Annotated in this window: 35 protein-coding genes (1 of these 35 running past the window's edge); 8 read left to right on the top strand and 27 right to left on the bottom strand. The window is 58.5% G+C overall.

What is annotated here, in order from left to right; translation table 11 throughout:
• The 8 genes from BLR08_RS12640 to BLR08_RS12605 all read right to left on the bottom strand — a co-directional run.
• Positions 1-1,771, bottom strand: partial view of a helix-turn-helix domain-containing protein gene (locus tag BLR08_RS12640; protein ID WP_176835506.1) — the 5' portion only. 560 nt of this gene lie to the left of the window's left edge; only the first 1,771 of its 2,331 coding nucleotides appear in the window; its start codon is at positions 1,769-1,771; the stop codon falls past the left edge of the window.
• A 514-nt stretch (positions 1,772-2,285) separates the two neighbouring features.
• Entirely contained in the window at positions 2,286-7,463 is a 5,178-nt protein-coding gene (locus tag BLR08_RS12635) for a tandem-95 repeat protein (protein WP_256257561.1), read from the bottom strand.
• A gap of 117 nt (positions 7,464-7,580) precedes the next feature.
• Positions 7,581-7,955 (bottom strand): response regulator, encoded by a 375-nt coding sequence (locus tag BLR08_RS12630; protein WP_072329572.1) that lies wholly within the window; start codon positions 7,953-7,955, stop codon positions 7,581-7,583.
• A 160-nt stretch (positions 7,956-8,115) separates the two neighbouring features.
• Positions 8,116-9,273 (bottom strand): response regulator, encoded by a 1,158-nt coding sequence (locus BLR08_RS12625; protein WP_072329571.1) that lies wholly within the window; start codon positions 9,271-9,273, stop codon positions 8,116-8,118.
• Positions 9,274-9,627: 354 nt separating this feature from the next.
• Positions 9,628-10,065 (bottom strand): Dps family protein, encoded by a 438-nt coding sequence (locus tag BLR08_RS12620; protein WP_072329570.1) that lies wholly within the window; start codon positions 10,063-10,065, stop codon positions 9,628-9,630.
• Between the two features lie 597 nt (positions 10,066-10,662).
• Complete coding sequence (locus BLR08_RS12615) at positions 10,663-11,541, bottom strand: winged helix-turn-helix domain-containing protein (protein WP_256257537.1); 879 nt, start codon at positions 11,539-11,541, stop codon at positions 10,663-10,665.
• Entirely contained in the window at positions 11,520-11,912 is a 393-nt protein-coding gene (locus BLR08_RS12610; protein WP_072329569.1) for a Fur family transcriptional regulator, read from the bottom strand. Before BLR08_RS12610 ends, BLR08_RS12615 begins: the two co-directional genes overlap by 22 nt.
• A 166-nt stretch (positions 11,913-12,078) precedes the next feature.
• Positions 12,079-12,765, bottom strand: coding sequence for a DUF3221 domain-containing protein (locus BLR08_RS12605; RefSeq protein WP_072329568.1), 687 nt, complete (start codon positions 12,763-12,765; stop codon positions 12,079-12,081).
• Positions 12,766-13,041: 276 nt separating this feature from the next.
• Here BLR08_RS12605 and BLR08_RS12600 point away from each other — a divergent pair, with 276 nt between their 5' ends.
• From BLR08_RS12600 to BLR08_RS12590, 3 genes are all read left to right on the top strand, one after another.
• Complete coding sequence (locus BLR08_RS12600) at positions 13,042-13,728, top strand: response regulator transcription factor (protein ID WP_090586134.1); 687 nt, start codon at positions 13,042-13,044, stop codon at positions 13,726-13,728.
• Between the two features lie 20 nt (positions 13,729-13,748).
• Positions 13,749-15,347, top strand: a complete 1,599-nt coding sequence (locus BLR08_RS12595; protein WP_371117263.1) for a sensor histidine kinase — start codon at positions 13,749-13,751, stop codon at positions 15,345-15,347.
• Between the two features lie 473 nt (positions 15,348-15,820).
• A complete protein-coding gene (locus BLR08_RS12590) occupies positions 15,821-17,455 on the top strand; it encodes a stalk domain-containing protein (RefSeq protein ID WP_256257536.1) in 1,635 nt (544 codons plus the stop codon).
• Positions 17,456-17,592: 137 nt separating this feature from the next.
• Here the strand turns inward: BLR08_RS12590 and BLR08_RS12585 are convergent, their stop codons facing one another.
• Positions 17,593-18,573 carry a Gfo/Idh/MocA family protein gene (locus BLR08_RS12585; protein ID WP_371117262.1) on the bottom strand — a complete coding sequence of 327 codons (981 nt, stop codon included), beginning with the start codon at positions 18,571-18,573 and terminating at the stop codon, positions 17,593-17,595.
• Between the two features lie 93 nt (positions 18,574-18,666).
• Between BLR08_RS12585 and BLR08_RS12580 the strand changes: the two genes are divergently transcribed.
• A complete protein-coding gene (locus BLR08_RS12580) occupies positions 18,667-20,424 on the top strand; it encodes a sensor histidine kinase (protein ID WP_072329563.1) in 1,758 nt (585 codons plus the stop codon).
• Between the two features lie 154 nt (positions 20,425-20,578).
• Positions 20,579-21,349, top strand: coding sequence for a response regulator transcription factor (locus BLR08_RS12575; protein WP_176835505.1), 771 nt, complete (start codon positions 20,579-20,581; stop codon positions 21,347-21,349).
• Between the two features lie 4 nt (positions 21,350-21,353).
• On the opposite strand, the gene BLR08_RS12570 is transcribed toward BLR08_RS12575, so the two are convergent.
• The 5 genes from BLR08_RS12570 to BLR08_RS12550 form a co-directional block, all read right to left on the bottom strand.
• Positions 21,354-22,112: a LytR/AlgR family response regulator transcription factor gene (locus BLR08_RS12570; RefSeq protein ID WP_072329561.1), complete on the bottom strand. Its 759-nt coding sequence runs from the start codon at positions 22,110-22,112 to the stop codon at positions 21,354-21,356.
• Between the two features lie 254 nt (positions 22,113-22,366).
• On the bottom strand, positions 22,367-23,725 hold the full coding sequence (locus tag BLR08_RS12565) for a dicarboxylate/amino acid:cation symporter (protein WP_072329560.1): 1,359 nt from the start codon (positions 23,723-23,725) through the stop codon (positions 22,367-22,369).
• 461 nt (positions 23,726-24,186) lie between these two features.
• On the bottom strand, positions 24,187-25,272 hold the full coding sequence (locus tag BLR08_RS12560; RefSeq protein WP_371117281.1) for a PAS domain-containing sensor histidine kinase: 1,086 nt from the start codon (positions 25,270-25,272) through the stop codon (positions 24,187-24,189).
• 52 nt (positions 25,273-25,324) lie between these two features.
• Complete coding sequence (locus BLR08_RS12555; protein ID WP_072329559.1) at positions 25,325-25,978, bottom strand: response regulator transcription factor; 654 nt, start codon at positions 25,976-25,978, stop codon at positions 25,325-25,327.
• A 117-nt stretch (positions 25,979-26,095) separates the two neighbouring features.
• On the bottom strand, positions 26,096-26,626 hold the full coding sequence (locus tag BLR08_RS12550) for a GAF domain-containing protein (RefSeq protein WP_072329558.1): 531 nt from the start codon (positions 26,624-26,626) through the stop codon (positions 26,096-26,098).
• A 342-nt stretch (positions 26,627-26,968) separates the two neighbouring features.
• On the opposite strand from BLR08_RS12550, the gene BLR08_RS12545 reads away from it, so the two are divergent.
• Both BLR08_RS12545 and BLR08_RS12540 read left to right on the top strand, forming a co-directional pair.
• Positions 26,969-27,757 (top strand): Crp/Fnr family transcriptional regulator, encoded by a 789-nt coding sequence (locus tag BLR08_RS12545; RefSeq protein ID WP_256257535.1) that lies wholly within the window; start codon positions 26,969-26,971, stop codon positions 27,755-27,757.
• A gap of 148 nt (positions 27,758-27,905) precedes the next feature.
• Positions 27,906-30,056, top strand: coding sequence for a YhgE/Pip domain-containing protein (locus BLR08_RS12540; protein WP_072329557.1), 2,151 nt, complete (start codon positions 27,906-27,908; stop codon positions 30,054-30,056).
• A 186-nt stretch (positions 30,057-30,242) separates the two neighbouring features.
• Here the strand turns inward: BLR08_RS12540 and BLR08_RS12535 are convergent, their stop codons facing one another.
• The 5 genes from BLR08_RS12535 to BLR08_RS12515 all read right to left on the bottom strand — a co-directional run bounded on the left by BLR08_RS12535 (position 30,243) and on the right by BLR08_RS12515 (position 37,792).
• Positions 30,243-32,324, bottom strand: coding sequence for a dihydroorotate dehydrogenase (locus BLR08_RS12535; RefSeq protein WP_072329556.1), 2,082 nt, complete (start codon positions 32,322-32,324; stop codon positions 30,243-30,245).
• 322 nt (positions 32,325-32,646) lie between these two features.
• Entirely contained in the window at positions 32,647-33,690 is a 1,044-nt protein-coding gene (locus tag BLR08_RS12530; protein WP_072329555.1) for a copper amine oxidase N-terminal domain-containing protein, read from the bottom strand.
• A 541-nt stretch (positions 33,691-34,231) separates the two neighbouring features.
• On the bottom strand, positions 34,232-35,650 hold the full coding sequence (locus tag BLR08_RS12525) for a DUF4129 domain-containing protein (RefSeq protein WP_072329554.1): 1,419 nt from the start codon (positions 35,648-35,650) through the stop codon (positions 34,232-34,234).
• Positions 35,647-36,762, bottom strand: a complete 1,116-nt coding sequence (locus BLR08_RS12520; protein ID WP_072329553.1) for a DUF58 domain-containing protein — start codon at positions 36,760-36,762, stop codon at positions 35,647-35,649. The genes BLR08_RS12525 and BLR08_RS12520 overlap by 4 nt, the downstream gene beginning before the upstream one ends.
• A gap of 4 nt (positions 36,763-36,766) precedes the next feature.
• Positions 36,767-37,792 carry an AAA family ATPase gene (locus BLR08_RS12515; protein ID WP_072329552.1) on the bottom strand — a complete coding sequence of 342 codons (1,026 nt, stop codon included), beginning with the start codon at positions 37,790-37,792 and terminating at the stop codon, positions 36,767-36,769.
• Between the two features lie 224 nt (positions 37,793-38,016).
• Here BLR08_RS12515 and nagZ point away from each other — a divergent pair, with 224 nt between their 5' ends.
• Positions 38,017-39,390, top strand: a complete 1,374-nt coding sequence (gene nagZ / locus BLR08_RS12510) for a beta-N-acetylhexosaminidase (protein ID WP_176835504.1) — start codon at positions 38,017-38,019, stop codon at positions 39,388-39,390.
• 55 nt (positions 39,391-39,445) lie between these two features.
• On the opposite strand, the gene BLR08_RS12505 is transcribed toward nagZ, so the two are convergent.
• From BLR08_RS12505 to BLR08_RS12465, 8 genes are all read right to left on the bottom strand, one after another.
• Positions 39,446-40,882: an HD-GYP domain-containing protein gene (locus BLR08_RS12505; RefSeq protein WP_072329551.1), complete on the bottom strand. Its 1,437-nt coding sequence runs from the start codon at positions 40,880-40,882 to the stop codon at positions 39,446-39,448.
• Between the two features lie 448 nt (positions 40,883-41,330).
• Positions 41,331-49,223 (bottom strand): S-layer homology domain-containing protein, encoded by a 7,893-nt coding sequence (locus BLR08_RS12500; protein WP_072329550.1) that lies wholly within the window; start codon positions 49,221-49,223, stop codon positions 41,331-41,333.
• Between the two features lie 451 nt (positions 49,224-49,674).
• On the bottom strand, positions 49,675-50,046 hold the full coding sequence (locus BLR08_RS12490; protein ID WP_072329548.1) for a Rieske (2Fe-2S) protein: 372 nt from the start codon (positions 50,044-50,046) through the stop codon (positions 49,675-49,677).
• 22 nt (positions 50,047-50,068) lie between these two features.
• On the bottom strand, positions 50,069-51,130 hold the full coding sequence (locus tag BLR08_RS12485) for an amidohydrolase family protein (RefSeq protein ID WP_072329547.1): 1,062 nt from the start codon (positions 51,128-51,130) through the stop codon (positions 50,069-50,071).
• Between the two features lie 50 nt (positions 51,131-51,180).
• Positions 51,181-52,743 (bottom strand): extracellular solute-binding protein, encoded by a 1,563-nt coding sequence (locus BLR08_RS12480; protein WP_072329546.1) that lies wholly within the window; start codon positions 52,741-52,743, stop codon positions 51,181-51,183.
• Between the two features lie 121 nt (positions 52,744-52,864).
• Positions 52,865-53,725, bottom strand: a complete 861-nt coding sequence (locus BLR08_RS12475; protein ID WP_072329545.1) for a carbohydrate ABC transporter permease — start codon at positions 53,723-53,725, stop codon at positions 52,865-52,867.
• 15 nt (positions 53,726-53,740) lie between these two features.
• Entirely contained in the window at positions 53,741-54,631 is an 891-nt protein-coding gene (locus tag BLR08_RS12470; RefSeq protein ID WP_371117280.1) for an ABC transporter permease, read from the bottom strand.
• Between the two features lie 246 nt (positions 54,632-54,877).
• On the bottom strand, positions 54,878-57,178 hold the full coding sequence (locus BLR08_RS12465) for a helix-turn-helix domain-containing protein (protein ID WP_072329543.1): 2,301 nt from the start codon (positions 57,176-57,178) through the stop codon (positions 54,878-54,880).
• Positions 57,179-57,671 lie beyond the last annotated feature (493 nt).

Below are 57,671 nucleotides of genomic sequence, written 5' to 3'. Positions count from 1 at the left end.
GATGCTGCAGGATGTGAGCAAGCTCCGCAGAATTGCCCGCCTTGATGACATTCATGAGGCGGATCTCCACTTCCGTCGGATAATAGTAGCCGGTCTGCTCTTTGGCAATCCGGGCATACGACACGATGGCCGGCTTGTCGCCGCCCTCCACATGACTGTCCGTGACGGCCAGCTTCGCTTCCTGGTAGGAATAATGCACATCGAGCAGATCCTCATAGATGCTGCCGATGCCGATCATCGGTACGATGACATAGCGTTCCTGGATGTCACGGTTAATTTGGAGGAACAGGTTGTCCAGGTCACTGACAAACGCACTCTTCTCCGCAACGTCGGAACGAATCAGGATTGCCAGTTCATTTTCATGCATCGTGTGAACGTAGCCTCTCTCCTGAAGGTGATCGCGAATGATCCCTTCTATCAAGGCCCGGAGGATGTTCAATTCTTCCAGGCTTTCTGCATTAAGCGTTTCGTTATGTTTATAGATATGGAGCACAGCAATGACAAAGCCGCTCCCGCGCATCTCAAGACCTGCATGAACGAGCATCGCGTGCATCTGTGCGCGGTCCTCGAACTCGCCCTTGAACAGACGCTCGATAAACACGTTTTTGAGCGTATCGGCCTGCCGCTGCAGCATCTGCTGCAGCGATTGATTGTTATCGATTAACCGGGCAATGCTCGTCTGTAAATAATCGACCTCATTGGGCCTCTCGGTCTGATCCGGCCTGCCGCCAAGCTGGTCGTTGCCCCAGAACGCTCTGAGGACCTTGACGATATCTTTCCACGGCTTGGAGTGTCTATTGGCCATCCACAAGGAAATGATCGTGCCGACGACGAGCGTCCCTGCTGCGACGGATAGGGCAATCGTGCGGATATAATTGACCTTGCCCATCACTTGTTCAATTGGCAAGGACACGACGTATACCAGGTTATTGTAAGCCGAACGAGTGTAGACGAAGAGATGGTCTTCTCCCGCTATTTCAGCGTGCGTATAGCCGTTGCGCTCGGTCGTTTGACGGATTTTTTCCGGAATGGGAACGTCCGCGCTTGCGGTGACGACTTCGCCGTTCTCATCCAGGATGGCGAACGTCTGGCCGTCCGCGTCATCTGTTCCGTCGATTCCGACAAGCTTCATGATATCGTTGTCCTCAATCGCGAATACGACCACGGCCTGGGTCTCCTGGTTCATGCCAAGCGGCAGGGATGTCACGTAGGTGATACCCGATGTCTCCCTCCCCTTCAACCGTACAAGCCGAGAAGGGAGCGTATCGCGCAAGTGCGGCTTATCGAACAGGAATGCATGCCACTCCTCGTACGACATGCCTTCGTACTGAAACTCGTCCTGATAAAACGTCCTTGACGAGTCGGTCATCTGGACTTTGGAGAACACCAGGTCGCTATTTTTCAGCACGACGAAAAATGTATTCGTGTATGCGCTTCCAGTTAAGGATGAAGAATGAAAATCTTTATAATAATTCCAAATATCGAAGAGCTCCGGCGAGTTGCCTAGCGGCGTCCGTAAATGATAGAGCCCCATCAAGCGCGAATCATAGGATAGTTTAATCGCGGCTTCGTCCATATCCATCCACTGCTTGTCGAGCATATCCCTTGCTTGCTCCAGGATATGCAGCTTTGCTTCGCGGGACTGCGTCTCTACGATTTGAACCGCCTCGTAGTAGGTGAAGCTCGACAGCACGATCGGGATGATTAGCATGAGCAAGAAGGAGATCATGAAGCGTTTGAACACATTGTTTTTACTGGTCTTCCCACGCAAGAGCATCCGAATCACCTCAGCCATATGCAGTATTACCGGGTTATTTTAACATATTAGAAAAACCAATGCTCTAAAAAAATGAGCAAATCACTTTAAAATCGTGCTCGACAACAAAATACGGGCTGCCTGACGCCTGTTCGCCCGATCAAATCGTCAAGGCGCTGGAGCAGACCGGCAGACTGCGGCGGCGGCGAAGGCGAAGGCGAAAGCGGATTGCCCCGCTTGGGCTGGCGTATGGCCAATTAGCCCGGTTCTCCCCTTTACGGGACAACCGGGCTTCCTTCATGCGAAGCGAAGAGCGTCAATCCGGGGACATGTCCGGCAAGCCGGGCCTCCCGCCCGCACTGTCCGCCGCTGCCTCCGCAGCGTACATGCCCTCTCCAGCTCCGCGCACAGCTCCTCCTTTGCTCCCACATCGACAACGAACAGCACATGGGTACAATCAAGGGTAGCACAAAGCCGGGAGGCGCAGACGTCATTGCTGAGTCTGCGGCCACCCGGCCCATGCTTGATTTTATCGCACCTGATCGTTCAGGCGTTCCTTGAATTGCTCGCTTCCGTCGCTATTGCGGACGGCTTCATGAGATACTGTCGCTTCTTGCACTTCTCCGTATGCCCAATGACTTTCCGGCATGTCGGGGAACTGGGAGCTCAGTCCATGCAGAGGCCCGCGGAACAACATGCGGTTGATCATCGTCACGGCCTCCGAGCGGATGATCGAATGATCCGGTTTGAAGGTGCCGTCCGGATAACCGGTCAGGAACTTGCCTCTGTACAGGCTTTCGATCGAAGAGCCTGCCCAATGGTTCAATCCGTCTGTAAAATGAGTCTCCGTCGCCAAACTGACGTCCAGCTGCAGGAAACGCGCCATCACGACGGCCAGCTCGCCGCGCTTGACTTGAGCTTCCGGACGGAACGTGCCGTCTTCGAAGCCGTTGAATACTTGATGCTTGGTCACAGTCCGGATATAATCCGCCGCCCAGTGGGTGTCCGGCACATCGTTGTAAGCGATCGTTTCGGCCGCTTCGTCATTGTGCAGCAGCCGCGCGATGATCGCCGCCAGCTCCGCCCGGGTCAGATGGTTATCGGCCTTGAACGTGCCGTCCGGATAGCCCAGGATATAGCGTTCATGACGCAGGGCTTGTTCGCCGCTGACCGTCACTTTCGCCGAAGATTTCGCTTCTGCGGCCGGAGCGGCGCTCGAGCCCGCTTTGAAGCTGCCTTTCAGATCAAACTCCATATCGGCCTTCAGCTGTCCCGGCCATTGAAGCGTAATTTCCTTGCGTTCCTTGGCGCCTGCAGCCATATCGCTTACGCTCCAGCGGATCTTGCCGCCCTCGACCTTCCCTCCGGCCGCATCGATCACTTGCACGCCTTCCGGCAGTGTTACCTCAACCGTGCCGTCCGTAATGGTGAAGCTCGAGGAGTTGCCGTACTGGACGCTTACTTTCGATTGTCCGCCCGGCTGTATCAGATTGCGGTCCACCGACAAACTAAGGAGCAAGTCCGGCATAGGAGCCGAGACATACCCTCCGCTGCTGTCGCTGTCGGAAGACTGCGGGTGCAGCTTAAGATCATGGCGCACAATATCCCATTCTACGGAAATGGTAGGGCTTGTATATCTGTCATAGCCATTTTTGGTAACGACCAGATAATAATCCGTTTGTGGGAAGACCATATAAGCATAGAACCCGTGGTTGTCGCTATTCTGCGGATTCGCGTTCTGATTCGGCGCGAATCCCGGCAGGAGAGGTAATACGACCTCTGCGCCCGGCTGTACGCCTTGATCGCGATTGCGCTGCGTATCGGCATAATACAGCACGACATGCGCTCCTTCAATCAGAGCAAGCGTACGAGCATCGCGGATTTCACCGTAAGGATCGATCAACTCTTCTGAAATATTCAGTTCGCCCTCGGCGCTTACCGACAGTACCGGCAGCTTGCCATCCTTCGTGCGGTTAACTACAATTTCTTGTCCCGGCTGGAACACATATCTGAGCTCCAGACTGTAATCTCCGATCGCCAAGCCCTCCGCATGGAAAACTCCTTGATCGGCAAGCGGAAATGCTTTCGGCTGCTGCGTAGCGGCATCCAGCACGTAGTTGCCCGCAGCATCCTTCAGGTAGGCCTGCAGCTTGCTGACAAATGCAGGCTCCAGCAGCTTCGACTCGCCGTCCGGCTGCTTGGACAGCACGATGCCGGTGACGGTTTTCTCGGACTCGAAGTTTTCACTCTCGGAGCCTGTCACCGTTCCTACTTCAGCCGTCTGCTTGTAGGTAACCGGGGTCAATACGCCGCCAACCATCATCTGCTGCGTAACCGACACCTCGTACCGTTCATCGCCGCGCGGCACCGGCAGAGAATAAGAGCCGTCTTCGGCAGTTACGACCGTCTTCACAAAATCCTGTTCGTCAATCTTGCCGTCATGGTTCATATCCAGCGTTACGGTGACCACAGCTCCGGCAACCGGCTTGTTGTCGGCTCCCTTCGTGATAACACCGCTGACCGTAGCCGGCTGGAAGGTTACAACGATCTGGTCCTTCGCGGACAGGCCGCGGGACGGGTCTTGCACATCCGCTTTTACCGGAATGTCCTGAGAATCGACTCCGGTTATTTTGTCCGACTTGTACGTTACAACGGCCAAGCCTTCCGCATTGGTTACAGCCCTGTCACCTTCGACGAACGTGCCTTTCTGCGCGCTGAACACCACTTCCACATTCGCGAGCGGCTTCCCGTCGCCGTCCGTCAGCTTGGCGGTCAGCTCCGTCGTGGACTTGCCGTCGCCCAGGATCTTATCCGGGTTGGCGGTCAGCTTCAGGGTGCTCGCTACCACGCGGAAGCCGTTGTCTCCCAGACGCTGCGCGGACTCTGCTGCCAGCGGCTCCTGGTTCAGCTTGATCCCCTGGAAGGTTACGCTGTGCTCGCCTGCCTGTACTTGAACCGGCAGCTTATACGCCGTGTTTTCCCATTTCTTATACCCGTCAGCTTCGAATGTATCTCCATTTATCAGCTGCAGAGCTACCGTCTCTCCGTTAACGACTGCCCATACTTCCTTGGCCCACACTCCGCTGACCGCAGACAGCTTGAGCGGCTGGCCCGGCATTCCGTAAACAGTCGTCGTATCGCCCATCGAACGCTGGCCGACCCAGCCTTCCAGAGATTTCTGTACGACCACCTTGATCTCGGCCGGCGCGCTGGCCAGACCGTCCTCATCCGTAGCGGTGAAGCGGAAGCTGTCGGTTCCCGTAAAATTGGCTTGCGGCGTATAGGTCCAGACTGCGCCTCCGCCTTGATGGCCGGATAATGTGCCGTGCTGTGGACCTGATCCCGCTACATAACTGTATACCAGACCTGTAACGGTTTCTCTGTCAGAGCCTGACAGCACGATCGTCGCCGTCGTGTTCTCTTCCAGCACGATCGTTTGAGGCACAGCGACCGGCTGTCCGTTAACCGGCTTCACGATGATTTGAACGTGTACTTGGGCCGTTAAGCCGCCTTCATCCATGATTTTGTAATCAAAGCTGTCGGGGCCGGAATAATCCGGGCTTGGCGTGTACAGCCATCCCCCGTTGCCCGGCTGCTTCTGCAGCGTGCCATGCGCGGGACCGTTCAGAGTAGTCTGGACAAGCGCGCTTGTCGCTGTCTCAATGTCGATTCCGGACAATGGAATCAGCAGCGACTTGTTCTCATACGTGTCCACGGTTACCGCGGCCTGATTGTTCTCGACCGGCACACCGTCCAGCGTAATGACCGGTGCATCGTTGACCGCATTCACCGTGATCGTTACCAGGGCCGGAGCCGAGTCCAGTTGCCCGTCATTCACAAGGAATGTAAAGCTGTCAGGGCCGTAATAGTTGGCATCCGGCTTGTACGTATATTGACCGTTCGGCTGCAGCGTCAGCGTACCGTGGGTTGGCTGCGTGCCTACTTTATACGTCAGCGGGTCTTGGTCCGCATCCGTGCCTGTCAGCTTGCCGGTCTTCGTCCCGTCCTCATCTACGTTCCACTGCTCGCCTTGCGCTACCGGCGCATCGTTGACGTTATTGACCGTGATGGTGACCGTAGCAGGAGCCGAATCCACCGTGCCGTCATTTACCGTGAAGGTAAAGCTGTCAGAGCCTACATAGCCTGCGGCCGGCTTGTATGTGTACTGGCCGTTCGGCTGCAGCGTCAGCGTGCCGTGCGCCGGCTTCGTGCCTACCTTGTATGTCAGCGGGTCTTGATCCGCATCGGTTCCTGTCAGCTTGCCGGTCTTCGTCCCGTTCTCATCTACATTCCACTGCTCGCCCTGCGCTACCGGCGCGTCGTTGACGGCTGCGATGGTCAAAGTAACTTTGGCTGGGATCGGCGCGTAGCCGTCCGTGTTCTGTCCGTTCCAGGAAAAAACGGTGCTGCCTGACCAACCGGCAGCCGGGTGAAACTCGAGCTTGCCCAGGTCGCCGACCGGAATCTCCTGCCCAACCGTCACGTTGCTTCCGTCCAGCTTCAGAGTGCCGTCCGCCGGGAGCGACATAATCTTGACTTTCGTCAATTGGCTGCCATTGGCCCCGCCGTCCTGCCGAAGGAACTTGGACTTGAAGTCATTGTCCGTGAAGGCTACCGGCGTATTTTCCGACCCGCTCTTGGCGATGTCGCTGACCTTCGGATCATTGGTCGAGATCGAGTAGATGTGCTCAGCTTTTTTCGGCACCCCGTTCTGGTCGTCGAACAGGATGACGTTGATTGTATAATTGCCGCCCGCTTTAATCGAGCTGTCCGATAACTGGATGCCGTTCACAACCTCATCGGCGGTGTATGGCCCCCGGCTGGTCATACTGGTAGCCAGATTATCCCCGGTGGCCTGATCGATCACATTCACTTCGAGCCAATACTTTTGGTCTTGCTTGATCGGCCGAATGCCCGTATTGACCGTTACCTTGCCTGGCGTTACGGCAATATCCGCACCGGTAATCTCCCCCGTCTCCCGGATACCGCCGTCAATCACCAGCTGAGCCCAGTCTATAGTCGTCTCCCAGCCCTCATTGACACTGGAAGCTTTACTCTTGTTATGGCTAATGGAGACACCGACGAAAAAATCGCCCTGCTTCACCTGAGCCGGATCCAGCTTGAACACCGAGGTATTCCAAGTGTCCCCGTTGCCGGACAAGGCGCCCAGCAGGTTCACCTCGGGGAAAGACCATCCGGAGCGGTTGCCGCTCCCGCTGAAGGTTAAGGGTCCCGTACTGGAAGTATATACCTTGTCCCACTCGCCGTCCTCTTCGTCAACGTCGAAAGCCCGAACCAGCAGATACGCGCTTTCTGTCGGCGCATCGCCCGTCACATCTACATTGAATTCGAACGGATACTTGGGATGATACTTATTGATCATTGTGTTAGACTTCGGGTCACCCTTCTTACGGGCGCCCGAAGCAGCCGTAAGAGCTTCGTATACATCCAGATCGCCGACTTTCGTGCTGGCGGGGCGACCATAGCTGCCGGTTGTAGCCGCGCTGGGCGGATCGGGCATCTTCTCATTGTTGTTGTTCAGATTATCGTCATCCGTCATGTACGTCCCTCGGGTCGGCGGCAAATTGCCGCTGCCTGCCGATCCCGTACCTGCGGCTCCAACCTGCGCAGCCGGCAGGGCCAAGCCTGCGGCCATAAGGACCGATAATCCCAGGGACAAGTACTTCTGCTTCATCAAGCTTTTCATCTTGCTCACTGCTTTAGCTTCCTCCTTGGGCGCAATGGCCCGTCAAGTCTATTGAATCTCTTTTTCTATGTAATCACAAAGAACTAAACCAAATCTGAACAGCCCTTGTGCATTTTCCTATGTCTGAGTCTGTATGCCCAAGAGACGATCGATAGACTGCTTCATACGGTCCGCCTGAATTGGCTTCACGATAAAGTCGCCCGCCCCTGCCTTCAGCGCTCTGATCACTTGCTCCTTCTGTCCCAGCGCAGAGCACATGACAATCTTGGCCCGTGTATCCTGCTGGCGTATGCCCCGGACAGCGGCTACTCCATCCAGCTCAGGCATCGTAATATCCATCGTGACCAGATCCGGTCTCAGCCGCTTATACAGGCTGATCGCCTCCTGCCCGTTGCTGGCCTCTCCGATGACCTCATGCCCCAGCTCCTGAAGCAGCATCCGCAGAATCGCGCGTATAAAGGCTGTGTCGTCCACGATCAAAATTCGGCTCATGCCTCCCCCCTCCCGTCTGATCCAGTGTATAACCGGCAACTGAACAAAAAATGAACGGCAGCGCCGCTCCCGTTTCTTGCTCCACGGCATAAAAAAAGAACCCGACGGAAAATGAATTCCGTGAGTTCTTGAATCAGACAAATGCGGCAGCTTGGGACGCTTAGGGCAATCTTAGCAGCCGTTCTCCGCGTCTTGCCCATGTTCGATGCCACTGGATGATGCTCGCATGAGGAGCAATGGCAAGCTCCTCATGCAGCACCTTGCAGAGAGCGGCATATTGCTCTTCTACAGCATTCCGGTCCCCGAGCCGGTCATACAGCTTCATGAGAGCGAAGTAGCTGTGCTCATCATACGGATGCTGCTGTTGAATCCGATGGTAGGATACGATGGCAGCGGCTTCCATTCCCTTGCTCTCTTCATATTCCGCCTGGCGCTTCAAATAGCCGAGCCAGACCATCCTCAGCCGCTGCCGCTCGCTTTCCGCCCATAAATAATCATAATCCCCGAGATATTCTCCCCGGTACAGATCCAGCAGACGTCTCGCGCTTGCAGGCGACGCCACTTCTTCGTTCTCGGACAGAGCGATCAGCCTCTCCCATTCGTCGGCATCTACGAGGACTCCGTTCAAATCCAGCACGTAGCCTTCTTCCAATCCGGCGTTGCGAATCATAATCGGCAGTCCTGTTCTCTTCAGCTGCTGGCGCGCCTGGTATACCGTCGTATAGAGATGGGTCATGCCCCGTTTCTCGTCCAGCTCCGGCCACAACAGATCGAGCAGCGCGTCCTTCCGCACCAGCTGTCCGCGATGATGAAGCAAATAGGCAAACAGCTCCTGTGATTTCGCTGTTCTCCATTTGAAGGTTTCGGAGCTATTATCCATCCCTTCGAAGGCCAGGGAAGGAAGCGTCCTGACAAACGCCTGCGCGGGCGGCAGAGCTTCTTCCTCGGAAGGCTTGCTCCCCAGCAGCTTGCTTAACCGCTGCATCGTCTTGGCCAGCCGTTCCTGCTGGAGCGGCTTCAAGATATAGTCGATCGCATTGTATTCGAAAGCTTCGATAGCGTGGTTGTCATGAGCGGTCACGAATACGATCTGAACGGCGGAGCCGCGCTCTTGCAGCATCTCGGCGATTTGAAGTCCCGAGACCTCGGGCATATGGATATCCAGAAACACAACATCCGGCTTAAGCTTCTCCACGAGATCAATGCCCTGCTGCGGGTCCTTGCAGCTGCCTACTATGGACACCTCCGGAAATTGCCTAAGCATCTTCTCCAGATGCATCAGCGCTAGCCGCTCGTCGTCGATCATTATCACGTTCATATCGGTATCACCGCCCTGCTCTAATCCACAGCCTCAGCCATAGTTATAGTTCTAGTGCTTAGTATTCATGTAGTCGGCATTTTGGAGAAGGATATTATGTTAATTTTATCACACAATTGAAAAAATGCAGTACAATCGGATCAATTTTCGGCATTTTTTTTGCATAAGCGTCATCGTTCGAGTACGTGCCGCTCCGGCGTTTCAGACCGATGGGCCAGAGGCTTTTTCGCCAAAGCCGGAGTTTGCTCTATCAGCAAACAGGCAAAAGAACCGGCTGTCCTCCGTCCCTCGGACCCAGCAACCGGTTCTTGTCTCAAGCCAATAGTCTTGCGGCACCCGGGACAGCGATAGCGCTTAACCCAGGAAAGATTTCAGCATCCATACATGCTTCTCAAGACCTGCATGAATGCCCAGCAGCATATCGCCGGTCGTTTCGTCCTGAACCTCTTGAGCCAGCTCCATGCCTTGTCTCAGCTCACCGATCAGCACCGTAAAGTCAGCGATAATCGCGCTTACCATGCCTTCCGCATTTTCCCCGCCCGACGCTTCTTTTACCGAAGCCAGCTTCAAGCTCTCCGTCATCGTCGCAACCGGAGCTCCGCCAAGAGCGAGCAGACGTTCGGCCAATTCGTCGATATGCAGCGCAGCCTCCGTATACAGCTCTTCAAACTTGACATGCAGGGTGAAGAACTGGGAGCCTTTCACATACCAATGGTAATTATGCAGCTTCATGTACAGCACCGACCAGTTAGCAATCTGACGATTCAATACGGCGGTCATTTGTTCCGGCATTGTCGAATCTCCTCCTTGGAAAATCCCTCTATTCACAGGATACTAAGTCTCAAAATATAACGCAATAATGTCACATATCGTCCTCATTTTAGGACAGCTTTGCTACAGCATGAACCACCTTGGGATAGTCGGCGTAGATGGGTTCGTACAGCTGCTCTGCCGACGGATGCGACAATCTGCCAAATAAATAGTCCAGAATGAGCCCCTCTGATCCGTCATGCGGATGCCCTCCGCTTTCAGCTTCTCCTCCGCCTCTCGGACTGTGACGTTTGTAAGCATGCCCCTCCCACCCCTTCCTTAGTCGTCATCCATCGTGGCGGTTCTGCCCCTATGACTTGCGACAGCAATGTTCGGACCGCCGGCAAGCTTCATTCCGTATCCCAATCCGCACGGTAAAACTGACGGATCGCCCGGAGTCGGGGATCGGAGGGCGTTCCTTCGACGACGGTGTCATATCCCCATCCCCTATTCTATATTTAGACTTAATCTAAATCCTGATTATGATTATACAGGCATTGCTCAACCCTATCATGAACTCTGCATGAATATTGGATGAAGAACGGATGAAGAAGCCGGGAAGCACCGGCAGACCCATGATTACTCATCGGCCAGCCGGTAGCCTACTCCGCGTACCGTTACAATATAGACAGGCGCAGCCGCCGGATCGCCGAGCTTCTTGCGCAAGCTTTTGACATGAACGTCCACCACATTGCTGCCCCCGAAATAATGGCTTCCCCACACCCGGTCCATGATCTCCTCCCGGGACAGAACAGCTCCTTCCGCTTCCATCAGCAGGAGCAGCAGCTCGAACTCCGTCTTGGTGACATCGATCCGCCGCGAAGCGCGGGTAACGGTCATACGCTTGGCATCCAGCGCCAGATCCTTGAATACGCGCGTCGAGACAGCATGGCCGGAAGCCGGTGATACAGCCTCGCGCTCCTGCACGGCCGTCCCCGGAGATAAGGCAGCCGCCTCCGCGCCGCGGGACAGCAGCTCCAAAGTGCGGGCCACCGCTTCCTCCAGCGGACCGGGCCATACCAGCGTCTCCCAGCCTTCTTCGACCAAGTGAGCTGGCGTTTGCTCATGGACGAGCCACAGCAAGCTGGCCCGGCTTTGCGTGCCCGCGGCGCTCGCCTTCAGCTCAGCCGATTCTCCTGCCGCATCCGCAGCGACCGCGTCGAGAATGATCAGCTCGACCGGAAGCCCATTCATCACGGCCGGGTCGAATCGGTGGAAAACAAGTACGTCCAGACATCGTGCGGACAGCTCGCCTACCAGCGCGTGCACCCGCTCCGGGAATGCGCTGATGACGGCTACCCGCTGCGTCTCGCTGCAGTAGGCGCCGATCGCGGTTTCCGGCTCCCTCATTTCCCCGCTGGCCGCTCCGCCCATCCGGTTGCCCGCCGTCTCCAGCGGTCTGACCGGTTCAAATACAACTTTCCCCGCCGCCCGCTTCAATTGGTCTGTTGTCGGCATTCCGCACACACTCCTTCGAATACGACATGTGAATGGTCTACCCGGTAGCCTGTTTCCCTTCCGACCGTCCGCACCCACTCCGCCGGCGACTCCGTCAGCACTTCGTCCACCCGGCCGCACTGCTTGCATACAATATGATGATGTTCCTCCATCCGGGCATCATAGCGGCTTGCCGCCTCCCCGAGCTTCAACTCGCGGATAAGCCCCATGTCGGTTAAATAACGCAAGGAATTATAGACAGTGCCATAGGCCAGATGATGGCCGTTATCCCGCAATCGCTCGATAACCTCGGCAGCTGTCGGATGGTCGTGGCTCTGCGTCAGAATCTCGTAGATCGCTTTGCGCTGCGGCGTCAGATTCAGCTTGCTCATCGGACTGACCCCCTTGTTGATTTGAATTTAGATTAAGTATAAATCGAATTCAAAGCAAGGTCAAGGGACCTTATGCCCTTGCGGCCTTGGCAGCAGGACAAGCGGCGGTTTCCATCTTAGCCCGATCAAGGCTGATGATTCCAGGCTAGCTGCCGAAATCTGATGCTTACAATCCGGCAACCTTTATCTTCAGGGCCGCCGCCCGGCCCGGGTACGAAGTAAGTATCATACCTTGCTGCCATACGCTAACCTGCTGGCCGATACGGAGATCCGCCCATGTCAGCCTGCTGCCGGATTCGCCGCCTTCCACCCGCCCGTCCTGCTCCAGGCGGAACCAGAGGGCTTCCGGCATATCCGGTTTTATCATTTGTTCTTCATCCACAACAAGCACCACGCCCGTCTTCTCGTCAACCTTCGTGATCTTGCCGACGATCAGCGGCTCTCCGCAGCAGACATAGTTTTCGATAACTAACGGGAATATCTCACCGGCAGCTTTATACAGGAAGGATCTAACCGCCTGAAGCTCTTCTTCTGCAAGCGGGCGCTCGAAATCCCCGAATCGGCGGACCGTAGCCTCGATCCGTCCCTGGCCCGCGCCGGCGGACAGCAGAATAATCCCGTAAGTCTCCGTCAGCTCATCGGCGGCCTCTCCGTTGATCTTCTCCATGACAGCGCCCAGTCTGGCGTTTGTCCACACGGGTTGGCTGCGCGGCCATTCCATCATCCCGCGGCTGTCTGGCTCAGGCTTCGCGTCCACTGGCGGCAGCTCCACCTCGCTTCGGTCGGAATAGTCATGCGTCCCGCCCGTAAGGCAAATTCCGGCTGCGAGCAGCCAAATAAGCATAGTTTTCATTGCTTCTCCTCCTAAGTTCAGCTCAAGTATCCTTCAAAAATTCCGTTTGTTGTGTCGATCCTTCAATCGAATACCATAAAAGGATTTATTATCCAAACCATTCCCTTACCCTTAGACGGCCCATGACCCGCGCAAGTTGCAGCCCACGGCAAACAAACCACCCGCCTCACCCCCGCTTCCTTCAGCATTCTTTCAGATTCCGCTCAGCAGAGCTTCAGCTGTTTCGGGTATAATACAGGCATAAGCAGGGTACAGAGAGGAAGACGACTTATGAATATTAAATCCGTCAAAGGCATTCGGCTGCTGCTGGTCGACGACGAACCGAATATCCTGCAATTCCTGGAGCTGGGGCTTGTCAGCGAAGGCTTTCAGGTAAAAACAGCGGCGGACGGCATAGCCGCTATTCAGGCTGCCCGTGAATTCGAGCCGCATATCGCCATCCTTGACGTTATGATGCCGGGCATGGACGGCTTTGAAGTATGCCGCATGCTCAAAAAATCCGGACTGCCGGTATCTGTCATCATGCTGACAGCCAAGGACGATGTCGATGACCGGGTCAAAGGCTTGAAGCTGGGCGCAGACGATTATATGGCGAAGCCCTTCAGCTTCGACGAGCTGCTCGCCCGCATCCATGCCCGGCTGCGCAACCAGTTTCCCCAGCTGCTGGAGGAGGTGGTCCACGGCCCCTTCCGGCTCGACGACCGGCGCAAGGAGATCAGCTATGAAGGCCGTATTCTAGAGCTGTCGCCCACGGAATATGAATTGTTGACATACATGGTTCACAATCATGGCATCGTGCTCAGCAAAGCGTTGATCCTCGATAAAGTATGGGGCTATGACTTTGCCGGCGAAGAAAATATCGTTGAGGTGTACATCCGTTCTCTGCGCGAGAAGCTTCAGGACCGCGAGCATCGTCTCATTCGCACCGTGCGCGGCGCAGGCTACCGCGTCGATCTGCCATGAGCGCGCGGGCGGCGGATCAGTTGAAGCGCCTGTTCCCGGCCGGATCGCTGCGGCTGCAGCTGCTCTCCAGGTCGCTGCTGATCCTGGCCGCGCTGCTGACGCTGATCGGCGCGCTTCAATACGTGCTGATGAGCGACGCCATCTATCGGAACAAGGCCGAAAGCATGCGCTCCCAGCTGCAAACGCTGCCCCCTGAGCTATGGTCGGACCGTACCCGCCCCGGAGAGGAGGAACGGTCTTCCGGCGGCGGTCCGGGAGGAGCCGGGGGACCGCGACCGGATACAGATCCGCAAGTGCAGACGCCGGGCGGCGGGCAGAAACCTTCGGGGAGCGAGCCGCGGCCACCGGAGGCAGGCGGCAGTCAGCGGGGCCGCTCGGTATTTTTTCTCCCGGAAGGGGTAATCAGCTATATCGACTCGGAAGGCAGCGTAACGGACCTGCCTAACTGGGATGAGGAGCAGGCCAAGATCGTGCCTCATCTGAGCCGGGAGGAATACGTCAGCAAGCTGAACGACAAGAGCCGTGACTGGTCGTACCAGGTGCTGGACGCGTCCGACGGCACGGAACAGCTCGTCGTATTCGCCCGCTCCAATGCCAGGAACCGCCAGCCGGTCCTGCTGCAGCTGAGCGTAAGCACGAAGCCGCTGCAGGAGGTGCTGCTGCGGCAGCTGCTCATCTTCCTGACCGTATCATGCGTTGCGCTGATCGCAGGGCTGCTGACGTTCCTGCCGGTGCTGCGCAGGACGCTGAACCCGTTGTCCAAGGCGGTGGACACCGTCCGGCAGATCGATGCCGGCAACCTGGCTATCCGCATGCCGGCCACCCAAGGCCAGATCGAAATCGACCGGCTGGCCACGTCGTTCAACAGCATGCTCGAGCGGCTGGAGCTTTCCTTTGAGGCGGAGAGAGAGGCTAAGGAGCAGATGCGCCGCTTCGTCGCCGATGCTTCGCATGAGCTGAGGACTCCGCTTACCTCGATCCACGGCTTCCTGGAGGTGCTGCTGCGCGGAGCTGCCAATCAGCCGGATAAGCTGGAGAAAGCCTTGAAGAGCATGCACAGCGAATCGAAGCGGATCAACAAGCTAGTGCAAGATTTGCTGCTGCTGGCCAAGCTGGACAAGGCCCCGCTGATTCAGCCGGATGACGGCTCGCTCTCCGTCATCCTCCAGGAGATGGAGCCGCAGCTGCGGCTCCTGGCAGGCAGCCGCACGCTCGCCATTGAGGCGGACACTCCGGGCCGCTGCCGGTTCGAAGCGGACAAAATCAAGCAAGTGATCCTGAACCTGTTTCACAATGCCGTGCAGCATACCGATGCCGTCCAAGGCAAAATCACGATTTCGCTGCACGAATCGCCGGAACACGTCCATTTATCCGTTCGGGATAACGGCCATGGCATAGATCCGGGCCTTCTCCCTCATATTTTCGAGCGCTTCTACCGGGTCGACTCGTCGCGAACCCGGCAGAACGGCGGAGCCGGGCTTGGCCTGTCCATCTCGCAAACGATCGTCGAAGCGCACGGCGGACGCATTGAGGTGGAGAGCGAGGTCGGCCAGGGGAGCTGCTTCCGGATTTTGCTGCCGCCCGGCTCCGGCTCACAAGCGGCCGGGGGGAGCGCGTGAGAGAAGCTTCCCGTCTTCGCTCCCGGGTACGGTTCGCCGCCGTGTCCGTCTTGTTCGCCGGATTCTCGCTCCGGCCCGCCGAATTGGCAAGCCTCTAAGCTTGCAAACCTGCAAGCCGGCCTTAAACGGGCCGGCTTGTTTCCGTATCATGCCACGCTTTCACCAGGGAGCAAGCGCAGCGAAGCTCGCTTATTCGGCGCAGGCAGCTATCTACTCGGTCCAGAGAGCCATGGAATCCTTCGCAAGACTTGTATTATAATGCAAGAGGGGCGGTGCAGCCGGGACAAGCTGCTTCCTGTCCGCAGGCGGAGCCGGCCGCTCCCATTCCCTGCTCTAAAAAGTCCGATGAATAAAGCGCGGCCTGCGACCGATCGGGGTTTCCACTCGCCGTTCATCTCCCCGTCGACTCCGGCCTCTTGTTCCCCCGGCTTCGGAACATGCCCTATTGTACTATTAGCAAACGGAGGTGTCCTGTGAAGCGTATATTGCTAACTTTCCGACTATTGCTTGCGATCATCGTTACCGCAACCGGCTTCAGTCTCGCGGCTCTTCCCGAGGCAAGGGCCGAATCCTTCTATTACACGGCCTACCCCCAAGGTACGGTAGGCATCCTGAAGCCCCAGATCGGGTTTCAGGTTACGCAATCATCCATTACTTCCATCAGCAGCATCTCGCTCAAGCTGGACGGCGAGCGGGTACAAGGCCAATTCAACCCCTCGTCCATGACGTATACGTATCAGCCCGGCCAGCCTCTGGCTAAAGGCAAGCATACGGCTGCCGTAACGGTCGAGTTCGCCGGCTATGAGCCGATCGAGCAGGAGTGGAGCTTCACGGTATCATCGCTGTCCGTCCCGGAACCGCCCACGACTTACTCGAACAAGCAGCTTGAGATGGTCAGAGCCGTCAATGATTACCGGCTGCTGCACGGCTTGTCCGCGCTGCAGATCCATCCGGGCTTGACGATGGCCGCCAAGATGCACGCCGAGTATTTGCAGGTCAACAAGATCGATATCAGCCAAGTTTCAATGCATGAGCAGACAAGTACTTTGCCCGGATATATCGGGGCCACTCCCGGCGAGCGGGCGGTTTACGCCGGCTATTACGACAATGTTGCCGAGGATGTCTCCTATTATGCGGGGACGCATATCGAATCCGTCGACAATCTGTTCGACGCCCCTTACCACCGGCTGCCCTTCCTGCTGCCCAGCGCCCGGGATATCGGAGTCGCCGTCATCGGACCTTTCGTCGTACTGGAATTCGGCTTCCAGGATCAGGAGGAGCAGCAATTGATCGTCACTCCCGCCCCCGGGGACAAATATGTGCCAATAGCATTCGACGGCCACGAGGACCCGGACCCGATACGGATGCACAAAGGCGCAGCCTATCCGGTCGGCTACCCGATTGTCGTCCATCTCAGCGGATCAGGAGGGGACAAGGTCAAGCTGCTCGAAGCGAAGCTGACGGATGCGAACGGGCAAGCTGTCGAGCTGCTGCGCAATACGCCGGTCAATGACGAGCATCTGCTCCGCGAGGTTATTTTGACGCCGGCCAAACCCCTGTCGCCGGACACGGCTTATACGGCTTATGTAAAGCTGTCCGCTCAGCAGGACGGCGCTGCCAAAACATTCGAGCAAACCTGGCAGTTCCGTACGGAACCCGCGGAGACCGTCGGCAAGACCAAGCTGCATGCAGGCGCTGCCGCCTACAAAAAGCTGGCCGAGCAAAAAGGAGACACCGCCCATATCGTAACCTTTGCGCTGAACGGAAGCAGCTACATGCTGGACGGCGTACAGCTCGACATGAAGCTGGCTCCCGTCATCATCGACGGCTCCTCGTATTTGTGGGTGCGCGATCTGGCCGCAGCGCTGGGGGCGCAAGTGGAGTGGAACGACGCCCAGAAGGCGGCTATCTATACGAAGGACGGCCGGACGATCAGCTTTTTTACCACTCGCCCGACTTATGCGCTGAACGGGCGCGAGATTCCGACAGAAGCCCCGGCGAAGCTGATGAACGACAGCACCATGATACCGGTGCGGCTGCTGGCGGAGGTGCTGGGAGCTAAGGTCGATTATTTGGCGGCTGAGCACAGCGTTCGGATTGAATATTAAAACTTGAACTTATCCACAAGTTTATCCACATATTATCCCCGGACCAGCCCGGATTGGGGATAACGTCCAAGCGTACAAGAGGAGCAGCCTCTTATTTGTACGCCGCCACAGCTCATATGAACGATAACCCTATGCAATTACAGGCGCTCCAGCTTGACCGGGAGGCCGGACGCAGCCGACTCCAGCGCCGCGCAGGTGACCTGCTGGGTACGCAGCGCATCCGCATAATCGGATCGGATGCGAGACGAATCCCCGGTCCGTACGGCATGCAGGAATGCTTCCGACTCCGCGGCGTAAGGATTCGCTTCTTCATCGGCCGCTTGCTCGCGCCCTTCTGACGTCACGATCTCAAGGTTCTTCGGCGTCCAGGCGAGCATGCCTTGATCCGTGTAAAGCGTCAGTCCGCTGCGGCCGACGCCGGACGGCAGAGCGCATGTATTGATGATGCCGGCTACCGCGCCGGAAGCCAGCTTCAGAGTGACGGAGCCGACATCCGGCACACTGACGCCTTCATATTGCTTATGCACGACTCGTCCGGCGTAAGCCGCGTATACCTCCTCGACCTCCCCGGCCGCATAGCGGAGCAAATCGACGACATGCGTCGTCTGTTCGATAAACTGGCCGCCGGAGCCGTCCTGCCTGCGCCACCAGGATACCTGCGGCATGCTCCCCGACCATTCGCCCGACGCCATCGCCAGGGTCCGTCCTTCCAGCTCAGCCTTGAGCCGCTGGACAGACGGCAGATAGCGGAAATGATAGCCGACCGACGTTATCAGAGCTTGCTCGCGGATCGCCTTCTCCAGCTCGATCGGCAGCTGCATATCCAGCGCAATCGGCTTCTCGACGAGGAAGGGGATGCGCCTGGCGATCAGCTCGCGCTCCAAGTCTCCGTGAGCCATCGGCGGCACGCAAACATAAACGGCATCCAGACGCTCGCTCTCCAGCATCTCCGTCAGACTGCCGTAGCCCTTGGCATCCCGGTAAGCCGAAGCCAGCCGGTCCGCTTTTTCCTTGCTCGTGCCGCATACGGCCGACAATCGCACGTCCGCCGCCTGAGCGAGCAGATCCGCATGCACCCGGCTGAACCAGCCGGTCCCGATGATACCTATCTGTAACATTATTCCTCGCCGCCTATCGTTTTTCTTACTATTGTATATGATATGATAGAGAAAATGAAAGCGTTTATGCAGTTAGGAAGGTGTTTCTCAGACATGAGTCAGAACGCGAAATTTTTGCTGATTGCCGTAGGCATCGTGCTGGTTATCACGGCCAATATTCTGCTCTACTTCAACTTGACGCGAAATACGCTGGAGGCGAACCACCAGCGGGAGCTCCGCTCCATTGAATCCCAGATTGAGCTGATGGTCGAACAGACGCGAAGCGGCACCGAGCTGTTCGAGGATATGATCGGCGAGAAGCTGAGAGCGGCGGCTATCGCGGCCCAATACGCGCTCCCCTCCGACGTGGAGCAGGTGACCGGCGAGCAGCTGCAGCAGCTGAGGGAAGAACTGATGCTTCATCATCTGACGCTGCTCAAAAAAACCGGGGACGATATCGTCCTCTACAAATCGACCAGCCCCCGCGAGATCGGGCTGGGCACCAAAAACTGGGGCCCTTGGCATACGGCCTTCCAGGAGCTGCTCGAGAAGCAGCGCGTAACGATGGACTGGGGCCAGTCGCTGCCCAACTATTGGTCGGGCCCGTACGAGGTGGCCACATCGGATACCAAGGATATCGTGAAGTGGGGCTATTATTACAGCGGCAAAACCAACTACATCATCGACCCCTATGTCGATAACGCCGCCTTCGAGCAGTACCAGCGGGTGACAGGGCTGCATGCCATCATTGAAAATATGCTGAAAACCTACCCTTTCCTGGTCGAGGTCGCAGGCATCAATCCCATGACCTTCGCCAATGAGAAAACATGGATTACCGCGAACGGCGAGCTGCTCGATCCGCTGACGCACCGGGCGGTATTTTTCGGAAGCTATAACTATGCCAATGTCGACAAGGATAAAGCATATATCCTGGAGTCTATCCGCAGCAAACGACCGGTTTCCTATATAGAGACGATCCAGGGCAAGCGGCTGGAAAAATCGTTTATCGCGATTCAAAGCCCTACAATGGATGTCGTCCGGGCATGGGAGGAGAACCCGGACCCGGCTTTGCAAGGCTACTATGTGCTGAATCTGACAAGCGATATCGGCCTGCTGGAAGGAACGCTGAACAAGCAGTTCCGAGCTGTTGTGGCCGTCGTGGCCGCGATCACGCTGATCAGCCTGCTGCTGGTCTTTATCCTGATCCGCCGGGTGTCGCGAGCCCGCGACAAGGCGATTCAGTTAACCAGCGAAACCTATACGGAGGAATTCAACCAGATGTATCTCGATTTCCGCGGGCAGCGTCATGACTTCCTAAACCATGTCAGCGTCATTCACTCCCTCGTCGAGCTGGGCAGGCACCGGGAGCTGATGGACTATACCCATACGCTCGTCGGCGATATTCGCGCCATCAACGATATCATCGAGATCGGCCAGCCTGAATTCGCCGCGGTCATTCAGGCCAAGACGCTGGCCGCTTCCAATAAAAAAATCCGCTTCACCCACGATATCGACATTCCGCATAAAGTGCTTCCCGGCACCAAGGCGTTCGACATGGTTCGCATCTTGGGCAATCTGATCGACAATGCGTTCGAAGAAGCCGCCCGGCTGCCGGCGGAGGAACGATGGGTGACCTGTACAGGGTGGATCGAGGACGGCGGGGTTCATTTCAAGCTGGCCAATCCCTTATCCAATCAAGTATCCTGCGACATGGAGACCGACGTATTTCGGAACGGCTACACGACCAAGGATAATCATTCGGGGCTCGGTCTCTGGATCAGCAATAAGCTCATTCAAAAAAATCGGGGAGAAATCGTACTGGAATCATCCGACGAACAGTTCATCGCCTTTGTTAAAATGCCAATCTCATGACATGCTTCGCATGAAAATGCTGTCATTCGACATTTTTCGCACCGATGAAACACAAAAATAAACCAATCAGCACATCTCCGCTCCTCATCCCGGACAAGTCCTTTATAATAGCAGCCATAACCTATAGGATTTCGTCACGATGAAGGAGACAGATATGATGACTAGACAAATCGTAATCGTGGATGATCACTCGGAAGTGGCGGAGCAGCTGCAGACCGCCTTGCCTCAAGACAGCTTTACTCTCACCTTGTTCCGCTGTACGCAGGATATGCAAAACCATCTGCCCCTCTTAAAGCCCGATATGTTTCTGATCTCGCGGAACAACTCCGTGTCGGACGGAGTACGCGCGGCTCGTTACATTCGTACCAAGCTCAAGCTCATCCAGCCGGTGATTCTGTATGGAGATTGCCAGGAAGAGTCGGACATTATCTCCAGTCTCGAGGCCGGGGCGGATGATTACATCCCGCGCAGCTCCAGCACGGGCCAGATCGTCGCCCGCATCCAGGCGCATCTGCGCCGGAGCGAGGGTTTTCGCCCCGCTCCAATCGCCAGCGTCAGCCGAACCTCCCGCGGCTTGGAGGTCGATCTGGCAACCCGATCGGCTTGGGTGAACGGTACGCTTATTCCTTTATCCGTCAAGGAATTCGATCTTCTGTATCATCTGATCCGGGCGAGGGGCCGGATCGTCACCTTGGAGGAGCTGTTCAATCTCGGATGGGGGTCGGTCAGCCATGGGGATACGCGCACCGTCCTTGTCCATATCAGCAATCTGCGCAGGAAGCTTCGGGGCTCCTCGCGCGAATGCCCGTACATCATCACAGTGCGCGGCGTCGGCTATATGTTTAACAGCCAGTCCCTGTTCACCGATCATTCTCCGCCCTGGAGCAGCAAGCAAACAGCCGCGCAGGCCGTTTCCTCGAGCTAATCCTTTACCCCTTCATCCGGCTGTAGAGCCTCTCGAACTCCTTGCGTTTGCGGCGGGACAGATCTATTTCCGTATTCCGGTATGTAAGCTTGATGGTATATGTCCCGAAAAATTCCGAGCTGGCGTATACCGAATCAATATACTTCAGATTGACAAGCTGCGATTTATTCGGATGAAAGATCAGCTCGGAGCATTGAACCTGAATCTCGGACAAAGAGGATCTGGTAACGATCGGGTCCTCCCCTGCTACATAGACCTGAACCTTCCGGTCAGACTTGCTGCGTTCCGCATAGATCAGCTTGTTCTCGTTGATAAACACCGGCTTATGGTTCGACTTGATCTCGATAATCCGGGTGTCCGCGGGCCCGTCAGCATGCGCCAAATCCCGCTCGAAGGCTTTGACCGCCTTCTCTACGGCCGCAGACAGCCGCTCGAACGTTACCGGCTTGGTCACGAAGCCGATCACGTTCAGTTCATAGCCGGCCAACAGCAGACTGGAGTCTTTCGTCCCCGAGACCAGGATCAGGTAAGGCGCCAATCCTTGGTCGACCAGACGCTTGTATGCGGCAATGCCGTCGAGCTCGGCTAGCCCAATATCCATCAGCACCAAGTCCGGCTTCAGCTTCAAGCAATCCTCGACAAACCACTTGCCCGAGCCTACCGAGCTGAGCACATGCAATCCGAGCCGCTTGGCGTATAAGACCAGCTTCTCCCGATCGGGCTCCTGATCCTCCGCAATCACGACTGTTAATGCGCGAGACATCATCTTCCCCCTTTCATTCGTTATTTTCCAGACCTAATTCCTTTAACTTCTTACGTCTGTGTCAGCCAACCGTTCCGCTTCCCTCTTAACACTATACCCGCTGAGCGAGCTGATGAGACCATTAGCGGGCCGAAAGAAGCCCCGCCACATGCGATAATCCGGGGCTGCCGGCCGACCGAGCATAGCAAAAACGGCCCCGTCACCCATCTGCAGATGGATGATGGGGCCGTTCCCTGTTCGGCAGGAACCGCGGTTTACGATACGCCGTTCAGTTCAAGAGCGTCTTCCTCGTCGCGGTTGAATGCCTCGCGATCAAACTCGCCTTCGGAGTTAGCCACCAGCAGAGAGGCGACGGTAGTGCCTGTAGCATTGACAGCCGTACGGCCCATGTCTACGATAGCGTCGATCGCCAAGGTGAGGCCGATACCTTCGAGCGGAAGACCGAGCGCCGTCAGGACGACAGTGGTCGATATGGCCGCAGGTCCCGGTACGCCGGCAACCCCGACGGAGGAGATGACGCTGACGAGCACGATCAGGATATAATCGGACCAATCCAGCGGCACGTTGTAAACTCTTGCGACGAATATAGCCACGACTGCCGGCCATACGCCGCCGCAGCCGTTCATATTGATGGTGGCCCCGAGCGGAGCCACAAAGCTCGCGATACGGTCGGATACCCGAATGCGCTTGGTGATGACCTCCAGATTGACCGGCAGCGTGACGTAGCTGCTCCGGGTCGTGAAGGCGACGGCGATCGTCGGGTATGCCTTCTTGAAGAACTTGATCGGGTTGACCTTCGCCACCAGCGCCACAAGTCCCCCGAAGGTGAAGACGAAGTGAATAAGCAGCGCGGCATACGTAGCCAGGATAAGCTTGATCAGCGGAGCGAGCGTTTCAACACCGTAGCGGGCAGCCATTGCGGCGATCAGCGCATAAACGCCGTATGGCGTCAGCCGGATCACGTATTTGATCACCTGATGCAAAATTTGCGCAAGCGACTCGATCAGCTGCTTCACAGGCGCCACAACCTCCGGTTTCTTGGAGCCGACATGCACCATGGCGACGGCTACGAAGATGGCGAAGATCAGCACGGGCACGACTTTGCCGTTCGCCGCTTCATTGAACGGATTGGACGGAAGCAGATCGAGAATAACCTGGGAGAACGTAGGCACGTCGCGCGGCTTGAAGTCTTTGACCGCCTGCTGTGCGATGCCCGCGCCCGGATCGACCAACAGGGCAACGATCACGCCGATCAGAGCGGCGATTCCTGTCGTGATCAGGAAGATCGAGATCGTCTTCACGCCGATCTTGCGCAGATGGCCCAGATTGGTCAGCGTCGTAATACTGTTGATGACGAGCACGACGACGAGCGGAATAACCAGCATGCGCACCAGATTGACATAGATGGACCCGATCGTGCTGACACTTTTGTAATCGAGTTTGTAGGAGTTGAACGCGATACCGGCGATCAGACCGAGCCCGAGGGCGATCAGCACCCGGTAGCCGAAGCCGAGACGCTTGCGCCCCAATACATACAGAAAGCCGATTACAACCAAAGATACGAGCAAGGTGATCCAGTTGGATTGAAAAGCGGCTATAAGATTATTATTCATCTTGCAACATCCCTTTCTATGACTGACTTAAAACCTAGTTACTCACTTGGTTTTATGAGCTAAAATGATATTACTCCTGCTTACTTAGGATGTCAATCTTTTTTTACTAAAACTTCTTTACTAAAACTTCGGGAGTTCGAGCAGCCGAATAAATCAAGCCGCCGGGCCTCTTTAGAGGTTCGGCGGCTAGTTCTTGTTGGCTTGGTATGGCTTCGACTACCTTTCGGCCGTTCGCCTGCTTGCCGGGAAATCAAATGGTCCACTGATCCTTTACAATGGCTTCCGGGTAAATGTCCCGTATGTTGTTGGTTGTGCTGCCTTTGCCGATCGTCTCATTGTATGCCGTTTTCTCAGCCTGCGCATAATCATGATCGTATACGAACTTCTCGTAATAATCGGCGAAAGTCAGCTTGATCGGCTCGCCCGATCCATCGTAGCTTCCCCATAGGACGCTTCCCGGCCTAGGATTTGGGGAGCTTCAGCCTGACCTGTGTTCCTCGTCCGAGAGTTGAGGAGACGGTCAGCGTCCCCCCGACGCCGCGGGCGCGTTCCTCCATGCTGAACAGTCCGACTCCCTTGGCGCCGGCCGCCCGCTTGGAGAAGCCCTGCCCCTGGTCCTCCACGGTCACTTCCACCTCGGCTTCGGTCTCTCGCAGGGTAACGGCGGCTTCCGACACATCGGCATATTTGGCCACATTGGTAAGCGCCTCCTGGATAATCCGATAGATAGTCGTTTCCTCCTGCAGCCCCAGCCTGGTGCGCAGCCCGCAGTCCAGACGGACCTGGATGCCGTAATGGCTCTGATAATTTTCGGTAAATGTCCGTATGGCCGGTACGACGCCAAGATCATCCAGCACCGAGGGACGGATCTCCCACGCCAGTCCCCGTACTTCTTCCATGATGCCGGATACCAGGCGGCGCAGCTTCTCCAACTCCCGGACGGCTTCGCCCTCGCCGCTTTGACCGATCAAACGGTCCATCTGGATGATCAGCGAGAACAGGCTTTGGCCGATGCCGTCGTGCAGCTCCCGGGAGAACCGGCGGCGCTCCTCTTCCTGAATCTGCATCACCCGGTTCATCATCGTCTGCAGCTCCTCCTGCACACGCTTGAGCTCCGTTACTTCATTGCGTATAGCCAAATATTGATAAGGCTCTCCTTCCTCATCCAGGAAGGGAACGATCGTAGTATGTACCCAGTAATGGCTGCCGTCCTTGGCCCGGTTGCGGATCTCGCCGCGCCATATGCGGCCCGAAGAGATCGTTTTCCACAGCTCGCTCATAAACGCCCGGTCATGGTAGCCGGAATTAATAATCCGGTGGTCCTGGCCAATCAGCTCCTCCCGCGAATACTTGGAAATTTCGCAGAACTTGTCGTTGATGTACTGAATCTTCCCCCGCCGATCCGTTAGGGCGACGATCGAGGATTCATCCAGCGCAAACTTCAAGTCGGTAAGCTGCTTGAGCGACTGCTTCAGCCGGGCCAGCACCTGCGCATCCTCGATGTGGGCATCCAGCTGCTCCAGCAGCGCGGTCACATTTTGCCCGATGAGCTGAGGACGATCCTCATCCTGGCTCCAAGCCTGATCCGGGATTTCATGATTATTCAAAGTTCAGCAGCCCCTTTTTCAGCGCAAATTTCACGAGCTCCGGACGCGTCTTGAGTCCGAGCTTTTCCATCACATTGCTTTTATGGGTTTCTACCGTCTTCACGCTGATGACCAGCAGCTCGGCGATTTCTTTATTGGCATAGCCCTTGGCTACGAGAGCCAATATTTCCTTCTCCCGTTCGGACAGCGAGTCATACGTCCCCTTGTTCTCCGGGTTTCTCAGCTTATCCAGGTATTCGCCCATCAGCCGCTTGGTCGCCGTAGGATATAAATACGCATCGCCCCCCGCCACGCAGCGAATCGCCGTCAGCAGCTCCTCATGCGGAGCGCTCTTCAGGATATAGCCTGAAGCCCCGGCCTGAATGGCGCGGAACAAATATTCCTCATCGTCATGCATCGTCAAGATAAGCACCGCCGTATCCGGGAGCGCCTTCTTCAGCTCCGTGGTCGCCGTCAGGCCGTCTTTGCCGTGAGGCATGCTGAAGTCCATCAGTACGACATCCGGCTTCAACTCCAGGGCGGCGCGCACGCCTTCATCGCCCTCCGTCGCCTCGCCAATAACCTTGAGGTCGGGCTTGTCGCTCAGCAGCATGGTCAAGCCAGAGCGGACAACCGCGTGATCGTCGACCACGATGATTGTAATCATTCGCTACCTTCCTCCTTAAGCGGGGATACCTGCTTGGTTCGTATGCACGTATGCTTCCTTCTCATCATATAGCAAAAAATGAATCCCCTCAATCGCCTGCCGCGATTAAAAAAGGATTCATCGGATCAGCCGGAAGGCCCCGGCCTGCGCTTGCTCGATCGCTTCTTGCCCGTACAACCGGCCCGACCGGCTGCCCAGAAGCAGTACGCCGCGCGGCGCCCCTCCGCTTCCGACCGGAAGCGCGATCGCCGTCTGCAGCTTCTCCGCCAGCATCACCGGACATTCCCGCGCAAACGCCGGAGCCTGACTCATATCCGCCGTCACATAGCGGCCCAGCTTGAGCGCCGTCCCCGCCAAACCTGCGCTTCCCCGCCGGAAGCTCATCCGCCGGGAACGCTCGCTTTGGCTGCCTACCATACAGGCCCATGTATACGGCTTCGATACTCCGTCCTCATCGGGCAGAGCGATCCAAGCGAAGGCGGCCATATCGCTGAAGGTCCGCTCTTGGAGCTGGAGCAGCTCTTCTTGTAGGGTATGCGGACAAAGCTGCCCGGCCGGCGCAGTCCAGAGCGCTCCGGAAGTCTCCCCGGTCTCGCTCGTCCAGGCAGGCTGTTCGCCCGCCGGCCCTGTTCGTTCGTGCGCGTCCATCGCTTCGCTCTCCTCTCGCTGCGGCCCTAAACTTCCGAATCTATTGCACCGGCTCTCATTTCAAGTTACCCCGATGGTCGATTTTCTTCTTATCTTCTATTGTAACGCCGCCGCTGCCGAAAGTAAGTCAGGGAACTCCCTGAAATCGGCTGCGTGAAAACACGGAGCAAAAACAGCCGTTATTGCTGGCTCCAAGCCTTGCGGCCACCCGGGGCGGGTGTGAGAAATCTCACAGCAAACTTCAGGGGATTTCCTCCTCAAGATCAGGTCTTCCCCCGATAACCAAATCAAGCGCAGCGAGGTATGATGAATACATAGAAAACGACTTGGGAGATGATCGGTATGACGACAGGTACAATGCTCACGAACGGAACCAGACAGGGCGGCGCATCCGCCAGCCTGGAGAAACAAGCGGGGCCTAGCCGAGAGCAGCATGGTATCAAGGGCGTTCACGCCGTATTCTCCGCGGAGAGCTTCGAGAAGCTGACTGGCATTATGTATAAGAAGAAAGCAGAGACGGGCAGCGTGCTCTATTGGGAAGGCGACAAAGCCGACAAGCTGTACTTTCTCATGAAGGGCCGCGTCAAGATAACTAAAAGCTCTGACGATGGCCGCACCTTCACGTTGTCGCTCCATCAGGCGGGCGATCTGTTCGGACAACTCGACCCCTTTCAGGATTCCGCCCACGCCAGCAGCGCGGAGATGACGGAGGATGGCGAGGTCGGAGTCATCCAACGCAAGGACCTGGAGGTGCTGCTGTGGCAGCATGGCGATCTGGCTATCGAGTTCATGCGGTGGATGGGCCTTACCCACCGGATCACCCAGACCAAGATGCGCGATCTGATGATGTTCGGCAAGCCCGGAGCGCTGTGTTCCCTGCTCATCCGGCTGAGCAACTCCTGCGGAGTTGACTTGAGCGGCGGCCGGATCAGACTGGATATCCGGATGAACAACAGCGAGATGGCCGACATGATCGGGGCAACCCGCGAAAGCGTCAATCGGATGCTGAACGATATGAAGAAGGAAGGCGTCATTCAGATGGATGGCGGCATAATCACGATTCTGAAACTGGACTACCTGCGCGGCGTCTGCCAGTGCGAGAGCTGCCCCAAGGAAATATGCCGGATGTAGAGGGCGGCAAGCCTTACCGCCCGATATCCAAGTTATGCCTGACCCTCGGTCTTCGGACCGAAGGGTTATTTCGTTTGTCCGGACCTCCGTACCGCATGTTTGGAGCGAATTGTCGAATACTAACGAAAAACAAGGGGATTGCCATCACATGAAGCGTCTGCTCGCCATTTATTTAAATGATATGAGCCGGATCGGCCGCAATTGGGCGGCTATCGTCATGATTTCCGGACTTGCGTTTCTCCCCTCGCTGTATGCGTGGTTTAATATTTTGGCCTCCTGGGACCCCTATTCCAATACGGGCTCCCTGGCTATCGCCGTGGTGAACGAAGACCGCGGCGCGACCGCCCGGGGCAAGGAGCTGCGGCTCGGCGATGAGATCATCGCTTCGCTGCGCGACGACCGGCGGATCGGGTGGACGTTCGTCGATGCCGCTGAGGCGGAGAGGGGCGTGCTGCGCGGGGAATATTTCGCCGCCTTGACCATACCGCCCGAATTCTCCGAGCATATCTCCTCCGTCCTGACTGCAACGCCGCAGAAAGCGGAGATTTTGTATGATGTCAACGAGAAGACAAACGCCATTTCCCCGAAAATTACGTCCAAAGGAGCCAGCGGCATTCTCGATGAGGTGACCCGCCAGTTTATCCGGACAGCCAATGGCACGATCTTCGCCATCATGAACGAGGTCGGACTGGAGCTGGAGCGCGAGCTGCCGGCGATCGAGGCGGGCAAAGCCATGCTGTTCCGGCTGGAGGAGCTTTTTCCGGAGCTGAACCGGCTGGTCGACGCCGGACTGACCGATCTGGATAAAGCCCAGGCCATCGCTGCGAAGGCGGAGAATTACATACCGGAAATCACCAGGCTGGCGGAAGCGGGGTCGGCGATGACTGAGCAGCTCGGCGTCTGGATCGGCCGCACCGGCCAGGCGCTGGACGCGCTGTCGCCCGGGATCAAGCAGGACCTTTATTTGCTCCAGCAGGCGGCCATCGGCGTCAAGCAGCTGAACGGGCTGCTTCAGGATGTGAAGACGGACCCCGCCATCCTGCAGAGCGAGCTGGACCGGGTAGGCCGCAGGCTGGCCGTTGCCAGTGATGTAAACGACAAGCTGATTTCCTTGTTCGAGCGGCTAAACGGGCTGACCGGAGGGAAGGGCTCTGCCGCCGCGGCGCAAAAGCTGCAGAAGCTGCAGCGCGATCTGCAGCTGCAAGCCGCCATTATGGAGCGCCTGTCTCTGGCGATGGCCAAGGGAGAGAAGCCGGCCGGCGAGCTGATCGCCGATCTCGGCCGGGTCGCCGGGGATACGGCAAGCGGACTCGAGGATTTGCTTGGCCGCTACGATACGGAGATCGCGCCGGGCATTGCCGAGGGAGCGCAGACGGCCAAGCAGAAGCTGGAGCAGGCGCACGAAGCGCTGGCGGCAGCTGCGGCAGTCATCCCGGATGCGGGCAGCCTTGTCAGCGGCGCGGCCAAAGGACTGGCGGCCGGCCGGTCGGAGCTGGCTGCAATCAAGCAGGCGCTGCCCGCCTTGGAGGCGAAAGTCAAGGAGCTTGCCGACCGGCTAAGGGCCTTCGAGCAGCAGGGCAATCTCGGCGACATCCTGCGCCTGCTGAAGCTGGACGCTCAGAAGGAAAGCGAATTTTTCGCAGAACCGGTCGTGCTGAAGGAGAACAGGCTGTTTCCGATCCCGAATTACGGGTCGGCCATGTCTCCCTTTTTCACGACGCTGTCGCTCTGGGTCGGCGCTCTGCTTCTCGTCTCGCTGCTGACCGTCGAGGTTCATGAAGAAGGCATCCGCTACAAGAGCTACCAGGTGTATCTGGGCCGGTTTCTCACGTTCCTCACGATCGCTCTGGTGCAGTCGCTTTTCGTCACCTTGGGCGATCTGTACCTGCTGCATACGTTTGTGGCGGAGCCCGGCTGGTTTGTCGGCTTCGGCCTGCTGCTGAGCGCCTTGTTCATGCTCATCGTCTATACGCTGGTATCCGTCTTCGGAAATGTAGGCAAAGCGATGGCCATCGTCCTGCTCGTGCTGCAGCTGGCCGGGTCCGGCGGAACGTTTCCCGTCCAGCTTACGCCGCCGTTTTTTCAGGCCATTCATCCGTTTCTGCCCTTCACCTACGCCATCGGATTGATGCGGGAAGCGGTAGGCGGCTTGATCTGGGATGTAGCCGTCCGCGACCTCGCCATATTAGCCGTCTATGCCGGCCTCGCGCTGCTGATCGGGCTTGGCCTGAAGAAGTGGATCAACGCCTCCTCGGCCAAGCTCGTTCATAAGGCCAAGGAGAGCCGAATCATTCACTAGCGCTTTAATCGCGATGAATAGGAGGCCGGTGAGCCACAAGGAGATGAAACAGGGATAGCGGGCGGGTGAGTGAAAGCTCTGATCGTTAGCATGCCGCACGTTATCATCTAACTTTTAAAGGGCGGTTAGGGCAGCGGGACTTCGAGCTGCTTGGCTGCCCCTGCTTTGCGGAGTCTGCGGAGCCTGTCAGTCGCTTGAGCTCCCGGACGCAGGCCGCATCAGATAAGGATACAGCAGAATCAGGCTGGCGACGTACAAAGCTAAGGCGAACAGCGCCGGGGACAGATGCCAGAAGTCCGTATAGCCGATTCCCAGATGTACGCCGAAGCCGGCGGCGAAGCCTGGCGCTCCCCCCAGCAGCAGCGTTTTCCACTGCCAGCGCGCTCCTCTTTGCAGCCCCCAAAGCGCCATAACAAGAAGAACGAGCGCATCGGACAACAACGCTCCGCCAAACCCCGCGCGATCGTGCGCAATCAGCGGAATCAGACGCGGATTGGCAGCGTCCAATGCAGCATAGGTCGTCTGCATGAAGTCGAGATCCTCGGGTACGAATACCCGGGTAACCCCTACCGCCGCAATCGTCAGACCTCCGACAGCGAGCGAAAAGCCCAGCATAACGAGACACAGCTGCCCCCACATGGCCCGCCGCCATAACCGGTCGTTGCGCAGGTGAACGGGCTCCCGGCAGGGATGATCCGTCCAGCCCCGCTGCGACAGGAGCAGCATCGGAAACAGGATGGCGGCGGCGGCCGCATGCAGCGGATCGAAATAGCCGGTGCCAAGATAGAGGAAGAAGCTGGAGAAGCCGACTCCCGCGGATACCATGACGGCCGTCCGGCTCCAATGCAGGCCGGCCTGCAAGCCGTGCTTGGCAAGCTGCATATATAATATGCCGATTGAGATCATCGTACCGGCCAGCGTGATCCGGTCATGCGACATAAAGTGAAGCAATCGCTCGTTCACCCGCCTTATCGCGTCGCGGTCCAGGCCGAGGAAAGCTTCATCGTAGGGCAGCAGAACGGTGGTGATCGCCACGAACCAAGCCAGCACGCCGCCGATGATCATCCCGAGGCCAAGCAGCCACATCCAGCCCCAGCCCCGCCAGAACGGCTGCGGCGGCGGAGCCGGAACCTGGCGCAGGCGCTCATAAGCGATCGCCTCATTCACCCGCTTGGGCAGACCCGGCCCGGCATAAACCATCCCGCTATGCAGCAGCACCTGATCTGCGCCGGAGGCGATCAGATCAAGCGCATCCTGCGGCTCATGCACTCCGCAGCCGGCCTGCAGCACCAGTCCGGCAGGCCCTTCGGCGCGCAGCCGGCGCAGCGTCATCAAGCCCGGCGCTTTGCATGCCTCGCCGACCCGCACGCCGGCCTCCTCCCGCAAGCCTTCGCCTACGGCGACGCCGGTCCATTCCCGGGGATCGAAGCCCCGCAGCACGGAAAGCAGCGCAGCCGGCGCATCGGGCGGCACATAGAGAAAGAGCGGAGGCTCCGGGGACGGAGCCTCCCCGGCATTGGCCGCTCCCGCAGGCAAATACCCGCCGAGCTCGGCAGCCGTCCGCTCCCTCTCAGGGCTGCGGGCTGATGACGAGACGGCGCTGCTTGCGCTGGCGGCGGGCTGGTCCGGCGGCAGCGGATGGGCTACCCGCGCTTGCCGGAACGCAGCCGGGAATCCCCGGATAAGCTCCAGCATCTCTTCCTCCGTCTGCTCTTCCCGCAGCATGTCGACATGAAATCCCTGCACGCCCGCTCGAAACAGACGCTCCGCCAGGCCGGCAAGCTCCTGCATGGCCACATCGCCCTTCGCTCCCGGCATCGGGGCGATACGGGCGAGCAGGGGCAGCTTATGACCGGGCTTGCGCGCCACCCTCTCCGCCGCCTCCAGGCCGATATTTTCCTCGTAGAGCGGATATAAAATTGACTCCGGAGCCGCCTCTCTTCGTATCGGCGTCTCGCAGCGAACCGGCTCCTTCGTGATCGGGCCGATGACGACAAAGCCGAAGCCAAACTGCGCCATTGCCGCATGGGCAGTCCCCTCCGGGTCCAGCGCTCCCGACAGTCCGACAGGAGCCGCAAGCTTAAGCGACCCGGCTTGGCTTTCGAGGATAGCCAGCGGCTCCATATGGCCTAACGTTCGGATCAGCAGCCTGCCTCCCGGCAGAGAGCTGAGACCGCCCATCGCCTGAAGCGTCAGTCCGCGGGCCAGTCTGGACGGCAAACGAAACAACAGAGGGCGGAACAAAGTTTGATAAGACCAATCCGGCACACCTATGCACCTCCATGAATGAAAGCATTCTGCGTCGTTTACCATACTCCTTCCGGCATTTCTAATCATGATTTTAGCTTTTTCGTCCGTCGTTTGCTTCCGGTTCCTCCTCTCCAGCAAGCGGTCACAAACCAAAAAGGCCGAGCACAGGGTAAGTCCTGGCTTGACCTTTTTTCATCATACAGGGAGAAGGCGCTGCCCTTTGCCCGTAAAAAAACGGCTTCAGGGACAGCTCTTCAGGGTGCGGTTCAACGCGCGGCTGGCTTAGTGATGCCCAATTCAGGCTCATTTGCCGCTTGCCGCCTTCTTGCACTGCGCTCCGTTATTCAGCTGCCTCGGGGTGAACAACCAGCTTGACGGCGCCGCCGATTGGCGGGAGGCTTTTGGTCAGCACCGGTGAATAAAACCCGAGCACCTTGGCTCCTTTTACCAGATCGGCAGCTGCGGCCTGCGTCCCGTCCTGACGAAGCAGCTCCGTCTTGTCCGACACGCGCAGGATAACCTCGTCCGGAGACTGGTCGCTTAGCCCTTGGCCTTTAATCACTACGCTGATTTCCCCGTTGTCTCCCGTACGCGCTTCCTCGATCGTGCCGGAAGTACCGAGCAGTTCCTGCTTGATATCTGTATCCAGCACGGTTACTTTGAATGCCGCCGTCTGCGGAGGCAGGCTGAGCGTCGCCGCCAGCGAGTGCTCGGCTTCCACCGTCAGGCCGATATGCAGATCGGACAAGGTCAAAGTTTTGCCATCATGCGACTGAATTACGGTATCTTCCCCGATGTTCAGCACAAGTCCGTCTACCCCGGCTCCTTGAATCTGTATGGAGGCGCGTTTGTCACCCTGATAGACGGAGGTTATGACGCCGGTAGTCTGCATATGCTGCGGCTGCTCCATGGAAATCGTCACCTTGCTCCCCTCCGTTACAGCCCTGCCATGCAGCACTTCAACGACAAAGGATGCCGGCACATACAGTTTGTTATCCAGCAGTACCGGGGCCGCACCCAGCGTCTTGTACATTTTATTGACGGCGTAGCGGTCATCGCCCGTTTTAACTGTTGTGAACAGCGGCCCTTTACTCAGATCGACGGACAGGTCCTCTTGCTTCCAATTCAGCGTGAAGCCCAGCTTCTCCGTGACGGCGCGCAGCGGGATCATCGTCTCTGCCGTAGCGGAGGCGCGATAGCCGGTTTCTGTCAGCTTGACGCCATCGATCTCGATGGCAATCGCTTCTACGGAAGCCGCTGCGGAGATAGGCACGGCTTGCACCGGCTGAGGTTGTTGAGGCTCTGCCGCGTGAGCCGCCGCCGCCGCTGTCATCATAGCGGAGACGGATAAGACGAGCAGGCTTTTTGTCATAATGCGTTTCATAATTAGGCTTCCTTTCTGCGGGTAAGGTTGTGAGTACTTTCAAGCATTCAGACGGAGAGGGCGTAGAAAATGTTGCATTTGCAAACAAATCTCTCCTGGAACCGCCGCATAGCTAGCTTTCCCTAAAGGGCAGCGACGCCCGCATCACTCCGTTGCGGCCGATAGCCGCCCGCCCTCGCCAACCCTCTGACGGTATCCATAGAGCCGAAGAAAGCCTCTAGCCCCACGTTGCTCAACTGCCGCCTTTACCTTACTGCTTCGCGGCCGCTCGACCAATCGCGTATTTATCCACACAGCCCCCAAGCTGCTTACCCAGCCGCCGCCTCTCTCGCACCGCTAACCTCGCTTCTTGCTTGCCGCCCCGTTCTCCTTCTATAAAAAAAGCTCCTGATCGGAGCCTATTCGAGGACGATACATTCGTGTTTTAACGGCAGCTTTTCTTGCGAGCAGAAAGTCCGCCGCGCTTTATTGCTTTAGTGAAGGTAAACATTCTTTACTCTTAAAAAAGCGTCTTCCGCCGCTCCCCGCAAGCTTTTCTGCGTCAGCGAAGCCTCCGGCGCAGCTCTTCCAGGCGCGCCTCATCCGGCTGCTTGCCGCCATAGCGTGCGGCCTCGTAGAGCTCCACCAGCTCACGCGCCGCTTCGGCCGCTTCCGCTGTCGGCACGGCTCCTTTCCGCGCTCCCGCCTCCCGGAGCCAGCGCTCGATATCGGCCGCCGTCTCCCTGGGAGTAAGCGGGGGATGGAACGAATAACCCCGTCCGGTATTGCCCAGAAGCCAACTGCGGTACAAATAGCGGACCCGCTCTTCACCGGCGGACAGCTCCTCCCAGCGGCTTTCCTTGCGTCCGCCTCTCCTGCGTCCAGGCCACAGACGCAGGTCCGACCACGACCACAGTCCGGACTCCTCATCGATATAACCGGTTTTCTCCTGTTGCTCGGTGCGCCCGCGCAGCAGCGCCAGCAGCCCGTCCAGCCAGCGCCTGATCAACCCCGGCCCGCGGCGGTACAGCCAGACCAGCAGCGCTGCGACGATGGCAAGCATCAAGCCGACGGCGAGCGCATAAAACAGCGCGTTCAAAATATGCGTCCACACCCCAGGCTCCGGCGGCGGCTCGCCCATCCAGGGCGGCGGCTGCTTCTGCGGTGGCGGCTCCGGCTCCGGGACAGGAGGCGCTTCCTCTCCCCCGCTCAGCAACCATCCCAGCAGTGTCCTTACTCCCTGCCAGACGAAGCCGCTGAGGCTGCTGGCCGCCCCCATCGCCAGCAGCACCGCGGCCACAAAGATGCGATTATGACGGCGCAGGGCCGCGGGTATGACGACCGGCCTGCCGCCGGACAGCGTGACTCCCCGGATATGGGAGCCGTTGAGCATAAACAGAACGAGCACCAGGCTTGCCGCTCCAGCAGCCGACAAAATAGGCAGCAGCTTGGCCAGCGGAGGCTGGAAAGGAAAAACCATCCCCGCCAAGCCGTACACAACAAGCCCGCTCACGTAGATTCGGCCGCTGCCGGCCCTCCCATAGGCTGACATGCCCGCATAAGCGGCCAAAATGCCGATGCCCGCGGTCACCGCCAAGCTGTAGGCGTCACCTCCCGCAAGCTGTCCGGCGGACAAGCCAAGCGCCGGGCCCAGCAGCAGGGAAGCCAGTCCATGCTGCCATACCCTTCGCCAGCGTAAGCCTATCCACGCGCCGGCAAGCGCACCCAGCAGCATGAGGCCGAGTACCCAGCCCAGCTCTGCCGAGCGGTCGATCGCTCCGGGCCAGCCATAGGCGAGAGCGACGAGCGGAACCGGCAGCAGAAGCAGCAGCTCTCCGAGGCCAAACAGCCATGCGCTGGGCAGCTCTCTCCTTGTCCGGGCTGCCGGGGCAGACAGCCCGGAGGCGTCCTCAGCAGCCGACGGTCCCCGGCTTGCCCGGCCCTTCCCGGCCCGGTCCCTTCCATCCGCTCGCTTCCTCATGCCGTCCTCTCCTCCTCTCTCGCCTCCGGCAACGTCAGAAGCTCCACTTCACAGCCTTGCCGGCGCAGCTGGTCGGCCGCGGCCAGCAGCTTTTCTCCGGTATGGCAGGTGAGCAGCAAGTAATCGGCCATATCGTCAGCCGAAGCCGACTCCAGCTGTTCCGTTTCCTGCAAAAGGAGGCCGTCCATCGTCCGAACGGTTTCCAGCTCCAGCCTCGCCAGCGTCTCCAGCAGCACCGCCAGATGGCCTTCTCCGCCGCCAGGCGGTATGCGGATCGGCGCCGGTGTGCCGCCTCCAAGACGGCCGTTGCACAGAAAGCCCACCTCGATGCCTCTGCCGATCGCATAAGCGGCAATCGAGGCGGCATAGCTGATCCCCCGCTCCATCCGGGCCGGATCGGTTACCGCCTTCCACATGCCCTCGGAGATGTCCAGGTTCAGCGCCAGGATAAGCCGATGGTCGGCGGTATAATCCTTGCGGTGCACCTGGAGCGCGCCTGCCCGGGCGGTTGCCTTCCAATTGATCGACGGCAGCGGATCGCCCGGCCTGTAATCGCGCACGCCCGATGTCAGGAACGGGTCCTCGACGATCCAGCGCCGAACGGACAGCTCGCCCAGCCAGCTGCGCACCGGCAGCGGCAGGTCGTCCACCTCCGCCGGCTTGGGGTATACCAGCAGGTCCAGATCGAGGGCGAATCGCCGCGAGCCGGCCTGAATGCCGAACGGATCGCCTGCCGTCATCGTCGCGGATTCGAGCCGGTAATAGCCGCGCTTCATGCAATACACCTCATGCCTGCGGATAATCTGGCGATAGGGCCTCAGGCTGAACAAACTGATATGATTCTGCAACAGCTCGCCGCCGCGAATATCCAGGTTCGATTGAACGCCGAAGGACAAGCCCTGCGAAATCAGCGATTCCAGCCGCAGCCACGGGAGCGGGAGCAGCTTGCGGTTCGCGATCCGCTCGACCATCTCGATCCGGTCTCCGACATACGCGATCGGGCTTGAGAAATGCCGTTCATACTCCAGCCGCTTGAGCGCCCGCCAACGGTACAGGAGCGTCAGCGCGGCCAACACGGTAAATGTTCCGAATATCAGCGAGAGCACGCTCATTCGCCTACCGGCCTCCCGCCTGCCGCGTCTCATCCGTCGCCCGGAACGGACCCGCGCCGGCCTTGGTCGGAACCGGAAGCTCCGGCTCGGTCGGCACTTCCACGGATGCCAGCAGCCGGCGGATCACTTCGGCGCTTCGGCCTCCACCGCGAACCCGAATGCCCCCCTGCAGCAGCAGTCTGTGAGATAGCACAGGGACCGCCATCGCCTTGATATCGTCCGGCGTCACATAATCTCTGCCCTGTACAAGCGCGTACGCCTGGGAAGCCTTGAGCAGCGCCTGGGTGCCGCGCGGGCTGACGCCCAGGGCGACATCGGGATGGGTACGGGACGATTCGGCCAGACGGACGATGTACCGGCACAGCTCTTCATCGATCCGAACCTCGGCCGCCAGACGCTGGGCCGCGACGACCTCCTCCGCGGAGGCCGCCGGCTCCAGACGCTCCAGCGGCTGCTCCAGACGAAAGCGCTGCAATATGCCGACCCCTTCCTCGAAGGTCGGATAGCCCATCTCGATCTTTAGCAAAAACCGGTCCAGCTGCGCTTCCGGCAGGGGAAAGGTACCTTGGTTATCCACCGGATTCTGGGTCGCGATGACAAGAAAAGGCCGCTCCAGCCGGTGAGTAACCCCATCGATCGTAATCTGGCGCTCCTCCATGCACTCCAGCAGACTCGACTGGGTGCGCGGCGTCGCCCGGTTGATCTCATCGGCGAGCAAAATGCCCGTAAATACCGGCCCCGCCCGAAATTCGAAATTTCCGGTGCGCTGGTTGTAGAAATTAATGCCGCTCAAATCCGAAGGCAGCAGATCCGGCGTAAATTGTATGCGCTTAAATGTACAGTCAAGCGAACGCGCAAGCGACTTGGCCAGCAGCGTCTTGCCGGTGCCCGGCACATCCTCCAGCAGCGCGTGCCCATCAGCCAGCACCGCCGTCAGCAGCAGATCGACGGCCATTTCTTTGCCGACGATGACTTCCGCAAGATTGGCGCGTATCCGCCCGATCCATGGTCCTATTTCCTCCATGCGCATGAATATCCCTCCCGCAGCCCATTTTCCATATTTTCCTTACCTATCATACCAGAAACGAAGTTGCCGGGAGTAGAGATTTCCACGCGACTGCGCAGGATTGTCCGCAACGGATGGGCCCAGGGATAATTTGGTATACTTAAAGTAGAAGACTTATGAAGTTTTTCGTCATGCAGACGATGAACCGCGTGGGTATACCCGAACCCGCTCAAGAAAGAAGGCCGACCATGATCAAACGAATACAGCAACGATCCGCCGCTCCCGGTAGCATCGCCGGTTTCCCGGCCTATAGCCCGCCTCCGGCCGAGCGGTCCTTGCGCCCCATCCTTGCTCCGCTGATGCTGATGATGTGCTTCCTGAGCCTGGGTCTGCTCGCAGGCTGCAGCCTGGGCGGGCAGCACGGCGCTCCACCGCAGACGGATACGACAGGCCAGGCCGGCGGGCCAAGCGGCACCGCTCCCGAAGCTCCGAGCCCGGCCCCCGACCCCGTACAAGAGGTCATAGACGGGATGACAACCGAGGAGAAAATCGGACAGCTCGTATTGATAGGACTGGACGGTCTTCAGCTGGATGACCGGGCCGAAGCCTTCATTCGGGAGCGCCATATCGGCAGCGTCATCCTGTATAAGCGCAACATCTCAAGTCTCGCTCAGACCGTCTCGCTCGTCCAGGCGCTGAAGACGGCCGGCCGCGAGCAGCCTTTGCCTCTTTGGATCAGCATCGACCAGGAAGGCGGAGCCGTGAGCCGGCTGCCCGCCGAGTTCGCCCCGCTTCCGGACAGCGCCCGGATCGGAGCGGCACATGATGCGCAGCTCGCCCGAAGCGTAGGAGAACTGCTTGGTGAAGAGCTGCGGCTGGCCGGCATGAACATGGACTTCGCTCCCGTGCTGGATGTCAACAACAACCCGGCCAATCCGGTGATCGGACCGCGTTCGTACGGCGCGGACGCGCAGCTGGTCGCCGAGCTGGGCGCCCAGGCGATGGCGGGCATAGCCTCGCAAGGCGTGGTGCCGGTAGTCAAGCATTTTCCCGGACACGGGGATACGGACACCGACTCGCATCTGAAGCTGCCGGTCGTGCGCAAGTCGCTGGAAGAGCTGCGCCGGCTGGAGCTGATCCCGTTCAAGCGGGCGATAGCGGAAGGCGCGGATGCGGTGATGGTCGCTCATCTGCTGCTTCCCGAGCTGGACGCCAGCCTGCCTTCCTCCCTCTCTCCGACCATCGTAAACGGCTTGCTGCGCGAGGAGCTTGGCTTCCGGGGCGTCGTGATGACCGACGATCTGACGATGGGCGCCATCTCGGGCAGCCGCGGTATCGGGGAGGCGGCCGCAGCGGCCGTCCGGGCGGGCGCGGATATCGTAATGATCGCCCATGGCTATGACCAGGCGAATGAGGCTATAAATGCTTTGCGTCTGGAAGCTGCATCCGGGCGCCTGACGCCGGAGCGGCTGAACGCCAGCGTGTACCGCATCGCGGCGCTCAAATGCAAATATGACCTGCCGGATCGCGGCCAGGACATGCCGTCGATCAAGCAGATCAATGAACGGATTCGCCGGCTGGAGCAGGATTATCCTGCCCTGAAGCCGTCTCCCGCCAAGTAAAAACGATGGGGATGGTACGGCCATTCGGCCGCAGAAAGCCCCTCCGCCGCTTCGGTTAGCCGGAAAGTGACGCAGCCGAAGGAAATTCGTTCTTCACGGCATATTCAGCGACGGAAGAATCACGCTCGCAAAGCCGCTCCCAGGCATCGACGCACAGAGGATCGAAATGAATGCCCCGCTGCGCCGCAAGAAAGCTCATCGCCTCTTCATGCGACATCGCCTGCCGGTAAGAGCGTTTGGAGGTCAATGCGTCGTAGACGTCGGCGACAGCGACAATCCGGGCCATAAGCGGGATTTGCTGTGCCTTTAGCTTGTCCGGGTAGCCGGTTCCGTCCCATTTCTCATGATGCCAGCGGATGATGGCCAATTCTTCCTTCATGAAGCCCAGCCGTTTGCACAGATTATACCCGTTGACCGGATGCTGCTCGATGATAAGACGTTCCTCCGGGTCAAGCCGCCCCGGCTTGTTGAGTATCTCATCCGGAACCTCGAGCTTGCCCACATCGTGGACGATCGTTCCTTGCGCCAGCGCCCGGAGCTGGTCCGGCGGCAGCCGCAGCTCCTCCGCCAGCCGGAGCGCGTACAAGGTGACTCGGAAGTTGTGCCCGGCCGTATAAGTATCCTTTTTCTCCGTAGCAGCCATCAGCGAGCGGACACTCGGCGACATGCTGCTCGTGATACGCTCCATCGGGTCCGTGGTGAACAAGGAGCGGAAAGCGCCTCCGAGCGAGCGCTTGTCCCCGTATTGGGCCGTCAGGCCGACCAGCATCACCACCATGGAAGCAAGCAGCAGAAAATGATACATCCACCAGCTGGCGCGCCATACTTCGCCGGTAATCATAATAAACTGCGATAAAATCAGCCACCCGCCGCTGTAGACGATCGCAATCTGCAGCGGAAACCGCGAATACAGATAGGACCGGTAATATCGGCACATGGCATATCCGTTCAGCCCCAGGGTCAGCAGGGCCAGCATTATGTTAAGCGGCTGGATGTCCAGCGGAATGATATCGGCGAGATGCGGTAACAGGAGCCCGGTAATGCCCAGGGCGGCAAGGGCAGCCGTCCATACGGGCACAAGAAGATTCTGATAGCGAGACAGAAAGGCGACGAGCGGGTGGTCCGAGGAAAGCGACGACAGCCATAGCCACAGCGATGCCAGCAGCACGCTGGCCTGAGCGGCCATACCGGGCAGATGAGTGGCGTGCAGGATAAAATTAGGCGTGGACAGGCCATGAATCATAAATATCTCCGCGAGCGAGATGAAGCTCAAGGCGAGGAAGCTGACCTTGATATTGCGAAGCCGATTGCCCGCGATCCCGACCAGCACGGCGATCAGCAGCGCCAGGAAGGCTACCGCGGTCACAATGTAGAAATGGCCGCGAGGCAGAGCAAAGCTGACATCCCAATCCGGAGAGCGTCGTATGAGCTCATATAAACCGAACGGCAGCGCGATACCTGCTGCAGGTCCTGCAAGGCTGCGATATTTCATCGGAAAATCCCCTTTGTCCGAGCCTAAAGTCGTAGTTCCATCGATACCCTTATTCTAGCACAAACGTCTTTTTTCGCCTATTGAAGCGCATGGAATTTTCTGTCGATGTCACGGGAGAGGGACTTACAGAATCAGCCGGCCTACCAGCCCGGCCAATAGCAGGAGCCTTCGGCAACGCCGGCTTCACGGCAATTTCCTTGTTCGTTGTGTCCTTCTGCCCTTCCGCCCTTCCGCCCTTGATTATTTGAGTTCCTGCTCCCGAGTTCGCGAATCTTGAAGCTTCCGACTGCCGACGCGACCACCGAAGCCAAACCGGACACGCGAGGAGGTTCTCATCCTACATAAAGACAGCCAAAAAAACACCCGCTGCCGGTCCAATAACCAGCAGCGGGCGTTTCATGCAACAAGCCGTCGGCAGGGGTTGAATCTGCCGGCTTTTCCTTTCGGGCTAGCCGCGTTTCTCGGCAAGCCGCTGCAGCAGCACAGCCGCCTGCGCCCGCGTAGCGGTGCCGGCTGGCTCGAAGGCTGTCGGGCTGACGCCCTGCACCAGCCCGGCCTTCCGTGCGAAGGCCACAGCTTCGCGCGCCCACGGCTGCAGCTGTTCGCGATCTGCGAAGTCGGCGAGCAGCCGATCTTGCTCCTCCGGCGTCGGCAGAGACTCCGAGCCGCCGGCGCTGCGATACGCCCGGACGACCATGGCCGTCATCTCCTCCCGCGTCAGGAGGCGGCCGGGCTCGAAGCTCGAAGCTCCGGCGCCCGTCACGATGCCGGCTGCTGCAGCGGCATTCACCGCTCCGGCATACCAGGCGCCAGACGCCACATCCGTGAAGCCGGCTTCCTGAACAGCCGCCGTCTCCAGCGCGAGAAGACGAACGAGCATCGCCGTAAACTCCGCGCGGTTAACAGCTTGCTCGGGCCTGAAGCTGTCCGGCGAATAACCGTCCACATACTGGCGCATAGCCATCCAGTTCACTTGAGCTTCCGCCCAGTGTCCGCTCATGTCGGCGAAGCCGCCCTTGTATTGCAGCAGGGCGAACCAGCCTGCAGCGCGGATATCGAAGGCCACGCTTTTCCGTCCTGCCTCTGCGGCCTCCTCCCCGCCGACATACGTCCAGCGGTCGGTGCCAGCCTCATATCGGTATGCGCCTGCCTTGCCCGCGCCGGCTTCCGATGGAGCCAGCGTCCACAATGCCTGCAGCGGCTTGGCTCCCGGGGCGGCCTCAAGCGGCTTGCCCCGCCCGTCATACACGCCGAGCGTAAACATATCCGATACAGGCTTCAGGATGCCGCCCGATCCAAACCGGCTCAGCCACAGCTTCGCTTGCTCGCCCGCCGCCTTAGCGATTCTCACCTCGATCGTCTCTCCCCCGGAGGCTGCCGCCGTGAACGACGCGGCCTGAAGCCTCAGCTGCAGCGCTCCTGCAGACAGCTTCACTTCGGCCCCTGCCGCAGACAAGCTGCGGAAGGCCTCCGCCGGGAACTGAACGACATACTCGTCAGCCTGCTCGCCGATGTCAAGCTTAAAGCCCCGCTTGATATCGTTCGCCTTAAGAGCCGACTCGATCGTATCGGCTTTCACGCCGACCTGCAGCTTCTTGCGGCCCGCCGCATCCTTCGTTGGCGTTACAGCCGCGCCCTTCATCAAGTCGAACGGTTTGCCCGGCTCATCCGGCTGCGATCCCGAGCCTCCCGGACCCCCGCTGCCTTGAGAACCGCAGCCCGAGGTGCAGCCATTCGGCTCCTCTTCCCCGCCGGGCTGACCGAATCTGACGGTTAATACGTATTCCCGGCTGTGAATGCCGTCCTCCGCCTGAACGCGGATCTTCAGCTGTCCGTCTGCCGGCAGCTGCACCGTTCCAGACGCGCCGCTGACGGCTTCATTGCCGGCAATAAACAGCTTTGCCTTCGCATGGGCTGTCGTCGCCTGCACCTGTACGCTGCCGGTCCGCTCCGGCACGGTCAGCACATAATCCGTGCGGGTCGGGCCGAACGACGGCGACAGTGTGCCGCCCTTGACAGCCAGCGCCGACAGCTCGGCATCGGCCGACAGCGGCGAACCTTGGCTGGTCACAGTTATCCGGCCCGCGCCGGACAAATTGCCCGCCAGGTCGCGCACAGCTCCAGGCTGCAAGTCGAGCTGCACGGCAGCTCCTTCGGCAACGCGGTTATGGAGCGTCAGCACAACCTCCTGCTCCGCTTCCGCCTCATTGCCCCGCAGCTTCCGGTTCACGAACACGGAGGCTACGGCATCGGCGGCTCCATTAATGATAAATTTGCCTGGCTCTGGCGCATAGGACGCATCAAGCTTCTCATTGAACATAAGCCGGATCATCCTATTGCCGCCATCCAGACTGCCCTTCTGCAGCTCAGGCGCCTGCCCGTCGCGACGAACAACGGTAACGCTGCCGGTGTAATCCGCGTTCAGGGCAATGCCCGCATAGCTGATAATGAAGGAGGAACGAACCTGTACGCCATAAACGCCGCCTTCCGCAAGCGCCTGCGGGGACGCCGGTGCGAACTTAAGCGTACGGGTCAGCTTTTCGCCTGTTGGACTCGTCTCCTCCTGCGCGGCGGTCAGCGTACCTTCGATCACTTCGCCGGCGGCGTCCGTCAGCCGGATCGCTTCGTTGTCCAGCTCGGCTGCGCGGACATGCTTGCTAAGCGTCAGCTCGACATGGCTGCCCCCCTCGTAAGCGAGGCCCTGAACGGAGACGATCTCCGGAGCTTGCTTGGATACAAGACCACTGTTGACGTCCAGATGCGGCGGCGGTACGTCCATCTCCGCGCTGTAGGCCGTCTCATAGCCCGGCAGCTCCCACTTCACCTTCCACCTGCCGACCGGCACATCCCAGCCGTAACGGCCTTCGGGATCGGTGCTTTGCGGGTTGATCTGCTCGTATTCCTCGGCGTCCCATTTCTTCCATTGGCCTGTCGCCGTATCCAGATACAGCACGGTAGCGGTCACCCCGCTGAGCCGGTTGGACTCTACGGCTTCATAGACATAGCCGCTCGGATCATAGATCCATTTCGGATCGGCTATCTTACGGCTCTTGCGTTTCTTCCACAATCCGGTCAACGGATCGTAGTAATCCGTTTCTTCGTCTATACATTCATTGTAGCCGGAGCCTACCGCGTCAATCTTGGCATCGACGTATTTGTCGATCTTCCCTTTGACGATATCTCCGGCAAAGCCTGCAACTACACCGGCCGGCCCTTCCAGCGCCATCGCTCCCTGCCAGGCGCTGATGGCGGTCTTCGCCACCTCTCCGCCTACCGTTGCGAGCAGCGCCATACCGGCCTCTTTGCCCGTCTCCACGGCTGCGGCCGGGCAGGAGAGGCTCGTTTCCACCCCGTACATGATTTTGTTGATTTTGCCTGCATAAGTCTTGTAATCGGAATACTGGCTCTTGATGCTGTTGATCTGATCGTACGGCCCCTTCACCTCGGTGTGCACCTCGGTCACGAATTCGGCCATATGAGCATATTTCTGCGGAACCTCCAGCCCTATATCAAGCTTAGAGACAACGCTCTTCGACTTGCCCCCGGCCGCCAGCGACGGATCGTCTGGGAACACCAGCTGCGTTGGCATATAGCCGGTAATCCGGCTCGTCAGACTCTTCTCCGTCTCCGATTCGCTGACTGCCGCCTGGAATAGCGGATTGCCGGTTGCTTCGGCGTCAGCAATCTCCGCTTCCGTCGGCTTGTAAGCCGATCCGGGCTTCATCGTCGTAGTTACGCTCATCGTCAGGTTCGGAAGCTGAGGGAAGCTGAGCGTCACCTTGCTCGCATATACCCCTCCCCGCAGCTCGAAGGGCTCGGAGGACTCGACCACAAAGTCTCTCATAGCCGCCGGAAGCTGTGAGCGCACCTCCTCCATATCGACGGCGCGACGCTCATACTCCGTCTTCTTGACCGGTCCGTCATAGCTGACATAGATGCCTCCGAGGGCACCGCTCGTCGTAGGCACTTCCGCATGGAACAGACCGTCCGCTCCCAGCGTTGCCGCAATCGGCTGGCCGTATTGGCCGTCCATGTACAGCTGAACATTGCGCACGCGGGACGGGTCGTCGAACTTCAGCTCAAGCTCAAACGGATGCCCCGGCACCACGGTATACGGCATGCGGGCGACGCCCTTCCTGACATCCAGCTCGATCCACTTGCCGTTCGGCAGCTGGCCCATGGCCATCCGAAGCAGCTCCGGAAACTCGGGGTCCACTTCGACATATTTCGGATCGGACTTCAGTTCAACCCCTCTCGCTACTGCCGAAGCATGCAGCGCATGCAGCTTTTCGCCGCCAAGGTCGATCAATTCCACCTCTGTCCGCCACAAGCCTGCCGGCGATGCCAGCGTTTCGCCTATCAGGGAGTTGGTGTCATAAACCGCTACCCGGCTGCCGGCAGGCGCGAAGCCGCTCAGCTCCACCTTTGGCTCCTTGATCCGCTCCGGCGCTTCCAGCGTGACGCGCGGCGCTTCTACCTGCAGACTGCCCAGCCGCTCGTCGAGCGCAGCGCCTTTCCACTGTCCGCTTAGTCTCGCTTCCAGGGAGAGATGAGGCTTATTCAGGTCATCTGCGACCTGCGCCTGCAGGGTGACGGCTCCCTTCGCGCCGCCTGCTATCGTGCCGACAGGCACCGTCACCTTGCCCCCGGCCCATACCGCTTCTCCCTTCGCGCCGCCTGCAGCGATGCGTCCTTCCGCATCCCTCAGCAAAGTCAGCCCATCCGGGATCGTCACGGTCAGCTGACCGTCCGTCAACGACTCCGCATGCGGATTGTTGAAGGCGGCTCGCAAGGTCAGCTTCCCTCCTGGCACCGCTCTGTTCGGAAGAGCCATCAGCTCGTTGCCATAGTGATTGGAGAAGTAGCGGGTTTCCTCAAAGGTCAGCTTGCCGAGCTGCTTGAACTCGCCCTCCGCCAGTGTAAATACTTGGCTGGCATACTCGTAGCCCGAGGAATTCGCCCCCCGCTTCGACCTGCTCATAGTCAGCCTGTATTCCCCGGCCTGCGGAGCATACAAGTCGAAGCGAGTGCCCCTGAAGCCGTCATAGGCGACGGGAGAGCCCCAGCTGCCATCCGGCTGACGGAGATAGAGCTGAGTATCGACCCGGCTATCGGCTAGGTCGACCTCGCCCTGCACGCGTCCGCCCTTCTGTTCCATCCGGATAGTCGCAGTTCCGCTCGCCTGCTCGTCGAGAGCTACCTGATCGCAGGCGGTTCCTACGCCCTCCAGCGTACCCGTTACGCACACATTGACGGTTTCGCCGGGTTCCCCCATGAACGAAATGATATTGGTATAATAGCCGCTTTTCCATCCTCTGGCCGACTCAACCTTGTACTGGGCATGGACCTGCTCCATATTGAGCGGCCCTTGCCAATCGCTGCCCAGCGGCTTGTTGAATACGTTCAGGATAATTTCTCCATAGCCGCTCCCCTTGAGCGCCAGATCCAGCCGGGGATTTTCCCCCTTCACGATCTTGCGGGTCACGCCTTCGTCCTGAATATACATATAGGATGGCTGGAACGCGCGGATCAAGGTTTCCGAGCCGTCGGTATTTTCCAGCAGAGTCAGTGTGTATTCTCCGTTCAGATTCGTGCGGGCTGTACGGACTTCGGGCTTCCCCTTGTACGTCGAGGTCGCCGTCACCGTTGCGTTCAGCAGCGGCCGTCCGTCAGGAGCCGTCACCTGTCCGCGAAGAACCCCCTCCTCCGGCTTGTGCAAAACGATAACCTTCTCCTGGCTGCCCGGGTTAAGCGTGACGGTCTGCGGGCCGATCTCGTCGTAATAACGGCCCTTCAGATCAACTTCCAGCTGGAAGACTTCTTTCGCATCATCCGTTTCCTGCCACTCCGTCAGCCCATCCTCTCCGGCGTACAGCGCCCCTCTCGTTTCGCTGTGGTCCTGATTCCATAGCTGAATGGAGACGTTCGGCACGGGCTGCCCGTGCTGGTCGACCAGCTTCACGCGAAATTGTGCCGCCTCGGGTATCGTCCCCGTGATAGTCTCCGTTATGCCTGGCCGGGTCGTGATACTGCCTGGAATCTCCCAGTAGCGGTATTCGGGGGACTGAATGGTGAACTGGTACGTTTCCTGAGGAAGCAGACCGGCAAGCCTCATCGGATTATGCGTAATTTTCTCCGAGCGGTAGCTGCCGTCCCCTCTTTTATACTCGATATGGTAGCCGTCCAGAGGGATGCTGCCCGGGTTATGAATGTTCACTTCCACGGCGCTGCCTACAGCCAGCGGCAGATTCGGGGCATCCCCGACGGCCGCCTCGGCCCCCGTTCCCAGCGACACGCGAATGCCGGTCACCTCGGCCACCCCTTCGGCGATCGTGAAGGCTCCGGTGTAGCGGCCGCTCTGGCCCGCCGCTTCGCTCAGGGCGACCTTCGCCGACTGCTCGACCAGCTCCGCGCTCCCTCCGCGGTTCTCCCAGGCTTTATAAGCGACCTGAGCCTCGCCGCTCCGGCCCTCCGGCCCGACGACCTGCAGGGTCAGCGTGCTGCCGATGCGGGCCAAGCTTTTCTTGATCAGCTGATCCGCCGTCCAGCCGACCTTGACCGTCTTGCCGTCGGACGGCGTCTTCACCGTATAGGTCGGCCCCCCTGTGCTGGACAGCCTGTCGGCATTAACCGCCTCCACTCCGAAGGTATACGTCATGCCGGGCTCCAGGCCGGTCACCTCATAGGTCGTAGGCGCCGCTGCTACTGAAGCGAGCGGAGTCCCGTTGCTATAGATCTGGTAACCCGTTACCCCCTTCGCATCCTGGGCCGGACTCCAGGTCAGCCTGACCGAACGGGGCGTAAGCTCCGTCCCTTGCAGCGTGCTGCCTGCCGGCCATACCGGAACAGAACCCTGCTCCTTGGAGGCGATAAATACCCCGAAGGTGTATCTGAACAACGGAGTGGGATTCGCCACCTCGTACAAGCCCGTGAACGCCACCTCCTGCGCCTGGCTGCTCAAGGCAGGAGCCATACTGGACCACATCGGTCCGAACGGCGATCCGGCTACCTCGACCGCAGCCGTGGCCCGAGCCGTCAAATCGGCCACGAAGGACTTCTGAGTACGTTCCCCCTCAAGGCCTCCTTCCACATCGCTCATAAAGGCGACGTATCGGCCGTCGGGACTGACGTAAGGACTGCCGCTGGCTCCGTCGAACGGCTGGCCGTTCGGCTGCAAAGACACGCGCTGGAGCCCCGGCGCTCCCTGGCTGTATACGACCACATCGGCCTCGCCGTTCGCGTCACCCTCCGTCAGACCGTCATCGCCGGTCACGAAGGCGACTACGCTCCCGTCGTGGCTGATCGACAAGTCGTCATTGTAACTGTCCTCTTGCTGACCGCCCTTTCCGACGTTCAGCCGCTTGATCGTCTTGGCTGTCCGGTCGTACAAGAACACATCGGCCACGAAGTTCGTATCTTCCGGCACCAGGAGGTTCTCGTAAGAGAAGAAAGCAACGAAGCGGCCGTCGCCGCTGATCACCGGCTCGAAGCTCCGGCCCCGCGTCTCGAATTCTTCATGCGGCCTGTAGGGCTTGCTGATTCGTTCCATCGTTTGCGTAGTCCGGTCATACACATACACCTGCTCCCCGTCGCGGGAGTCCGTACCCGGGACGAGATTGCTCGCATCCGAAGAAAAGGCCACGTACCGGCCGTCCGCACTGATGGAAGGATGCTCCCCCGCACCGTCCGCCGCCGAGCCGTCATACCCCCGGTTAATGTTCTCCAGCTTCTTCTGAGTGCGGTCGTACACATAGACGCCGCCGTAACGGAATTCTTCCTCTTCATCGTCCTGGTTCACATAGGTTGAGAACACGATCTGATTGCCATCGGCGCTCATGGAGAAATAATCCTCCAGCACCTCGTCCTCGGCCCCGCGCGGGATGATCTCGGCGGCTCCCGTGCTGCGGTCCGTCACCGACAAAGTCTGCTTGATCTCAACCGGGGCTGCCGTACCGGCGTCTGTGCCAGGCAGTACCAGCCCCTGGTTAGTCAATACTTCCATATGGAGCGAAGCTGCATAACGTCCGTCCGGGGTGATCGCATTGCGGTCGCTGAAGGCTATCGGCTCTCCGGGCTGCCTCTCCCTGCCGATCCGGCTAAGCGTGCTCCAGGTCAGCGACGCAGGAGCGGCCGGCTGGATCAGAAGGGCAGCGCGGCCGCTCCCATATGTACCGGCATACACGGACTGGCTCACCGAGCCGGCACGAGCCGCCTTGCCCGAGCTGCCGTTTACCGTCTCCGCGGATGCAGTGACGGGCAAAGCAGATCCCAGCGCCAACGCGGCTGCCGTTACAACAGCCATTCCGCGCTTGCCGGCCTGAAACAAAGAATACATGCTCATATAGATGAAAACCTCCGAAATTTATGATACAACGTGTTTCATTATATCGGGTTTAAAGTGTAATAAAAGTGTATTTGTACACAGTACTTGTCATTTTTTACCGGGAAGATTTGTCACTTCCTTCGGGAATAACCGGGAATTTTTCGGGAATCCTCGGGAATTTCGGAAAACTGCTCATCTGTCTGTCCAGAGAATCCCCGTATGACCGGATACCGGCCTGCAGCCTCCTCGGCAGACTCCCCCGGGTACGTTCGACAAGGCTGTATTCATTCATGCCCATGCCCTAACGTCCGGCTCTCCATGCGGCCAGGTACCTCGGCGCATATGTACGTTCCGCGCGGGACTGTGCAGGCCAAAAAAGCGGAGCCGCAGGCATCCGCTTGCCCGCGCTCCGCTTCCCCGCTGCCGCGGACCGGCCTCCGCAACCATCCGCCGCCGCAGACCGCTCGCATCAAGGGGCGGTACCGCGCTCTCCCAGCACAATACCGATCCGTCCGTCACGAACCTCCACCCGGTAAGACTTCACCCGGGTCCGTTCGCTGAACAGCGACTTGCCCGTCTTGATATCGAATTCCCAGCCATGCCAGGGGCAACGTACGATCTCGCCCTCCCTGCCGTAGGCATACTCATACACGCCGGCCGGCTCCGTCGTGCCCGATACAAGCCCTGCGCACATAGGCGCACCCTGATGCGGGCAATAATTGTTCAGCGCATAGTACTGCCCGCCGACCCGGTAGACGACGATCTCTCTTCCCTCCAGCCGGACGAGCGCCGAGCCACCCTCCGGCACGTCATCCGCATGCAGCACGTCATACACGGCCATAGACGCTCACCCCTCTTCCCTGCTACAGTTTGTATAATTTCTTGGCATTTTCATAAAACACCTTGCGCCGCGCCTCCGGCTTCAGCTTGCGCAGGATCATATCCGGGGCGTCGAAATCCCAATGGGGGTAATCGCTTGAATACAGGATCATATTCTCCGCGTCGAACATGTTGAACAGATCGATCAGGTGCTGCGGATTGTCCGGCTCCTCGATCGGCTGCGTCGTCAGGAAGCAGTGGTCGCGCACATATTCGCTGGGCAGCCGTTTCAGCCAAGGTACGGTTGAGCGCAGCGCCTTATAGTTTTTGTCCAGCCGCCACAATAGCGGCGGCAGCCAGGCGATGCCGCCTTCGACAAGCACAACCTTCAGCTGCGGAAATTTGACGAACACCCCCTCGCATACCATGCTGACCAGGTGGGCCATGAACATCTGGGAGAGGCAGGTATGCCACTCGATATAGCGGGCAGGATAACCTGCGGCAGTCGGCGCGGTGGAGCTGCCTCCCCCCTCCGCGCCGGGATGGATGGCAACCGGCAGTCCATGGCGCTCGGCCGCCTCGTAGATCGGGTGGTAGCAGCGCTGGCCGAGCGGAGAGCGGGCGGCGCTGGAGATAATAACCTCCACGATATCCGGGTGTCCGCCCAGCCGGTCGATCTCCCGCGCCGCGAGCTGGGGATCGAGCGTCGATACCGCAAGCGCCCCCTTGAAGGCCGGATGCTTGCCGAGCCACTCCGCGACGAGGTAATCGTTATAGGCCGAGCAGATGGCGGCGGCATAATCCGGGTCATGCGTCGAGGAGATGTTGTAGACGACCCCTGTCAGAATCGCCGTCTCCACCCGATAAGGCTCGATCAGCTGGCGGATCATCAGCTCCGGATCGGACCCGGCCTTGCCCCCTCCCGGCGGGATGGAGTCCTTCTTCATGACGCCGACCGGCGACCAATAGTTGGAGCCCGCGTAGCCGATGCCTGTGGCTGCTACCCGCGAGCGCCACGGCTCCGGCAGATAAGGGACCAGCGCCGCATCCGCCTGCTCGTTGTGTACATCCGCATCGATAATAGGGAATTCATCCGCGAAGGCCACGGATATCAGCTCCTCCTGTCCGGCTGTTCGGCAGAAACAGCCGGACCCGTTTATTTGCCCCCATACGTCCGCGTATAGGAGGTGTCGTACATCTTCAGCAGCTCATCCGAGCCGAGCTTCTTGGCCTGATCGATAAACTGCTGATAAGTCGTATCGTTGATCGGCGTCTTGCCGGTGACGAACTCCGTCAGCTTCTGCTCGAGATATTTGGTCAGGTTGTTCAGCTTGGATTTCTCCAGCTCCAGCTCCTCCTGCGTCTTCACGATCTGTTTGGGAGCCGGAATAATATATTTCTCATAGCGGGCGTTGATGTCCTTGCTCTTGTCGCTCAGTCCGTTCTCCCACGCCGCTCTGGACTTGGCGTTGTCCAGCGTGATCAGGTCGTACCAGACGCCCCAATCCTTGCGCAGCGTGTTAAACGGAGAAGCCCCGAACTCCTTCATAAAGGATACCTTGCCGTTCTCCTTCGTGTAGGTCTTGCCCTCGATGCCCAGCGACAAATAGTTGGACCCCTCTTCGCCGACCAGATAGTCGAGGAATTGCACAGCCCGGTCCTTGTCCTTGACCTTGGCCGAGATCGCGCGTCCTACCGCTCCGACGACGGGACGGGAATGCTGGTAGTTTTTGATGCCGTCTGCAGCGAAGGAAGGGATGGCGTCCAGCTCATAGCCGGGTGTACCCGCCTTGCGCGCCTTGTCGACAAGCGACTCCAGGTCCGCCTTCCAGAAGTAGGTGACCAGCGACTTGCCCTTCAGAATCCGCTCCTCCCATTGGGCCTGGGTCAGCAGCGAATACTCGGGGTCCAGCAGCTTCTCATTGTACAGCTTGTTCAGAAAGACGAGTCCATCCTTGTATCCCTTATGGTAAGGCGCGAATGCATACCTGCCGGTCGTCGGGTCGATGTTGTAATAGCCGTGAATGCCGGTAAAAATGCGGCCGAATACCGTATACAGCCCCGTATCGCCGGAAATCGTATTGGAGATCAGCGGGTACGAGCCCGGCTCCTTTTCCTTGAACGCCTTGAGGAACTGGTAGAACTCATCCAGCGTATTCGGCGCCTTCAGCCCGTACTTATCCATCAGGTCCTTGCGGCTGTACCAGATGAAGTTGAAGCCCTTGCCCTCGGCGTCCCCTTCGATCACCGGCACCGTATAGATGCCTCCGTCCGCTCCCGTCGCGACAGCCTTGGCTTCCGGATATTTGTCGTAGAAGGCCTTGAGGTTCGGCGCCTTGTCGAGATAATCCTTCAGATTGAGGAACACTTTATCCGGCCCATGCTCCCGCCCTTCCTGGGTACTGACCTGGATAAAGTCGGTGACCGAGTTGGTGGCGATCATAATCTGCCGCTTCTCGACAAGACCTTCCTGGCTGACAATCTGGAAATCCGCTTTGACCCCTGTCTTGGCTTCGATCTCCTTGAAAATCTCCCAGTCCGTGCGCACCTTGCCCTCCACACGGTCATAGACCAGCCAGGAGAAGGTGATCGGCTTCTTTGCATCGCCGCCCTCTCCCCCTTGGCCCGCAGGAGCCTTGGCCCCGTCGCTGCAGCCTGCCGCTACGGCTCCGGCCGCCAGCACCACGCTCATCATTGCCGCATACGTCTTTTTCTTCATTCCTGTACCCTCCCATACTGAATCTCGTGATCGTTCGTGAGCTTCTGCCGATTCTGGCTGCGGCCCGCACGGGCGGACCCGGCTGCCCTTATACTGCAGATTGGCGGGATATGCCTGGAAGCTAGCCCTTGATGCCGCCGATCATGGCGCCCTGTACGAAGTACTTCTGGATAAACGGATACACGCACAGAATAGGCAAGGTAGCGATGATGATCATCGCATACTTCAGTGTCACCAGATGCGTCAGATCGCCCTCTCCCTGAACATTCGTGCCGGCGATCAATATATTGCGGAGCATAATTTGCAGCGGATACATGCTCCGGTCGTTCAGATAAATAAGCGCGTCGAAAAAGGCATTCCACTGATTCACCGCCGTGAAGAGCCCGATCGTCGCCATCACGGGCATGGACAGCGGAAGCACGATCCGCAGCAGCACCTGGAACGAGCCGCAGCCGTCGATCGTCGCCGCATCCTCCAGCTCCTCCGGCAGCGCCTCGAAAAACGTTCGCATGATGAACAAATACCAGGTGCTGACCAGCGAGGGGAGCACGATGGCCCAGATCGTATTGAGCATCCCGAGCTGCTGCACGACAAGGAAAGTCGGGATCATCCCGCCGCTGAACAGCAGCGTGAAGGCGGCCAGCAGCAGGATCGGCCTGCGGCCGGGCAGCCATTTTTTGGCCAGCGGATAAGCCATGGCCGAGGTAACGAACAGGGTCAAGACGACCTGCAGAACCGTATAGCGGATCGTATTCCAATAGCTGATCCACAGATCGGGATTGTAAATTAGCTGCTCGTAGGCAAGAGGCGTGATGTCCTTGGGCCACAGCAAAACCTCGCCGCTCGCCACCAGCGCATTGCTCGAGATCGACGCCGAGAAAACATACACCATCGGGTAGATCATCACGATCATCAGCACGATCATCAGCAGCACGTTGAAAGTGTCGAACAGCCGGGAAGCGAAGCTTTCCTTGATTTTCATAAGACGGTTCTCCCTTCACCATAAGCTGGTCTCCGAGTATTTGCGGACGATCCGGTTAGCGGCTACGACAAGGACGAGGCCGATGACGGACTGGAACAGCCCGACCGCCGTGGCGAAGCTGAAGTCCGCGTCCAGAATGCCGCGCCGGTAGACGAATGTATTGATAACATCCGACGTTTCGTAGTTCATGGAATTGTACAGGAGCAATATTTTCTGAAAGCCCGTCTCCATAAAGTTGCCTAAGGTCAGCACGAACAGGACAATCATCACCGGCAGCATCCCGACCAGCGTAATATGACGCACCTGCTGAAAGCGGTTCGCCCCGTCCATCTTGGCCGCCTCGTATAAGGTCGGATCAATGCCGGATATCGCGGCAAGGTAAAGAATCGTTCCCCAGCCGATCTTCTGCCAAATTTCCGAGCCGACGTAGATCGTCCGGAACCAGCCCGGTTCCCCGAGGAACAGAATCGGCTCGATCCCGAAGGCCCGGACCAGCGCATGATTGATGACGCCGCTGGAGGGCGACAGAAAGGTCACGATGATGCCCGCGATGACTACCGTGGATAGAAAATGCGGCATGTAGCTGACGCTCTGCACCAGACGCTTGAACCAGGAGATGCGGAGCTCGTGGAACAAAATAGCCAACACGATCGGCGCCGGGAAATGAAACAGCAGATCGTACACGTTCAGCATGACCGTGTTGCGGATCAGCTTCCAGGCGTCGGGCGTTACATAGAAAAATTCAATGAAATGCTTCATCCCGACGAACTTGCTACCCAGAATGCCCCGTCCGACGGAATAATCCTGGAAGGCAATGATGATTCCGTACATCGGCGCATATTTGAAGATCAGGTAATACAAGATGCCCGGAAGCATCAGCAGGTACAGCGCCTTGTGCTTTTTCATCGTCGGCCACAGCCGCGAGCCGTTCGTCAATTGCTCCACCTCCCTGCATGAGCTGCTTTAAGATGGCCTAACTATAACGAACCGCGCAGCGAAGCGTAAAGCGTGCATATTTGCAGACGGATGCAGGTTTATCGGACGGCGCGGGGACTGGGTTTGCAGAGAAGGAGGAGGAAAAAAAAGAAACTTCGGAAAAAAACGAAGCTTCTTTGCGCAGGCGCTCGGGGGCGCGCAGGATTGATTTTTTGTTCAGCACTGCTGCGACATGCGATATTTGGCCGGCGTGACGCCCTCATACTTGCGGAATACGCGGATAAATGAGTGGCGGCCCCAATACCCGACCTTCTCCGCAATATCGTCGATGCGCAGATCCGTCGCCAGCAGCAGCTCCTTGGCTTTCTGCAGACGGTATTTGGCAATGTACTCCACGTATTTCTCGCCTACTTCTTCCTTGAAGGTGCGGCTGAAGTGGCCGACCGACATATTCAGCTGGCTGGCGAACTGCTCGATCGACAGCTCCTCATTATAATGGGCATGGATGTAGTCCACAATATCCGTCAGCTTTTTCGCCCGGCTCTCTTCTTCCGATTCGGGGAACAACTGCTCGTGGATGGCGATGAAGCATCTGCGAAGCTCATCGCCGGTCATACACCGGTTCATCTGCTCGAATAAGCCGGCGTAAAACAACATGTCGAAGTCCTTGCGCTCCGTCTCCACGGCGCGAATCCACGTGTTGAGCAGATCGGAGCATACATACTTCATCTGGGCGGCCGGCACCCGTCTCTTCACCCCATCCTCCAGCATCTGAAGCGCGCCCTGAAGCAGCTGATCGTAATCCCGCGACTTATAGCGGTTCAGCACCCGGGTAATTTCCTGTACGGATAAAAAGGTCTCGCAGACCGGCGGCTCCCACGCCACCCGCCCGTCGCATATCTCCACATCGGGCTGCAGGCTGCGGCGCTGCAGAGCATGAACCGCCTGCTCATAAGACTGGTGCAGCTGCTCGATCGCATGCACTTTGCGGCCGATGCCGATGGCGGCCTTGTAATATTTGCCGTGCAGCTTGAGCGCCAGCTTGATCATCTCCGCATGCTCCTCCGGCGTCACGTGCAGAAGCGGATCGTCCTGGGCCACGCACGCCAGCAGCTCCGGCTTCGTCTGGCACAGCCATACCGGCGATGGAATGAGGCCCTGGATCTGTTCCTTCAGCTCGGCCACCAGAAATGTCTTGGACGTTTCCGACAGCGGCTCCACCGAGTAAGCGTCATAATGCAGCGCGATGCAAAATACGGTTCTCGATGCTTTGCGCGCATAGTTGAAATCGATCTCCTCGGCGTAAAATTTGATGGCCAGCGCATCCTTGTATTCGCCAAGCAGAATTTTGGCGATGAAATATTCCTGCAGAATCGGCAGCATCCCGTCAACCCGCTGGGACAGCTTGCGGTTCTCCGTTACGATCAGTTGGGAGAAACGCTTGATCGCATCGAATTCATTGCCTCCGGCGCGCAGCGTCTGTCCTCCCTCCGATCGGTGCAGCTTGAGGTTTTCCTTGATTTCCATAATCGGCTTGTAGATGCGCCGGCTCAGATGGTACGAGACAAAGCTGCCCACCACGAGAAAGAAGAGCAGGAAACCCCAGCTTATAACCTGAGTGACTGAAGCCGGCTTCATCAATACCGGAAGATCCACGATGCTGAGGTACGCGTAGCTGTCATCGAAGCCGGACTTGACCAGCGAAATGGCCCGTTCGCCCGTGACATGGAAGCCGCTGGCCGGGTCCGATGCTTGCACCCGCTCCTGAAGCCGGATCAGCCGGGCAAGCTCGCTGGCATCTTCGCCGTTCAAGCCGCTCTGTCCGATCAGTTGGCCGGCCGGTCCCATCAAGGCGGTGCCTGCCGCCCAATTCTCCGGGATGTCAAGCAGCGCTGCCAGTCGCGCCTGATTGATCTGGACAACCAGATACACCTCCGGCATATCGGTGTTATAGGGATAGCTCATTAGGACGGACATATGCTCAGTCCCGGCCATGGCGAAGTCAAGCATTTTCCTGCCGCTCATCCCGGTGACCAATTCATGCTTCTCACGCTCCTCCATCGGATACCGCTGCTGGAAGAAATAAGCCCGATCCGTGTAAGCGTCTGCATCGATCACCAGATCATGATTGGCGAAATACAGGAAGGCTCGCGCTGCCAGCTGGTCGGATTCCAGCTTGCCCAGCTGCTCCCTCAGCGAGCGGATCAGCTCGGAGCGCTGCGGGTCCTCCAGCGACGTATCCCCGGCCACCTTCAGCAGGCTGCGGATATTGGAGGTCGTGAGCATATTGATCATATTCGTCTGCAAGGAATGGAACGCGGTGTCCGTTTGTTCCGACAGCCTGGCCATCATCACATCGTTAAGCTTCCGGGCGTCCTCCTCGATCAGCCGGACGACCAGCAGATGCGCAAGCGCACAAGCGACGATGACCGGGATCAGGATCAATACGAAATAACTGGCGAAATGCCTTCGAAACAGCGCGGCCCGAAACGAATGTTTACCAGGGAAAGAAGTCATATCCGCTGACCACCTTTGGCTGAATAGTAACATGCAGAAAAACTCACGGGACGGACGATAACCTGGGAGCGAACACAGCGATAAAATCCGGCTACGAGCCGGAAGCAACCGGGAATGGAGTTGGGAAAAGAGAGGGTTCCATGCGGAACAGGTGTAGGGGACTGACGGAGGCTGTTACGTAGTATTATAGTGATTCTGTAATTTTAATTCAATAATAATATATTATTTGAAATTAAATTTCATTCCCTTTGAAATACTTCTTTTGCGTTACTATCCAGGTACCTGTCAGGCTGCTCGCCGTTTGGCACGGGGACAGAGGTCTAGTCATTCGAGCGCGGGTCGGGGCGGGTTTGTATGGGTTTCCGCACAAAGTTCATTATTTGGTCGCGGGGTGCGGCGATTTTGTATGGTTTTTCCCACAAAATGCATCATTCGAGCGCGAGGTGCGGCGATTTTGTATGGTTTTTCGCACAAAGTGCATCATTCGAGCGCG

Source organism: Paenibacillus sp. cl123 (assembly GCF_900101595.1).
Classification (GTDB): domain Bacteria; phylum Bacillota; class Bacilli; order Paenibacillales; family NBRC-103111; genus Paenibacillus_G.
Note: the sequence above shows the minus strand (reverse complement) of the source record. Positions and strands in the feature narration are given on the sequence as shown.

Excerpts from the sequence above, each read along its gene's own strand:
- BLR08_RS12515 (WP_072329552.1), bottom strand. The coding sequence starts at position 37,792 with ATGCGCATGGAGGAAATAGGACCATGGATCGGGCGGATACGCGCCAAT.
- nagZ (WP_176835504.1), top strand. The coding sequence starts at position 38,017 with ATGATCAAACGAATACAGCAACGATCCGCCGCTCCCGGTAGCATCGCC.
- BLR08_RS12570 (WP_072329561.1), bottom strand. The coding sequence starts at position 22,112 with ATGTCTCGCGCATTAACAGTCGTGATTGCGGAGGATCAGGAGCCCGAT.
- BLR08_RS12575 (WP_176835505.1), top strand. The coding sequence starts at position 20,579 with ATGATGACTAGACAAATCGTAATCGTGGATGATCACTCGGAAGTGGCG.
- BLR08_RS12520 (WP_072329553.1), bottom strand. The coding sequence starts at position 36,762 with ATGAGCGTGCTCTCGCTGATATTCGGAACATTTACCGTGTTGGCCGCG.
- BLR08_RS12555 (WP_072329559.1), bottom strand. The coding sequence starts at position 25,978 with ATGATTACAATCATCGTGGTCGACGATCACGCGGTTGTCCGCTCTGGC.
- BLR08_RS12580 (WP_072329563.1), top strand. The coding sequence starts at position 18,667 with ATGAGTCAGAACGCGAAATTTTTGCTGATTGCCGTAGGCATCGTGCTG.
- BLR08_RS12475 (WP_072329545.1), bottom strand. The coding sequence starts at position 53,725 with ATGAAAATCAAGGAAAGCTTCGCTTCCCGGCTGTTCGACACTTTCAAC.
- BLR08_RS12465 (WP_072329543.1), bottom strand. The coding sequence starts at position 57,178 with ATGACTTCTTTCCCTGGTAAACATTCGTTTCGGGCCGCGCTGTTTCGA.
- BLR08_RS12565 (WP_072329560.1), bottom strand. The coding sequence starts at position 23,725 with ATGAATAATAATCTTATAGCCGCTTTTCAATCCAACTGGATCACCTTG.
- BLR08_RS12490 (WP_072329548.1), bottom strand. The coding sequence starts at position 50,046 with ATGGCCGTGTATGACGTGCTGCATGCGGATGACGTGCCGGAGGGTGGC.
- BLR08_RS12525 (WP_072329554.1), bottom strand. The coding sequence starts at position 35,650 with ATGAGGAAGCGAGCGGATGGAAGGGACCGGGCCGGGAAGGGCCGGGCA.
- BLR08_RS12480 (WP_072329546.1), bottom strand. The coding sequence starts at position 52,743 with ATGAAGAAAAAGACGTATGCGGCAATGATGAGCGTGGTGCTGGCGGCC.
- BLR08_RS12530 (WP_072329555.1), bottom strand. The coding sequence starts at position 33,690 with ATGAAACGCATTATGACAAAAAGCCTGCTCGTCTTATCCGTCTCCGCT.
- BLR08_RS12545 (WP_256257535.1), top strand. The coding sequence starts at position 26,969 with ATGACGACAGGTACAATGCTCACGAACGGAACCAGACAGGGCGGCGCA.
- BLR08_RS12630 (WP_072329572.1), bottom strand. The coding sequence starts at position 7,955 with ATGAGCCGAATTTTGATCGTGGACGACACAGCCTTTATACGCGCGATT.
- BLR08_RS12505 (WP_072329551.1), bottom strand. The coding sequence starts at position 40,882 with ATGAAATATCGCAGCCTTGCAGGACCTGCAGCAGGTATCGCGCTGCCG.
- BLR08_RS12585 (WP_371117262.1), bottom strand. The coding sequence starts at position 18,573 with ATGTTACAGATAGGTATCATCGGGACCGGCTGGTTCAGCCGGGTGCAT.
- BLR08_RS12625 (WP_072329571.1), bottom strand. The coding sequence starts at position 9,273 with ATGAACGTGATAATGATCGACGACGAGCGGCTAGCGCTGATGCATCTG.
- BLR08_RS12500 (WP_072329550.1), bottom strand. The coding sequence starts at position 49,223 with ATGAGCATGTATTCTTTGTTTCAGGCCGGCAAGCGCGGAATGGCTGTT.
- BLR08_RS12615 (WP_256257537.1), bottom strand. The coding sequence starts at position 11,541 with ATGCCGACAACAGACCAATTGAAGCGGGCGGCGGGGAAAGTTGTATTT.
- BLR08_RS12540 (WP_072329557.1), top strand. The coding sequence starts at position 27,906 with ATGAAGCGTCTGCTCGCCATTTATTTAAATGATATGAGCCGGATCGGC.
- BLR08_RS12550 (WP_072329558.1), bottom strand. The coding sequence starts at position 26,626 with ATGGACGCGCACGAACGAACAGGGCCGGCGGGCGAACAGCCTGCCTGG.
- BLR08_RS12605 (WP_072329568.1), bottom strand. The coding sequence starts at position 12,765 with ATGAAAACTATGCTTATTTGGCTGCTCGCAGCCGGAATTTGCCTTACG.
- BLR08_RS12470 (WP_371117280.1), bottom strand. The coding sequence starts at position 54,631 with ATGAAAAAGCACAAGGCGCTGTACCTGCTGATGCTTCCGGGCATCTTG.
- BLR08_RS12635 (WP_256257561.1), bottom strand. The coding sequence starts at position 7,463 with ATGAAAAGCTTGATGAAGCAGAAGTACTTGTCCCTGGGATTATCGGTC.
- BLR08_RS12610 (WP_072329569.1), bottom strand. The coding sequence starts at position 11,912 with ATGAGCAAGCTGAATCTGACGCCGCAGCGCAAAGCGATCTACGAGATT.
- BLR08_RS12620 (WP_072329570.1), bottom strand. The coding sequence starts at position 10,065 with ATGCCGGAACAAATGACCGCCGTATTGAATCGTCAGATTGCTAACTGG.